Here is a 54,502-nt window from a genome sequence, read left to right as displayed (position 1 = left end):
ATTGGCGTCACGGTCGAAAATGATGGCCCGCGAACTGGTGGTGCCCTGGTCCAGGGCGATGATGTAGTTCTTGTCCTGGGTGTCTGTCATGTCGGTGGCCTTGCACAAAAAGGGGTAGGTCAGGCTGACCGGGCAATCGGCCCGGCATGCTTTGAGGTGTCCGAATCAGGAAACCTGCGCATCGCTCTGAGGATTATCGTCTGTTTGCAGGTTCGCGGTTTGCGCCATGGGCAAATTGCGCGCGATCAGGCCGCGGTAAACCGCCGCGCCCAGGCATGCGCCCACGATCGGTGCGAACACCGGAACCAGGAAATAGGGAATGTCGCGTCCGCCGGTAAAGGCGATTTCGCCCCAGCCAGCGAGGAAAGTCATCAGTTTTGGGCCCAAATCTCGGGCGGGGTTCATGGCAAAGCCGGTGAGCGGGCCCATGGCACTGCCAATCACCGCAATCAGCAGGCCGATCAGCAGTGGCGCCATCGCCCCGCGGGGCAGGCCGTTGTTGTCATCGGTGAGGGCCATGATCACCGCCATGAGAATCGCCGTGATGATCATCTCGACCAAAAATGCCTGGCCGATCGACAGGGCAGGATGGGCATAGGTGGAGAACACCGAGGCCAGTTCCAGGCTTGCCTCGCTGCCACGCAACATGGCGTGGGCCTGTTCGAAATCGAAGAACAGATTGCTGTACAGGGTGTAGACCAGGGCGGCGCCGCAGAAGGCACCACAGACCTGGGCAAGGATATAGAAGGGGAGTTTGCGCTTGTCGAAACCGGCGAACAGGCTCAAGGCAATGCTCACCGCAGGGTTCAAGTGGGCGCCGGAAACCCCGGCAGTGAGGTAGATCGCCATGCTCACGCCTACCCCCCAGATGATGCTGATTTCCCACAGGCCGAAGCTGGCGCCAGCGACCTTGAGCGCGGCGACGCAACCTGTGCCGAAAAAGATAAGTAGGGCCGTGCCCAGAAATTCGGCCATGCATTGGCCAGAAAGCGTTGGTTCGCGTAGAGCAGTCGTCATGTATGACCTCGGTTCTTGTTGTTGTGAGGCGCAAGGCGCTCGACAGCAAGGCCCAGAGTCGATCCCCATTGACCCCGGGCGGATAAGCGAAAGCGCACCTTAAAAGTGCACCATTTATTCAGAAACGAAAAAATATAGGCAAGAAACGCTCATGTCAAAGGTCGAAAGTGAACGGTCAGCCATAATCTGACTAACTGCAACAAGACTGACTATTCCGATAACTCGTCGCGATCAGGCGACAGACTGGCTGGCTCAAGCCTTTTCACCTAAAGTAGCCGCCGACCTGTACTTGCTCGGAGCCCTGCATGACCCCCGCTCTCGATCTGCTGAAAAAGGCCCGCGCCGAACACCGCGTGCACAGCTATGAACATGATCCCAAATCTGCTTCGTATGGCCTGGAAGCGGCGGAAAAGCTCGGGCTAGACCCGGTGCAGGTGTTCAAGACACTGCTGGCCAGCAGCGAGAAAGGCGAATTGCTGGTGGCGGTGGTGCCGGTGGGCGGCACCCTGGACCTCAAGGCGTTGGCGCAGGCGGCCGGGGTCAAGAAGTGCGAAATGGCTGATCCGGCGGCGGCGCAGCGGGCCACGGGATACTTGGTCGGCGGGATCAGCCCGTTGGGGCAGAAAAAGCGTTTGCGCACGTTTATCGATCAGTCAGCGCAACAGTTCGAAACGATTCACGTCAGTGCTGGGCGGCGTGGGTTGGAGGTGGAGCTGGCTGCGGCAGTGCTGGCTGAGCATACCCAAGGCACCTTTGCCGAGATTGGCCGGGGCTAGATGGATAAGGGCCTGCTGCGCAGGCCATTGCAGGTAAGCCAGCTCCTATAGGCTCAGTGCTGTAGGCACTGGCTTGTCAGGTTGCCGAGCTGTAGCGGCGAACGCCATTCTCCTGGCGTGGCAACTGCGCCGCGACACTGCCAGGCACAGCGAACAACACAAGGTGATCGGCCTTCACTGCAATCCCCACATCCTGGCCGACCTGATGATCGACATGGCTGGGGAAAATCGCCTCGAGCTGGCTACCGGTAGCCAGTTGCAGGCGGTACAAGGTCGACGCACCGAGGAAGCTCTTGCCGACGATGCTCGCGCGCAGTTCGCTGTCTGGCGCATGGACGATGTCGTCCGGGCGCAGCAGCACGTCTACCGAACTGCCCGGCGCCATGATGTAGGCGCGATCGCCACGCAGTTCGCCCAGCTCGGTATTGACCACTTCGTGGCTGAGCATCTGCCCACGGATGAAGTAGCCCTGGCCGATGAAGCTGGCAACGAAGGGCGTCTGCGGTTCGTGGTAGAGGTTGTAGGGCGTGTCCCACTGCTCCAGGCGACCTTCCTTGAACACTCCGACCTGATCGCTGACGGCGAATGCCTCTTCCTGGTCATGGGTGACCAGAATGGCGCTGGTGCCGCGGCTTTTGAGAATGTCGCGCACTTCATGGCTCAGGCGCCGACGCAGTTCGACGTCGAGGTTGGAGAATGGCTCATCGAGCAGCAGCAATTGCGGCTCAGGGGCCAAAGCGCGGGCCAGGGCCACGCGCTGTTGCTGGCCACCGGACAACTCATGCGGATAGCGCCCACCGAGGCCACCGAGCTTGACCAGCTCGAGCATCTCCTCGACCACTTCACCCTGGCGCGGGTGCTTGCCAATGCCGAAGGCAATGTTCTGCGCCACGGTCAGGTGGGGGAACAGCGCGTAGTCCTGGAACACCATGCCGATCCGGCGTTTTTCCGGCGACAGGGTAAAGCCTGCGCGCGAGATCACTTCGCCCGCGAGCTGGATCTCACCCTCGTGCACCGGCTCGAAGCCGGCAATGGCACGCAGGGTGGTGGTCTTGCCGCAACCCGAGGACCCCAGCAGGCAACCGATGTCGCCTGCATTGAGGTGCAAGTTGAGGTTCTGGACGATGCGCTGGTTGCCATAGCCGCAGGCCAGGTTGCGCAGGTTAAGCAGTAGCGGTTGACTCATGCGTGGTGGTAAGCCGGTTCGACAAGGAATTCGAGAAGGGCCTTCTGCGCATGCAGGCGGTTTTCAGCCTGGTCCCAAGCGACCGAACGCGGGTCGTCGAGCAGGTCCTGGCTGATTTCCTCGCCACGGTGGGCGGGCAGGCAGTGCATGAACAGGGCATCGGGTGCTGCCAGGTCGAGCAGTTCGCGGGTGACCTGGTAAGGCGCGAAATGCGCCAGGCGCCGTGCAGTTTCCTCTTCTTGACCCATGGAAGTCCAGACATCGGTGGTCACCAGATGCGCGCCGGCCACGGCTTGCTTGGGATCACGAACGATCTGCACACGCTCGCCAGCCAGGGCCAGGAAGCGTGGATCGGGCTCGTAGCCCTCGGGGCAGGCGATGCGCAGCTGGAAGTCGAACTGCTGGGCGGCTTCGATATAGGAGTTGCACATGTTGTAGCCATCGCCGATCCAGGCCACGGTCTTGCCCTGGATCGAGCCGCGATGCTCCAGATAGGTTTGCATGTCGGCCAGCAGTTGGCAGGGGTGCGACTCATCGGAAAGGCCATTGATCACCGGCACCCGCGAATGCGCGGCGAACTCGGTGAGGATGCTGTGGTGATGGGTACGGATCATCACCGCATCGAGCATGCGCGACATGACGATGGCGCTATCGGAAATCGGCTCGCCACGGCCCAGTTGGGTGTCACGTGGCGACAGGAAGATAGCCTGGCCGCCGAGCTGGATCATGCCGGCTTCGAACGACAGGCGGGTACGGGTCGATGATTTTTCGAAAATCATCCCAAGCACGCGGTTCTTCAGCGGCTCGAACAGCACGCCGCGACTACGCAGGTCCTTCAGCTCGATGCCTCGACGGATCACGCCGAGCAATTCGTCAGCAGTGAAATCCATCAGGGAGAGAAAGTGCCTAGCGCTCATGATTGACTACCTTATCTGCAACGGTTTGCAGGTCGACCGTATGGTTTTATTGACAACGGGAGTGACCTGCGGCGTAAGCCGCACGGGGCGGACGAAATAGGGGAAAGGCGCAATACTATAATTAAATGTCGCCTGAAACCAAGAGGGGAAACCGCGTCTCTGTATCAACGGGTGTCGTAACCCTCTGGTGGGGTACTGTTTTTTATTTACTACAGGGGTTGTACACGGGGCGCGGGGGCGTTGGCAAACCCTGTGTCGTGAATCGTATGCCTGATGGCGCGCGATTCACGCGGCAAAGCCCGCTGGCGAGAGGTTGAGGGTGGGCGCATAGTCGAAGGCTCACAACAACAAGGCAGAGGCGGCCATGACCACGACCCTGCATCACCGAGCCTGTCACCTGTGCGAGGCCATTTGCGGCCTGAACATCGAGATTGCCCATGAAAGCGACGGCCAGGCGCGCATTGCCTCGATCAAGGGCGACCCTCAGGATCCTTTCAGCCGTGGCCACATCTGCCCCAAGGCGGTGGCGCTGCAGGATATCCAGCAAGATCCAGACCGCCTGCGCCAGCCGCACAGGCGTGTGGGCGATCGCTGGGAGCCTATCGGCTGGGACCAGGCGTTTGCCTTGGCCGCCGACAAACTGTGGGACATTCAGCAACGTTATGGGCGCAATGCGGTGGGCGTGTACCAGGGCAACCCCAGCGTGCACAACTACGGCTTGATGACCCACAGCAATTATTTCCTTGGCCTGCTGAAGACGCGCAATCGCTTTTCGGCCACTTCGGTTGACCAGTTGCCTCAGCACCTGACCAGCTTTCTGATGTACGGCCACGGCCTGTTGCTGCCGATCCCGGATATCGATCACACCGATTACATGCTGATACTGGGGGGGAATCCGCTGGCCTCCAACGGCAGCATCATGACCGTGCCGGATGTCGAGAAACGCTTGAAGGCCTTGCGGGCGCGGGGCGGGCGGCTTGTGGTGGTCGACCCTCGACGCAGCGAGACAGCCAACATGGCTGATCGGCATCTGTTCATTCGGCCAGGCGGTGACGCCGCGTTGCTGTGCGGCCTGCTCAATACCCTGTTCAGCGAGGATCTGGCCAAGGGCTCGCATTTGCCGGTCAATGGCCTGGAGCAGGTACGCGAGGCGATTGCGCCGTTCAGCGCTGAGCGCATGAGCCCACTGTGCGGGGTGGCCGCCGAGCAGATTCGCCTGCTGGCGCGTGAGTTCGCTGGCGCCGGGCGGGCAGTCTGTTACGGGCGAATGGGCGTCTCGACCCAGGCCTTTGGTAGCTTGTGCCATTGGCTGGTGCAGGTGATCAACCTGGTCACCGGCAATCTTGACCGCCAAGGCGGGGCGTTGTGCACCGAACCTGCGGTGGATCTGGTCGCCAGTACCGCCGGTGGGCACTTCAATGCCTGGCAAAGTCGCGTGTCTGGCTTGCCGGAGTATGGCGGTGAGTTGCCGGTGGCAGCCTTGGCAGAAGAGCTGCTTGAGCCTGGCGAAGGGCAGGTGCGGGCCTTGATAACGGTAGCCGGCAACCCGGTGTTGTCCACGCCCAATGGCCGACAGCTGGACCAGGCGCTGGCGGGCCTTGAGTTCATGCTCAGCATCGATCTGTATATCAACGAGACCACCCGCCATGCCGACCTGATCCTGCCGTCGACCTCGGCGTTGGAGAACGATCACTACGACACCACCTTCAACTTGCTGGCCGTGCGTAACGTCACGCGCTTCAACCGGGCGATCCTGGCCAAGCCTGAGGGTGCACTGCACGACTGGGAGATTTTCGTCGGCCTGGCCAAGGCCTTCGCCGAGCGTGCTGGCGTGGAACTCAAGCAGACCCTGCCGCCCGCCCAGATGATCGACCTGGCTTTGCGTAAAGGCCGTCATGGTGAGGGCTCGACATGGCAGTTGTCGTTGGAAACCCTCGATCGGTTTCCTCATGGGCTCGACCTCGGGCCTTTACAGCCGAACCTGGCGGCGCGTTTGCGCACCGCCAGCCAGGCCGTCGAAGCGGCGCCGCAGTTGCTACTGGACGATTTGCGCCGGTTGGCTGAGCAGGTGCCACCGGCGGTGGACGAGTTGCTGTTGATAGGACGTCGACATGTGCGCAGCAACAACTCCTGGATGCATAACTTCCACCGCTTGGTTAAAGGCAAGCCCCGTCATCAGTTGCTGATGCACCCGCAGGACCTCGCCCAGCGGCAGCTGACGGACGGTCAATGGGTGCGGATCCGTTCGCGGACTGGGGTCGTCGAGGTTCAGGTGCAATCGAGTGAGGAGATGATGCCGGGTGTGGTCAGCTTGCCACATGGTTATGGGCATGGGCGCCAGGGCGTGCAGCTGCACATCGCCGGGGCGCAGCCTGGAGTGAGTGCCAATGACCTGACCGATGAGCATTTGCGCGATGCAGTGTCGGGCAATGCGGTGTTGAATGGGGTGCCGGTGAAGGTGGAGGCGGCTTGATTCTTCTGCTGATGGGGTTGGCTCTTTCGTTAGCTAACGTGGATGCCCGAGGGAGCAGGATTGCCCCGCGATAGCGTTGTTTGCGATGACGCTATCGCGGGGCAAGCCCGCTCCCACGTTGCTAGGCGTTGTTGAAGACTGAACCGTCCACCATCCTTCGCAAATGCTGCCCTAACTGCTCCAACTCAGGTGCTGTAAGGTCCACGAGCGCTTGCGTGGGAGCGGGCTTGGCCCACGTTGATAGGCGTTGTTGAGGACTGAACCGTCTACCATCCTTCGCAAATGCTGCCCTAACTGCTCCAACTCAGGTGCTGTAACGTCCACGAGCGTTTGCGTGGGAGCGGGCTTGCCCCGCGATAACGGTGGCGGCTACAACGCATTGGTCGATCTGTCTGCACGCTGGTCGACCCACCGCTGAGCTTTCCGATACAATGCGTCACCGTGCCGACCATCGAGTCGGAAAGTTCAGACGAGGTGTTCCATGGATATCATCGAAACAATCAAAGAGCAGATTGCCAACAACACCATTCTGCTTTACATGAAAGGCTCGCCGAACGCCCCGCAGTGCGGCTTCTCGTCCCGTGCCTCGCAGGCCGTCATGCAGTGCGGCGAGAAGTTCGCCTACGTCGACATCCTGCAGAACCCAGAAATTCGCGCCAACCTGCCTAAGTACGCCAACTGGCCAACCTTCCCGCAACTGTGGGTAGCCGGTGAGCTGGTCGGCGGCAGCGACATCGTGCTCGAGATGTTCGAGAACGGTGAGCTGCAAACGCTGATCAAGGAAGCAGCCGCCAAGGCCAAGGCTTCCGAAGCCTGATACACATTGATGCCGGAGCGGTCACGCCGCTCTGGCAGATACGAAAAAGCCCCGCACTGGCGGGGCTTTTTCGTATCTGGGAGAAGATTATTCTTCGCCCATCTGCGATTGCAGGTAGTTCTCGATGCCGATCTTATCGATCAGGCTCAGCTGGGTTTCCAGCCAATCGATGTGTTCTTCCTCGGATTCGAGGATGTCTTCGAGCATTTCACGCGAGCCGAAGTCGCCGACCGTTTCGCAATGGGCGATGGCGGCTTTGAGGTCGGTCAGGCCTTTTTGCTCGATCTTCAGGTCACACTCAAGCATTTCCTTGGTGTGCTCGCCGATCAGCAATTTGCCCAGGTCTTGAACGTTTGGGATGCCTTCGAGGAAGAGAATACGCTTGATCAATTTGTCAGCGTGCTTCATCTCATCGATCGATTCCTTGTACTCGTGCTTGCCGAGCTTGTTCAGGCCCCAATCTTCGTACATGCGTGCGTGCAGGAAATACTGGTTGATCGCGACCAGCTCGTTTCCGAGGATCTTGTTGAGATGCTGGATGACGCTTACGTCGCCTTTCATGTCCGGGTTCCTGCCCTGTGAGGTATGCCAATACAGAGAAGTTTGAGCCCGACAACTACTGCTGTCAAACCTAAGTTATTGAATAATAAATGAAATTTAATCGGAATAAGAATGTTTGTGAACCGCGTTAGAACGCTAACTTATTGAATTACAGGCATAAAAAAACCGGACACGAGGTCCGGTTCTTCAAATTCGCTGGTATTTCACGCCGCATTAAATTCAACGGGGTAGGGCAGGGCGGCTTGCTGGCTGACCTGAAGGTCGGTCAGGGTCTCGCGGACCACCTGCTTGGCGAGGCAGGCACACTTGCCACATTGGCTGGCCACATTGGTGGCGGCTCGAACTTCCTTGTAGCTGCAGCATCCTTCGTAGATCGCATCGCGGATCTGTCCGTCGGTCACGCCGACACAAAGACACACATACATAGGGCTGACCATCGCGGGTTGAGTCGATGGATTGGAGCTTAATGGTAATGAGAATGCTTGTCAAAGTGCTTTCTGAAAGCACCCAGCTTGAGCGACCGGCGGTTGGATTCGGACTGTCACTCGAACCTGTGTATGATGGGCGGCCTTTGTTGGATGCCTGGCGCTGTCAGCGTGCGGGCAACGATTTTTCACCATCATCAGGAGTTAACGAATGAGCGTACTCGTTGGTAAACAAGCCCCCGACTTCACCGTTCCAGCTGTACTGGGCAACGGCGAAATCGTCGACAGCTTCAACCTGGCCTCGGCCATCAAGGGCAAGTACGGCCTGGTGTTCTTCTACCCGCTGGACTTCACCTTCGTCTGCCCGTCCGAGCTGATCGCTCTGGACAACCGCATCCCAGACTTCGCTGCCCGCGGCGTGGAAGTGATCGGCGTGTCGATCGACTCGCACTTCACTCACAACGCCTGGCGTAACACCCCGGTCAACAACGGCGGCATCGGCCAGGTCAAGTACACCCTGGCAGCTGACATCACCCACGAAATCTGCAAAGCCTACGACGTCGAGTCCGAAGGCGGCGTAGCTTTCCGTGGCGCCTTCCTGATCGACAAGAACGGCGTTGTTCGTTCGCAGATCGTCAACGACCTGCCGCTGGGCCGTAACATGGACGAGCTGCTGCGTCTGGTTGACGCCCTGCAATTCCACGAAGAGCACGGTGAAGTCTGCCCTGCCAACTGGAAAAAAGGCGACAAAGGCATGAACGCTTCGCCAGAAGGCGTTGCTGCCTACCTGAGCGAGAATGCTGGCAAGCTGTAAGCGCCACGCATAAAAAAAACCGGCCCAAGTGGCCGGTTTTTTTATGCGTGCTCAAAGCCCCATCGCGCAGCACGGCTACTGCCACTCTCGTAGTGAATACGTGGCAGCGGCCTGGCCCCGCGGTGCGGCCTTGGGATCAATCGTTGAAGTCGCGCCAGCCGCCCATCTCTTTCCAGCGGTTGACGATGCCGCAGAACAGCTCGGCGGTCTTCTCGGTGTCGTAACGGGCCGAATGCGCCTCACGACCATCGAAGTCGATGTCCGCGCTCTGGCAGGCCCGCGCCAGTACGGTCTGGCCATAGGCAAGGCCGGCCAGGGTGGCGGTGTCGAAGCTGGAGAACGGATGGAACGGGTTGCGCTTGAGGTCGTTGCGCGCCACTGCGGCGTTGAGAAAACCCAGGTCGAAGCTGCTGTTGTGACCAACCAGGATCGCCCGCTTGCAGCCGTTGGCCTTGAGCGCCTTGCGCACGCCACGGAAGATATCGGTCAACGCGCTTTCCTCACTCACGGCCATGCGCAGTGGGTGATCGAGCTTGATTCCGGTGAACTCCAAGGCGGCCGCTTCGATGTTGGCGCCTTCGAACGGCTCGACGCGGAAGAAATAGGTATGCTCCGGGAACAGGAAGCCCTTCTCATCCATGCCGATGGTAACTGCGGCGATCTCCAGCAGCGCGTCGGTGGCGCTGTTGAAGCCGCCAGTCTCGACATCCACCACTACTGGCAGGTAACCCCGGAAGCGCTCGGCCATCGGGTGGCGAGGACCGCCGGTTTGACCTTCCTGGTCGTCTTCGTACAGATCTTCGCTCACGCGTTTTCCTCCAGCAGGCGCCAGCGCAGTTTTTCACCGGCGCGCAGCGGAATCACAGTGTTGTCGCCAAACGGCAGGCTGCTTGGCGCAGTCCACTCTTCGCGGACCAGGGTAATGGTGTCGGTGTTCGCCGGCAGGCCGTAGAAGGCGGGGCCGTGCAGGCTGGCAAAGCCTTCGAGCTTGTCCAGCGCGTTGCGCTGCTCGAACGCCTCGGCGTACATCTCGATTGCTGCATAGGCGGTGTAGCAACCGGCGCAGCCACAGGCGGCTTCCTTGGCATGCTGGGCGTGCGGCGCCGAGTCGGTGCCGAGGAAGAACTTGGGATTGCCACTGGTAGCGGCGTCCAGCAGCGCCACCTGATGGGTGTTGCGCTTGAGGATCGGCAGGCAGTAGAAATGCGGGCGAATGCCGCCGACCAGCATGTGGTTGCGGTTGTACAACAGGTGCTGGGCAGTAATGGTCGCGCCGACGTTGGCAGGGGCCTCAGTGACGAACTGCGCAGCATCGGCCGTGGTGATGTGCTCGAACACCACCTTGAGCGTCGGGAAACGCTCGACCAGACGACGCATGTGCTCGTCGATGAAGCGTTTCTCGCGGTCGAACACGTCGATCTCGGCACGGGTCACTTCGCCGTGTACCAGCAATGGCATGCCGGTTTCGGCCAAGGCTTCGATAGCCGGGAAGATGTTATCGATGCTGGTCACGCCGGAATCGGAGTTGGTCGTGGCGCCAGCCGGGTAGAGCTTGGCGGCGTACACGAAGCCACTGGCCTTGGCCGCGCGGATGTCGTCAGGGCTGGTGCGGTCGGTGAGGTACAGCACCATCAGCGGCTCGAAGCGGCTGCCTGCCGGACGAGCAGCAAGGATGCGCTCGCGGTAGGCGCCAGCCTCGGCGGCGTCGCGCACCGGCGGGACCAGGTTGGGCATGATGATGGCACGGGCGAAGGTGCGCGCCACGTCACCAACGGTGTGGGGCAAGACGGCACCATCGCGCAGATGGATGTGCCAGTCGTCGGGACGCAGGAGGGTCAGGCGGTCGGACATTGGGAATTCCAGGCGGGTCGAACTCAAGGGTGAATGCTACCGGAAAACCCTTGCACGAGCACGGCTATCAAGTTTTCCGCCAGCCGACCGATAGCCTGCAGGTAAGCCGTCAGAATTTGTGGAGCCGCCCGTGCGCCAGCGTTACCTAGCCCTGTTCACTCTGTTTGCCAGCCTGCCGGCCGGTGCACTGACCTTCCAGACTCGGATGGAGAACATCGCCTGGACGGTCGAGGGTGACCAGTTCGAGTGCCGATTGGTCCAGCCGATCGAAGGCTTTGGCAGCGGCGAGTTCGTGCGGCGCGCCGGCGAGCAGCCGACCTTCCAGCTGCGTTCCAACAGCAACGTGTTGGGAGCGGGTTCGGCCACTTTGCTCGCTGCTGCAGCGCCCTGGCAGCCTGGGCGTGGCGATATCAACCTGGGCGCCGTGCGCATGGCGCGTACCGGCGTGCTGTTTACCTCGTCCCAGGGCCAGGCCAGCCGTCTGATCAATGGCCTGCTCGATGGACGCAGCACAGTGGTGCGCAACTACACCGGCGAAGGCGGCCGGGCCATGGAAGTGCGAGTACTGCCGGTAAGCTTCGCCAAGGCCTACAGCGATTATCAGGCGTGTGCCGGTAAGTTGCTGCCAATGAACTACGACCAGATTCGCCAGACCCAGGTCGGCTTCCCCACCGGGGTCGATCTGGACAGCAATGCCCGGGCGCGACTGGATGTGATCCTCGATTACCTCAAGGCAGACCCGTCGGTAAATCACATCGAGCTCAACGGCCACTCCGACAACAGCGGCAATCGCCTGACCAATCGGGAAAATTCGCGGCGCCGCGCCCTGGCGGTAGCTGACTACCTGAAGGCGCATGGCGTGCCCGAAGAGCAGATCACCGTGCGATTCCATGGCGAGCGGTATCCGCTGGCCAAGAACAACAGCGCCGCCAATCGTGCGCGTAACCGTCGGGTGAACATTGAGCTGGATCGGGTTGCACCGATTGAGAAACCGCTCGAGAAGCCTGTTGAGCAGGCACCTGCTGCGTCGGCTCCGACTTCAGCGCCCGCTGCTGCGCCTGCCGCCAAACAACTCTGATCGACATCCCAAGGGTCGCGACCAGACCATTGCTCAGGTTCAGCGCTGAACCTGAGCGCGCCGCAACTCCTGTAGGAGCGGGCTTGCCCGCGAAAGGGTCGCAAAGCGGCCCCCGCGCCTGTCACCGCTAAACTCGAATAACCACCACCTATTCACTAGTCGCGCCGTCGACAGTTCCTGTCGCTTTGTCGTCAGAAGCTGTCGCCCCACTGTAAATTTCTCACTGACGCCGGTAGAATCAATCGCTTTCCGTACAACCCCGTGGAGTGATGGCATGGCGGACGTAAATAAGGTCGTACTGGCGTATTCCGGCGGCCTTGATACTTCGGTGATTCTCAAGTGGCTGCAGGATACCTACAACTGCGAAGTGGTGACCTTCACCGCTGACCTGGGGCAGGGCGAGGAGGTCGAACCGGCCCGCGCCAAGGCTCAGGCGATGGGCGTGAAAGAAATCTACATCGACGACCTGCGCGAAGAATTCGTGCGTGACTTCGTATTCCCGATGTTCCGCGCCAACACCGTCTACGAAGGCGAGTACCTGCTGGGTACTTCCATCGCTCGTCCGCTGATTGCCAAGCGCTTGATCGAAATCGCCAACGAAACCGGCGCCGACGCTATCTCCCACGGCGCTACTGGTAAAGGCAACGACCAGGTGCGCTTCGAGCTGGGTGCCTATGCGCTCAAGCCTGGTGTCAAGGTCATCGCCCCATGGCGTGAGTGGGACTTGCTGTCCCGCGAAAAACTGATGGACTATGCCGAGAAGCACGGTATCCCGATCGAGCGCCACGGCAAGAAAAAATCGCCGTACTCGATGGACGCCAACCTGCTGCACATCTCCTACGAAGGCGGTGTCCTGGAAGATACCTGGACCGAGCACGAAGAAGACATGTGGCGTTGGAGCGTCTCGCCAGAGAACGCACCAGACCAGGCAACCTACATCGAGCTGACCTACCGCAATGGCGACATCGTTGCCATCGACGGCGTCGAGAAGTCCCCGGCTACCGTGCTGGCTGACCTGAACCGCATCGGCGGCGCCAACGGCATCGGTCGTCTGGACATAGTCGAAAACCGTTATGTCGGCATGAAGTCGCGTGGCTGCTACGAGACCCCAGGCGGCACCATTATGCTGCGCGCTCACCGCGCCATCGAGTCGATCACCCTCGACCGTGAAGTCGCTCACCTCAAAGATGAGCTGATGCCAAAATACGCCAGCCTGATCTACACCGGTTACTGGTGGAGCCCAGAGCGGGTCATGCTGCAGCAGATGATCGATGCGTCCCAGGTCAACGTCAATGGCGTGGTTCGCCTGAAGCTGTACAAGGGCAACGTCACTGTTGTTGGTCGCAAGTCGGACGATTCGCTGTTCGATGCCAACATCGCGACGTTCGAAGAAGACGGCGGCGCCTACAACCAGGCCGATGCTGCTGGCTTCATCAAGCTCAACGCCCTGCGTATGCGCATTGCCGCCAACAAGGGCCGCTCGCTGCTGTAATAGAGCGCGCGCTTTAAAAACCCGGCCTGGTGCCGGGTTTTTTGTGTCTATCAAAAGTCTGACAGTTCCTCGTCATCGGCGACCGGGCTGACGCTCAACCTGATGCGCATGCGCGTGTCCAGATTACACAGTGTCCAGGAGCGTGCCTGCGGGTAGCGATGTGTCAGGGTGCGCAGGATATGCGCTTCAATGAATTTCTGCGCTTCAGGACCAGACAACGCGATGGTTTTATTAATTGGGCTAGGCTGGTGAGGCTGCGGGGGTGGAGTATTCATCGTATAGGAATCAAAGTGCTTGTCTGCGGCCTCTTGTGGCGGGGGCTGATAGAGTGAGCGGTGATTGAAGTTCAACGTCAAAAAGAACAGCACCGTCAAAAAGAAAGGGAAACCGACCAGAAACCAGGTGTAGATCGTCTGGCTACTCTCACTGAGGAACGGCAGCGAAGCCAAGGCCGAGGCTTCAACGATGCCGGCAAAGATAGCAATGAGCGTCAATGGACCCAGGCCCTTTTCAATGTTCATGACTGCAGCCTTGCATTGGATGGTTCCATATGTACCTGTAATGACGTTTGAAAACAAAAGGAGCCTATTTCCAGGTGTAAGCGCTGTAACTGAGGTAGCGGTTATTCGACACCCATACCGCGTTGGAACGGGGCTTGGAATACTCAGGAACTCCAGTACAGTCGTGTTCGCCCGGGGCGTTACTTGTCCGCTTTCGTCTTATCAGCCTTAACGCAAATACAGCTGCTACGGACCCTAGTTGTTTTTGAGTGTGCGCATATTGTCGAACGCTCAGGGGGATTGTGCTCGCCTGGCGGAATTGCGGGAATTAATCATATCTACCGAAGCTGGCTAAACCCCTCAGGTAGGCATTGTAGGACTATTCCTTATTTCATGTAGTCCTCATCTTTGTGTGAGTTTATGGGGCACTTCATAGGCCCATTGAAGGTTCTCCTCGGTTATTGTTACGCCTGCAAAAAATAACGAATCAATGGATATCGCATGAATAAAGTGCTTATCGTGGATGATCATCCTGTTATCCGCCTGGCCGTGCGCATGCTGATGGAACGGCATGGCTATGAGGTGGTGGCGGAAACTGACAATGGTGTGGATGCCTTGCAACTGACGCGGGAGCATCTGCCCGACATCGTCGTGCTGGATATCGGCATCCCCAAACTGGATGGGCTCGAGGTCATTGCGCGGATGACCTTGGCCAGTCCTGGCAGTAAAGTGCTGGTACTCACCTCGCAGGCACCTGGGCATTTTTCCATGCGTTGCATGCAGGCTGGCGCCGCCGGATATGTGTGCAAACAACAAGAACTGACTGAACTGCTCAGTGCCATAAAGGCGGTGTTATCCGGTTACAGCTACTTTCCCAATCAGGCGTTGCACAAGACCCGTGGAAGTCTGAATAACGGTAGTGAGGTGGAAATGGTCGAGCGTCTATCGGCCAGGGAAATGATGGTGCTGCAGCAATTGGCGCGGGGTAAAAGCAACAAGGACATTGCCGATAGCATGTTCCTTAGTAACAAGACCGTCAGCACCTACAAAACACGTTTGCTACTCAAGCTCAACGCCCGCTCGTTGGTCGATCTGATCGAACTGGCACAGCGTCATGGCCTAGCCTGACCGAACAAACAAAGCCTAAGGCCAAGGATCCGCTGCGAGGCCCAATCGCAGGCTGCGCCAGCCCACACAGGGTTGGCTGTATGCCCCGGTTCTTCTGCTCGACCACAGCCTTGTGGGAGCTGGCGCAGCCTGCGATTGGGCTGCAAGCGCAGCCCCACCTACAGGCTTGCGTAGAGTAAAAAATCGATGCGCTACAAGTCGTAGTCGTAGTCGGACAGCTGGCGTTGCAGGCGGCGCTCCTCGAGCATGTTATCAATGGTGCGGCGTTTACTCAGGTTGGTCTTTGCGGTTTCCACTTGAGGCTCTGCTTCGTCTTCAGCGGAAGCGGTGAAATCATCGTCGATCGACAGCTCGTCTTTATCGGTGCTCATGAGTTACTCCAAGCCAAAGGGCCATTGGGCGTCCTTATAACGAGAAACTCGATCGCGGTAAAAAAGATTTTTTCAATCGTACGACGGTGTTTTCACCTATCGGCTCAATCATCGGAGGTCTTGTGCTTGTACTCGCACAGGTCCTCGATCCGACAGCTACCACAGCGCGGCTTGCGCGCCTGGCAGACATAGCGGCCGTGCAGGATCAGCCAGTGATGAGCATCGAGCAGGTAATCTTTGGGAACGAATTTCATCAGTTTCTTTTCCACTTCCAGCACGGTCTTGCCCGGTGCGATGCCCGTTCGATTGCTGACCCGAAAGATATGCGTGTCGACAGCCATCGCCGGTTGGCGGAAAGCGGTATTAAGCACCACATTAGCGGTCTTGCGGCCAACTCCGGGGAGTGCTTCGAGCGCCTCACGGGTTTGCGGCACCTCGCTGCCATGCACCTCAATCAACAAGCGACAGGTCTCGATAACGTTCTTGGCTTTGCTGTTGAACAGGCCGATGGTGCGGATGTACTCGCTCAAGCCTTCGACCCCCAGCGCATAGATCGCCTCAGGTGTATTGGCAACCGGATACAGGCGAGCAGTGGCCTTGTTGACCCCGACATCAGTGGCTTGGGCAGACAGAATCACCGCGATGAGCAGCTCGAAGGGCGTGGTGTAGGCCAGTTCAGTCTTCGGATCAGGATTGTCTTCGTGCAGCCTGCGAAAAATCTCCAGGCGTTTGGCAGCATTCATGGGGTCAACGAATTCCTTGACGACGTGAAGGGGCAGGCCCCGGACGCAGGCGATTGTACAAGGCAAGCAGCAGGCCGAGCAGTATCAATGCACCTGGAGCCAGATTGGCCAGGTACAGATCAGTGCTGCTCGTCAGCCACTGGCGCAGCGCACCGAGCAATAGGCCGGCTGTGACGAAACCACCTAGATGCAGGGCCAATGAGCGCCATCGTGCTTGCTGGGGTAATAGATGATCGGCTGCCAGGCATTGCACGCTGAGCAATAGCGGGTAGTGACCGAGCGCCAAGGCCAGCGGTAGTGCCCAGGCATGCAGGCTCATATGTAGGCAGCTGGTCAGTGCTGCGATCAGCAGGACGCTCGCCAGCAGGTAGAGATAGCCGCTGAGCTGCCGGCGCAAGGGCGTCAACAAGGCTTGATGCGAGACCATCAGCAGAACCGCACAGCCGCAGATTGCCGCCGCCTGGAGCAGTGAGCGGGTCGCGCCCAGCAAGGGCAGCAAACTGACGCTGAAAAACCACAATCTATTCATCAGGATTGCCTTCGATCAGGGCGGCGCGGTGTTCGTCGAAGTAGCGCAAGGCATCTTGCAAGGCATCAATCACCGCGCGAGAGGTAACCGTAGCCCCTGCCAGCTGATCGAAATCCCCCTGATCACGTTTGATCGCCCAGGCATCCGAGTGCGTGCGGCCGATAAATTGATCCAGCCAGCGCAGTGCTGGGTCGACCAGGCGATCACCCAGGCCAGGGCTTTCCTGCTGTTGCAAAACCTCAATGCCGAGCAGCCGCCCATTTGCAGCAATGGCAATAGCCAGCTCTATCGGTCCGGCATAGCCTTGAGTGCGGCTGCGTAACACCACTGCTACCGGTTTTGCCGACAGGGTGGCGCGAAAGCCTGCAAGTAGCTGGCTGTGGGCAAGTTGCGTATTTTCCAGGTGCAGTGGGGCCTGCAAAGGATCGTTGTCGTAGCTATCAGCCGGCAATACCGCCAGCCACTGACGGCTCTGCAACTCGCGCTGTGCGTGCTCGATGGGCTTCTCTGTGAGCTGCCACCAGGCCACCGTCACCGCCAGCGACAAACTGCCGACCAGTGTCAGCACCAAGGCCTGACGTGCCACGCTGTTCATGAAGTCGCCTGCTGCCGGCGCATCGCCAGACGCTCAAGGGACGGCACTGCAAGGTTCATCAGTAAAATGGCGAAGGCGCTGCCGTCAGGGTAGTTGCCCCAAGTCCTGATCAGATAGATCAACAACCCTGCACCAATGCCGAACAATAGCCGCGCCAGCGCAGGCTTGGGGCCGGACACGGGCTCGGTAGCGATAAAGAAGGCGGCCAGCATGGTCGAGCCGCTGAACAGGTGCAGCAGCGGTGAGCCATTGGAGTCGGAGCCCGAACCGTTCCAGCCTAGCAGGCTGAACACCAACAGCCCACCCAGTAGGCCCACTGGCGCGTGCCAGCTGAAGACCTTGCGCTGCAGCAAAAACAACCCACCGAGCAGAAACGCCAGGTTGACCCATTCGCCAGGGCTGCCGCCAATGCTGCCAAACCCAGGCTGCCTGGCAAACAGCTCTTCGACGGTCAAGCTGCGGTTGTGGCGCAGGCCATCGAGTGCGGTGGGCTGGGCCCAGGCATCGATGCTGGCGTTGCCAAACACCAGTTGCAGGCTTTCTGGTAATCCCGGTATTGGACCTGGCCAGTGGTTCATCTGCAGCGGGAAGCTCAAGAGCACGAAGGCGTAACCGACCATTGCCGGGTTGAACAGGTTGCGTCCAACTCCGCCAAAGGCTTGCTTGCCAATGCCAATGGCGACACTTGTGCCAAGTACTGGAAGCCACCACGGCGCATAGGGCGGTAAGGCTGCTGCCAGTAGCACTGCGGTGACCAAGGCGCTGCCATCGACTAGCGAAGGCAACAGCTGTTGCCCGCGCAGCTTTAGTAGCAAGGCTTCGCTGGCGCTGGCAGCGCAGGCGCACAAGATCAGATTGAACAGTACGCCCCAACCCTGTAGCCAGAGCAGTGCCAGCAGGCCCGGTACGCAGGCCAGCAGCACCAGCCCCATGGCCGTGCGCAGTCGTGGGTCAGGCGCCTGGGTCATGTTGTGAACAATCCATTGAGGCCGGAAAACGCCATGGTCATGACCCCGGCGGCCAACAACTCGATGGGCAGGCCGCGCAAGGTGACGGGCACGTCTTCATGCTGGCAGCGCTGGTGCAGGTCGTCGAACAAAGCCAGCGCCAGCCAAAATCCTAGCCCACCGGTCAGCCCCCAGCCTAGGGTCGTCACCCAGTCACTGCGCTCGGCGCTAAGCTGCAAGGCCAAGCCAAGGGCCGTTACATTCAAAAGCAATGCCGGGCGCATCTCTGCGATGGGCCATGCTGGCCTTAGGCGGGCAAGCAGGGTTGGCCAGCCCCAGGCAATACTTGCCAGCAGCGGCAGCAGCGTCAACAGTTCCAGGTTCTGTATCTGCAATGGTGTGAAGATGAGGCTTTCGAGCAGCTTCGCGCCGAGCAGCCCAAGTAGTATCAGCACTGCGCTGGAGAGGCCGAACGCATGCACTTGCAGGCGCGAGGCAGTGCCCTTGTGCAGGAACAGGTGATTGATCAGCGCAGCGCTGACCAGAACCAGGACGTAGTCGCTCATGAGAATGCCGAAAAACCGTGGGCTGCACTGAGTATATCCGGCACTAGGGCGGGGAATGAAAAAGCCCCGGCGCAAAGGCCGGGGCTGGAGACTTACTTGATGCGTTGACCCGGCTTGGCGCCGCTGTCTGGGCTGAGCAGGTAGATTTCTTCACCGCCAGGGCCGGCAGCCATGACCATCCCTTCGGACATGCCAAAGCGCATTTTACGCGGCTTGAGATTGGCGACCATCATGGTCAGGCGGCCTTCCAGCTTGGACGGGTCAGGGTAGGCCGACTTGATGCCGGAGAACACGTTACGACGCTCGTCACCGATGTCCAGGGTCAGTTGCAGCAGCTTGTCAGCGCCTGGTACAGCCTCGGCCTTGACGATCAACGCTACGCGCAGGTCGACGGCGGCGAAGGTATCGAACTCGATCTCTGCCGACAGTGGCTCCTTGCTCAGCTCGCCGTTACCGGCAGGTGCGCTGGAAGTCTGCGAGGCCAGTAGGTCTTCCTTGCTGGCGGCGACCATGGCTTCGACCTTGGCTGGCTCGATCCGGCTCATCAGCGGTTTGAAGGCGTTCAACTGATGGTTTTCCAGGCGCGACAGGTGATCGTTCCAGGTCAGCGGTGCGACATTCAGGAACGCCTCGGCGTCGGCTGCCAATACCGGCAGTACTGGTTTGAGGAAGATCACCAGCTGACGGAACAGGTTGACGCCCTGGGCGCAGATCGCCTGCACTTCGTCCTGTTTACCTTCCTGCTTGGCCAGCGACCATGGCGCCTTGTCGGCGATCCAGGCGTTGGCACGGTCGGCCAGGCCCATGATCTCGCGCATGGCGCGGGCAAAATCGCGCGCTTCATAGGCTTCGGCGATCGACGGCGCCGCGGCGAGGAACGCCTCGCTCAGCTCCGGCGCGGCGTCGCCCGCTACCAGTACACCTTCGTTGCCCTTGTGGATGAAGCCTGCGCAGCGGCTGGCGATGTTCACCACTTTGCCGACCAGGTCAGAGTTGACCTTCTGCACGAAGTCTTCCAGGTTCAGGTCCAGGTCATCGACGCCACGGCCCAGCTTGGATGCGTAGTAGTAGCGCAGGTATTCCGGGGCCAGGTGATCGAGGTAGGTGCGCGCCTTGATGAAGGTGCCGCGGGACTTGGACATCTTCGCGCCGTTGACGGTCAGGTATCCGTGCACGTTGATCGCGGTAGGCTTGCGGAAGCCTGCGCCTTCAAGCATGGCTGGCCAGAACAGGGCGTGGAAGTTGACGATGTCCTTGCCGATGAAGTGGTACAGCTCGGCGCTGGAGTCTTCTTTCCAGAACGCATCGAAGTCCAGTTCCGGACGGCGTGCGCAGAGGTTCTTGAAGCTGGCCATGTAGCCGATCGGTGCGTCCAGCCAGACATAGAAGTACTTGCCAGGCTCGCCGGGGATCTCGAAGCCGAAGTACGGCGCATCGCGGGAGATATCCCACTCTTGCAGGCCCGAGTCCAACCATTCGGCGAGTTTGTTGGCGACCGCATCCTGCAAGGTGCCGCTGCGGGTCCATTGCTGCAGCATGGCCTGGAAGTCTGGCAGCTTGAAGAAGAAGTGCTGGGAGTCTTTAAGGACCGGAGTGGCACCAGAGATGGCCGACTTGGGGTTCTTCAGCTCAGTTGGCGCGTAGGTGGCGCCGCACTTTTCGCAGTTGTCGCCGTACTGGTCTTCGGCCGCGCATTTAGGGCAGGTGCCCTTGATGAAGCGGTCGGCCAGGAACATGCCCTTCTCAGGGTCGAAATACTGGGTGACCGAGCGATTGGCGATGTGGCCGGCTTCGCGCAGACGGGTGTAGATCAAGCTCGACAGCTCGCGGTTTTCTTCGCTGTGGGTCGAGTGGAAGTTGTCGAAGTCGACCAAGAACTCAGCGAAATCGCCGCTGTGCTCGGCCTGGACGTTGGCAATCAACTGCTCAGGGGTGATGCCTTCTTTTTCGGCACGCAGCATGATCGCCGAGCCATGGGCATCGTCAGCGCAGACATAGATGCACTGGTTGCCACGTAGCTTCTGGAAGCGAACCCACATATCCGTCTGGATGTACTCCAGCATATGGCCAAGGTGGATAGAACCATTGGCATAGGGCAGGGCGCTGGTGACAAGAATCTGACGTGGCTCGGACATGGTGGCTCGGCTACTTATCTGGCTACGGAAAAAAATGGATGATCGGCCACTATAAAGGGCTGGCGAATATATTTCACCCCAAGCACGCATCTCTAGACGATTGACGGGTTAGCATAAGCGTCTGTTCCACATTCAGTTTGCCAATGGGAGTCTCCATGAGTGCCGTCACACGTGCCGCCGTCGAAGGCGTGCTCCGCCAGTACACCGACCCATACCTGAACCAAGACCCGGTCAGTGCCGGTTGCGTGCGCGCCATCGATATCCAGGGCGGTCAGGTCAAGGTCCAGCTGCAGCTGGGCTATGCCGCAGGCCTGTTCAAGAGCGGCTGGGCCCAGGTATTGGAAACGGCCATTGGCAATCTTGACGGGGTGGAGGCTGCGCACGTGGCCATCGACTGCGTGATCGCTGCGCACAAGGCCCAGGCCCAAGTCCCAGGCATGGCCAACGTCAAGAACATCATTGCCGTGGCATCGGGCAAGGGAGGGGTGGGTAAATCGACCACCGCCGCCAACCTCGCCTTGGCCCTGGCCCGCGAAGGTGCTCGGGTAGGTATTCTGGACGCCGACATCTATGGCCCGAGCCAAGGGGTGATGTTCGGCATCGCCGAAGGTACCCGTCCGCAGATCCGTGACCAGAAGTGGTTCGTGCCGCTCAAGGCCCATGGTGTTGAAGTGATGTCCATGGCGTTTCTGACCGACGACAACACGCCGATGGTTTGGCGCGGTCCGATGGTGTCCGGGGCGCTGCTGCAACTGGTAACCCAGACCGCCTGGGATGATCTCGATTACCTGGTGATCGACATGCCACCCGGCACCGGTGACATCCAGCTGACCCTGGCGCAGAAAGTGCCGGTGGCAGGTTCGGTGATCGTCACTACCCCGCAAGACCTGGCGCTGCTCGATGCCAAGAAGGGCGTGGAAATGTTCCGCAAGGTCAACATTCCGGTGCTGGGTGTGGTCGAGAACATGGCCGTGCATATTTGCTCGAACTGCGGGCATGCCGAGCATCTGTTCGGTGAAGGCGGTGGCGCCAAGCTGGCCGCCCAGTACGGGGTCGAAGTGCTGGCCTCGCTGCCGCTGTCGATGCTGATCCGTGAGCAGGCCGATAGCGGCAAACCTACTGCGATCGCTGAACCTGAAAGCCAGATCGCCATGGTCTATCAAGAGCTGGCGCGGCACGTCGGTGCGCGGATTGTGCAGCAGGAAGCCGCAGCACCGGCAATGCCCAACATTACCATCAGCGAAGACTGACCCTGGGCGCGGGCTTGCCCTGCGATAGCGTCGCTCGTGCTGACGCTGTCGTAGGCCAGCCCACCCCTACTGCCCAGCAGCTGGATGTTTTTGCAGGCACAAAAAAACCCGCCAAAAGGCGGGTTCTTCTTGAAGCTAAACTGGATTAGGCCAGTTGAACTTCTTCAGCCTGCATGCCTTTCTGGCCGCGGGTAGCGACGAAAGTAACAGCTTGGCCTTCTTTCAGGGTCTTGAAGCCGTCAGCTTGGATGGCTTTGAAGTGCACGAACAGGTCGTCACCCGACTGAGGGGTGATGAAGCCGTAGCCTTTCTCATCGTTGAACCACTTGACGGTACCGGATTGACGGTTGGACATGTGTCTGTCTCCTTGGACAAAGTAAATTTCGGCACAGGAAACGCCCTGGCCGGACTGAGTGCAAAGAGTAGGAAAATTCAGCGATGGGCCGATGGAAATCGTGCATCAAACTAGAGATTCTCGGTGTCACGTGCAGCACAGTGGCGTCACCTTAACCCACTTTCCGCGACCTGCCAATGGTCAAAAGCCGGTTTGATGAAATTCGGATCGACGGCGGCCGCAAGCCCCGTCCGGCGCGGGATACGGCATGGAACTTTAACCCAGACGCCGGGACCGGTAAGATGCGCATCTTGTTTTTTACCTCGCACTCTCAGGACACCCCCCGCCATGAGCATCAAATCGGATAAGTGGATTCGCCGCATGGCGCAGGAACACGGCATGATCGAACCGTTCGTCGAGCGCCAGATGCGCGGCGAAGCAGATAGCCGGGTGATCTCCTTCGGCGTCTCCAGCTATGGCTACGACGTACGCTGCGCTGACGAATTCAAGGTTTTCACCAACATCAATTCGGCCACCGTCGATCCGAAGAACTTCGATGCCGGCAGCTTTGTCGACGTCAAGAGCGACGTCTGCATCATTCCGCCGAACTCCTTTGCCTTGGCCCGCACCGTCGAATACTTCCGCATTCCACGCAATGTGCTGACCATCTGCCTGGGCAAGAGCACCTATGCCCGCTGCGGCATCATTGTCAACGTCACCCCGCTCGAGCCCGAGTGGGAAGGCCATGTAACCCTCGAGTTCTCCAACACCACCACGCTGCCGGCGAAGATCTACGCCAATGAAGGCGTGGCGCAGATGCTGTTCCTGGAGTCCGACGAAGAGTGTGAAGTGTCCTACAAGGACCGCGGTGGCAAGTACCAGGGCCAGCGTGGCGTCACCCTGCCGCGCACCTGAGCCGACGAGCGCGGGGAATTCCTGCCCCGCCTGGCACTCCAACGAGTGAACAGTTCCAGCGCGCATGACGTGCGCTGGCTCTCGTCAGGAGCTGTCTATGAAACTCAATCCCGCAATCAGTGCGAAGCTGGCCGTCCTGCAGCCCAATCAGATCGGGTTGCTTGCATGGTCACTGCTGGCCCATCCGCCGCTGCAAGCCGGTGGCGTGCCGCACCAGCCTGATCCCGACACCCCGCAGCCGCCCGAACCTGGTGAGCATCCACCGATGGAACCGGGCGAGCCAACCTTGCCCGATGAGCCGCCTCCTGCCCCTGTAGCCTGATCAGCGCTGCAGCGCCCAGACCTGCTCAGCCCCCGCGACGAACACGCGGGTGGCGGCGTGTGGCTCGACCGTCCAGCCGCCGGTGAATTCACCAAAGGCGGGCAATAGGCTGACATTGTCATCGATCAGAAAACACGGCAGGCGCAAGCGCTGTCGGGCTCTGCCGCGCAGTATGAAGACTGGATGAATGTGCCCTGCCAGCACGGGGTGGGTTGGGTTCGCAGTCGGTTCGTGCTGCAAGGCGAAGGGCGGCAGAAGCCAGGGTTCATCCTTGATCGCGATGTCCAGCTCTGCTGGAGGATCCCCAGCGTGGCGGTCGTGATTACCGCGTACCAACACCATGCGCAGGTGGCGATGACGCTGGCGCCAAGCCGTGAGCTTGGCGACGATGGTCGGTGCGCGCGCCGGGCGCGCATGGAGAAAGTCGCCCAGCACGATCAGCTGCTCGCAATCGTAGGCATCGAGCAAAGCATCCAGTCGGGCAAGGGTGGTGTCGGTGGTGCCGCGAGGCACCGGTTGATGCAGGGCGCGAAAGCTAGCGGCTTTGCCGATGTGCACGTCGGCCACCAGCAAAGCGCGTCGGGCTGGCCAATACAGGGCCTTGTCCGGTAGCAGCCAGAGGGTTTCGCCACAGTGTTCGATTACCAGGTGCTGGCCCATGACACTCCTTCAGGATTGTTGACGATGTCCAACGCTTTGCAACTGATCGGTCTGGCGCCCCCTCAGCCTCTGTCTGCCACTTTTTCCAAGTCAGCGACCATCCGCGCAATGCGATCGGCCAGTTTCTCGGTGCTCAACGTCTCGCGCATGCCTTCGACCAACAGCGCAAACGCCAGCGGCCCGGGCCGGCGCAGCGCGCGTAGATCCAGGCGCAGCCTGCTCATCTTCAGCAGTTGCCGGTGTAGCCGTTCGATCTCCAACTCCTCGCGCAACACTTCATCGCGCGCCTGATCCAGTAATAGGTTGCCCGCGTCATGCTTGCGAAACACTTCATAGAACAGGCCACTGGATGCCTGAATCTGCCGGGTACTTTTTTGCGCCGCCGGATAGCCGCCAAACACCAAGCCGGCGATCTGGGCGATTTCGCGAAAGCGCCGCAAGGCCATCTCGCCGGCGTTCAGACTGGCCAACACGTCCTCCAGCAGGTTATCGGTGGACAGCGCCGGTGGCAGGTAGCTGGCCCAATCGACAGCGCTCGGGCTAAGCAGCTCAAAGCCATAGTCGCTAACGGCGATCGACACCGACAGTGGCTGCACCCGGCTGACTCGCCAGGCCAGCAGATTGGCCAGGCCCAGGTTGGCCATGCGTCCGGCGAAGGGGTAGAGGAACAGGTGCGAGCCCTGGCGCGAGGTGAGCGTCTCGGCCAACAGCGTCTGCTCGGTGGGCAGCGCTGACCAGGTGTGTTGCAAGGTTAGCAAGGGACGCACGGCGCGCATCTCCGGGCCGTTGAAATGGCCGTGGGCGGCGGCGTCCAGCTGGGCGACCAGGGCATCGGCCAGTTCGCTGGAAAGCGGCATGCGCCCGCCATTCCAGCGTGCTACCGCGGCCTTGCGCGAGGTGCTGCGACGTACGTAGGCGGTCATATTCTCGACCCTAACCAGCTCCAGCACGCGGCCGGCGAACACCAGGGTGTCGCCGGGGCGCAGGCGGGCGATGAAGGCCTCTTCGACACTGCCCAGGCTTTTGCCACCGCCCCCCTTGCTCCAGTACTTGAGGTTGATACTGGCCTCGCTGACGATGGTGCCGATGCCCATCCGGTGGCGGCGGGCCAAGCGTTCGCTGGCCACTCGCCAGACACCATCGGGGTGGGCGACTACGCGCTGGTAGTCAGGGTAAGCGCTGAGTGAGTCACCACCGTGGCGGACAAAGTCCAGCGCCCATTGCCACTGGCTATCGCGCAAATCGCGAAACGCCCAGGTGCTGCGCACTTCCTGGAGCAATTGCTCCGGTCGAAAGCCACTGCCCAAAGCCATGCTGACCACATGCTGGACCAGCACATCCATGCTTAAGCGCGGCGACTGGCGTGCCTCGATCTGGCCGGCTGCCAGGGCGTGACGGGCAGCTGCGGCTTCCACCAATTCCAGGCTGTGGGTTGGCACCAGGGTGATCCGCGAGGCGCGCCCCGGCGCATGCCCGGAGCGCCCTGCGCGCTGCAGTAGCCGGGCTATGCCCTTGGCCGAGCCAATCTGCAGCACACGCTCCACCGGTAGGAAGTCCACGCCCAGATCGAGGCTGGAGGTGCAGATGACCGCCTTGAGCGTGCCTTGCTTGAGGCTGCGCTCGACCCAGTCGCGGGTCTGCCGTGCCAGCGAGGCGTGGTGCAGGGCAATCAGTCCCGCCCAGTCGGGGCGCTGCTCGAGCAGGGCCTGATACCAGAGTTCGGCTTGCGCGCGGGTATTGGTGAACACCAGGCAACTGGCGCTGGCGTCAATTTGCGCGCTGACCTGAGCGAGCATCTTCAGGCCCATATGGCCCGCCCAGGGGAAGCGTTCGATGGCCTCCGGCAGCAGGGTGTCGACCTCAAAACGCTTGTCTTGCCTGCCCTTTATCAGTACGCCGGCGCCAGGCAGCAAGACTTCGCGGGCGTGCTCCAGGTTGCCGAGGGTGGCCGACAGCCCCCAGACCACCAGCTCAGGTCGCCAGCGGCGCAAGCGCGCCAAGGCCAGTTGCAACTGCACGCCACGCTTGTTGCCGAGCAGTTCGTGCCATTCGTCCACGACCACCATGCGCAGCGCAGAAAAGTCTTCATCCGCATGTTCGCGGGTCAGCAGCAGGGTAAGGCTTTCGGGTGTGGTGATCAGCGTGCTGGGCAAGCGTCGAGCTTGGCGCGCTCGCTCCGAAGCGCTGGTATCGCCACTGCGCACGCCCACGCTCCAGTTCAGCTCCAGCTCGTCCAATGGCGTCTGCAAGGCGCGCGCGGTGTCTGCTGCCAAGGCGCGCATAGGGGTGACCCACAGCACCTGTAGCGGCGCGGGTTGGCGTGCAGTGCCTGCTTGGGCAAAAGCGCGCAGTGCCGCCAGCCACACGGCATAGGTCTTGCCAGCGCCAGTGCTGGCATGCACCAGGCCTGACTCACCCCGCTCGACCGCTGCCCACACCTGGCGCTGGAAAGCGAACGGTTTCCAGCCGCGGGCGGTAAACCAGGCGTTGGCAAGGTCGGTCGAGGCGCTCATGCAGCGGATCCGTCGAAGGCTGTGCTTCTACAGACCGTTGGCCGCGGCGATTGGTTTTACTCGATCAATTACCCAGCAGGTAGCCGCTGCGGCAGATCTCTTCGCCGGCAACATGAGCGATGACCATTCCGCTGGTAGCCATCCGCCGCACGCTACGTGCGTACAACAGCCCTGCCTGGCTGTTGCGTAGAGCGGTCACGCGATCGCTGAGCGGATCAATCACCTCGGCGATCAGTTGCCCGGCTTCCAGGTACTGGCCAGGTTTGGCGTGGAACACCAGCAAACCGCCCAGCGGCGCGGTGACCGGCTCCACCGCAGCCAGTGGCGAGGCTGGGTAGGGCAGGGCAGGCAGCGGCGCGGGCTGGCCACCGATGACGCCGGCATGGGTGAGGAAGTCGATGATTGCCTGGCTGTCCTTGCTCGCCAGTTCATGGCTGACATCGGCCTGGCCGCGCAGCTCGACAGTCACCGAGAAGCTGCCCTGGGGGATCGGGAAGCGTTTGCCGAAACGTTGCTGCAACTGCCACCAGACCAGGCTGAAGCATTCATCGAACGACTGGCCACCAGAGTCGGTGGCCAGCAGGCTGGCCTGGGCGCCGAGGTAGCGTGCCAGCGGCTCGACCTTGGGCCAGGCCTCTGGGGTGGTGTAGAGATGCTCGACCGCTTCGAAATCGCAGTGCAAGTCGAGCACCATGTCGGCATCGCAGGCTAGCCGTTGCAGGCACAGGCGCTGCGACTGCAACGGCGTGCGCGCCGGGTGAGCGTCCAGGCCGCGGCGCAGGTACTCGCGGATCAAGGCCAGGTTGTGCGCTGGGTCATCGGTCAAGTGGCCTTCGATCTGGTCACCGATGCTGTCTGACAGATCAACGAAATTGCGGTTGAAATTCTCCCCGCTCTGGAGCTCGAAGCGCCCCAGCGGGGCGTCCAGCAGCACCTGCTCCAGACCCACCGGATTGGCCACCGGGACCAAGGCAATCTCCTGGCGCAGCCGGCCTTGCTGCTCAAGCTCCAGCAGGCGCTGCTTCAAATGCCAGGCCACCAGCATGCCGGGCAGCTCGTCGGCGTGCAGCGAGGCCTGGATGTAGACCTTGCCACCCCCGCGTGGGCCGAAGTGGAAACTGTGCAACTGGCGGGTGATACCCGGAACGGGAGACAGCAGGTCGTGGGTCGAGTGGTGCATGGTGGTCCTGGTAGGCGTTGGGTTGAACGGTCTGCGATTGAAGATAGAAGCATAAACTTGGCGATTGCGCATGTTGCCAGTGGTTTTACCCTGTCAATCAGGCCAGCAATGCTTGCAGGGTGCCCAGGTCATCCGCCTCATCCACTGGCTTATCCAATCGCCAGCGCAGCATTCGCGGAAAGCGCACGGCAATGCCGCTCTTGTGCCGCTTGGACAGGGCGATGCCCTCGAAGCCCAGTTCGAACACCAGGGTAGGGGTCACACTGCGCACCGGACCGAAGGTTTCCACCGTGGTCTTGCGAATGATCGCGTCAACCTTGCGCATCTCTTCGTCACTGAGCCCCGAATAGGCCTTGGCGAAGGGCACCAAGCTGCGCTGGGCAGTGCCAGCAGGCGCATCCCAGACGGCAAAGGTGTAGTCGCTGTAGAGGCTGGCGCGCCGGCCATGGCCGCGTTGGGCGTAGATCAGTACCGCATCGACGCTGAACGGCTCGATCTTCCACTTCCACCACACGCCCATGTCCTTGGTTCGCCCGACCCCGTAGAGCGCCTCGCGCTGCTTGAGCATCAAGCCTTCCACCCCAAGGCTGCGTGACTGCTCACGCTGGCGGGCGAGATCCGCCCAGTCATCACCTTGCAGCAAGGGCGAGAGCAGGACAGGTGCCAGCGGGTATTGCTCCACCAGCCGTTCCAGTTGCGCGCGCCGCTCGTGCTGGGGCCGGTTGCGCCAGTCCTGGTCCTGCCATTCGAGCAGGTCGTACGCCTGCAGTACCACCGGCGCATCGGCCAGCAGCTTCTTGCCCAGGGTCTTGCGGCCAAGGCGCTGCTGCAGCAAAGCGAACGGTTGCACTGCCACTTCTGCGGCCGTGGCGCCAGGTTTCCAGACCAGGATCTCGCCGTCGAGCACGCTGCCATCGGGCAAGGTCGAGGCCAGGCTGTGCAGTTCGGGGAAGCGCTCGGTCACCAATTCCTCGCCCCGCGACCAGATCCACAACTGGCCATCACGCTTGACCACTTGGGCGCGGATGCCATCCCATTTCCACTCCACTTGCCAGTCGCTGGGCGGGCCGAGCAGGCCGCCGAACTGCTCGGTAGGAGCCTGCAATGCGTGGGCGAGAAAGAACGGGTAGGGCTGCCCGCCACGCTGGCTGTGTTCATCGGCAGACTCGGCGGCGATCAGTTTCAGGTAACTGTCGGCGCTGGGTTTATGGCTCAGGTCGGTGTAGCCGACCATGCGCTGCGCTACGCGCTTGGCATCGAGCTCGGCCAGATGGGCCAGGGCGCGGGTGACCAGCAGCTTGGAGACGCCAACCCGAAAGCTGCCGGTGATTAGCTTAAGACACAGCATCAGGCTCTGCCGGTCGAGCTGCGCCCACAGCTGCGGCAGACGCTCGCGCACCGCCTCCGGGGGCTGCCCACGCAGCGGCAGCAAGTGCTGCTCGACCCATTCAGCCAGGCCTTGCTCGCTGCCGTGGGGGTTGTCCGGCAGCAGCAGGGAAATGGTCTCGGCCAGATCGCCCACCGCTTGGTAGCTTTCTTCGAATAGCCAGTCCGGCAGGCGCGACAGCTCAATGGCAAGTTCACGCAGCAGCCGCGTCGGCACCAACTGCCGGGGGCGGCCGCCGGCGAGAAAATACACCGCCCACGCCGCATCCTTGGCCGGAGCCTGGCTGAAGTAGTCGCGCAGGGCCTGCAGCTTGGCATTGCTGGAAGTGGTCGCATCCAGGCGCAGGTAGAGCTCGGCGAAGGCCTTCATGGCGAAGCCTGCTCGGCGCTGGCATCGTCTTCATCGCCGTATTCGGTGACGAATCCACGGGCATCGAGCCCGCGTTCACTCAGGTAGCGCACCAGCACATTGACCGAGCCATGGGTCACCATCACCCGCTCGGCCCCGGTTTGCTCGATGGCCCAGAGCAATCCAGGCCAGTCGGCGTGGTCAGACAAGACGAAACCACGATCCACCCCGCGCCGCCGACGGGTGCCGCGCAAGCGCATCCAGCCGCTGGCGAAGGCGTCGCTGTAGTCGCCAAACCGTTTCATCCAGCTGCTGCCGCCAGCAGATGGTGGCGCGAGTACGATGGCTTGACGCAGCAGCGGATCGCTACGGGTAAAGTCACCGGCATAGTGGGTTTCGGGCAGGGCCACCCCGGCGTCGCGGTAGACCCGGTTCAGCGGCTCGACTGCGCCATGCACAAGAATCGGCCCGATGCCCGCATCCAGCCCATGCAGGATGCGTTGCGCTTTGCCGAAGGCGTAGCAGAACAGCACGCTGGCCTTGCCCTGATCGCGATTGGCCCGCCACCAGCTGTTGATCTGCTCGAAAATCACCGCCTGTGGCGGCCAGCGGTAGATCGGCAGGCCGAAGGTCGATTCGGTGATGAAGGTGTGGCAACGCACCGGCTCGAAGGGCGCGCAGGTGGCGTCGGGCTCGACCTTGTAGTCGCCGGAGGCCACCCACACCTCGCCCTGGTATTCCAGGCGCACCTGGGCCGAGCCGAGCACGTGCCCGGCAGGATGCAAGCTCAACGTGACGCCGTGGTGATCGAGGCGCTCGCCGTAGGCCAGGGTCTGCAGGTTGATGTCCGCGCCCAGGCGGCTGCGCAGAACCCCCGCGCCGGGTTCGGCAGTCAGGTAGCGCGCATTGCCGGTGCGCGCGTGGTCGCCATGGCCATGGGTGATCACCGCGCGCTCGACCGGACGCCACGGGTCGATGTAGAAATCACCGGGCGGGCAGTACAGGCCTTCGGGGCGGGCGATCACAAGATCCATGGCAGGTGCGCTGGCTAGGGGTTACCAAGTAGGAGCGTGTGCTGACAGGGGAAGTTCGGTTGGGTTGGCAGATGAAAGGCTCAATCCACCGAAGTGAAGAACCTTACGGTAAAGGCGGAAATGAGGAAGAAGCCTTTGCTGTTTAATTGAGTCTCGTCCATTGCGATGCAACAAAAATGTTGCAGGCGCAGGATTTCTGTTGCACATTGATTTTCGAAGGCCTGCATGAAATACAGCGAATTGCGCCGCTGGCTGCGGGTTCGTGGTGCGACGTTCGTACCTGCGAAGGGCAGCCATTTCAAAGTCTATCTAGGCAATCGGCAGACGATATTTCCAGATCATGGTGCCAAGGAGATAGGGGAAGGCCTCAGGAAGAAAATCATCAAGGACTTGGGGCTGACTGAATGATAAGCAGAGTGGAGATGATCTGATGATCTTCGACTATCCCGTAATAGTGCATCAGGAGCAGGGCAGCGTTTGGGTCAGTTGCCCGGACGTTCCGGAAATGGCCAGCGCTGGTGAGACTGTTGATGAAGCGCTGTTTGATGCGGTGGATGCGCTGGAGTCGGCTTTATCGCTCTACGTTGACCAGAAAATCACGATTCCGCTGCCCTCAGCGGTTGCTTCAGGGCAGACATTGGTAAGGCTTCCGGCATTGACTGCGGCAAAGGCTGCGCTGTGGAATACGATGTTGGAGCAGAAGGTCACCAAGACCGAGCTGGCCCGGCGTTTGGGTGTAAATCGGCCACAAGTAGATAGGTTGGTGGATTTACTGCATCGATCCAAAATTGAACAGGTCGAGCATGCGTTGCATGTTTTAGGACAACGTATAGAGCTTGCGGTAGTCGCCGCCTGAGCACGAAAAAGCCGCCCAGTGAGGCGGCTTTTTCGTTGATCTTGTCTGCTTACTTGCCCGGCACCAAGGTCAGGCGCTGGCTGCCATAGGCTCGAGCAAAGTTCTGCGGCTGGATTGGCAGGCTCATGAACCGCCCTTTGAACCAGGCATCCAGGCCATCAGCGTAATGCCGGCTGGCCGGATTACCGGACTGGCCACTGCTGGTCAGCAGTTGCAATGGCTCTGCCTGGCCGAAGTCGACGATCATCCGCGCCGAGGCCGGCAGTTGCGTGTCGAAGTTGCGCCCCCAGGCATATGGCGTCATCGCCAGGGTGCTGAAATCACCCCCGGCGGCGATTGGCGCACGGCTGATGGCATCGCCCAGGCCATGGTAGTTGGCCGCTGGCCAGCGGTACTGGTGCAACTTGCCCCATTGCCAGGCGCGACGGTCAGCGCCCAGTTGCGCAGTGCCGGCATCTACTGCACCGGCCAGGCTGCGTGCGAGGATGGTGGGTTTGTCTTCTTTCCCTGACGTGCTGCGGTCATCCCAGAACGGGCTGTCTTCACGGCCCAGCAGATGGTCGGCCTGGGCCGAATAGGACAACTGGGCATTGCTGACGAATGCCTGCCAAGCGGGGCTGGATTCAGGGCCAAGCTCGTCGAGGAAGGTTTGCCGGGCCACTTCCTGCAAGAACAGCGCATACAGCGCGGCATCCGCCGACACCGGGCTCAGGCGGCCATCGAAGGCCTTGAGCCGGGCCAGGGCGTCGCGCGCCTTGTCGCGTTGTGCTCCGGGCAGGGCATCAATGGCCTGCTTGAGCGGTTGAGCCATGCCTGGAGCGTCGAACATCTGCTTGAGTTTGTCCGCCAACAAGGTGACCTGGTCGTTCTGCAGCGCCATCAGGCTGCGGCTGTCGTGACGGCCGTTACCTGCCAACTGCGCCAGGCGCTCGGCGCGCTCCGGGTAGTACCAGGTGTTGGACAGCTGCATGCCGTAGCCCTTGGGCAGGCTGCGCTGGTTGGCATGGCCGATCCAGCCTGCTGGTGGGTCCTGATCGTAGGGGTGCAGCATCGGGTCGGCGTAGCCGTCCCAGTCATACCGCCCGTCCCAGCCTGGCGAGGGTAGCAGGCCCTGGCCTTCACGGCGATTGGGGTAGCGGCCGCTGACCTGCCAGCCAATGTGCTGGGGCTCGGCGAAGACAAAGTTCAGGGCGGCTGCACCGACCTCGCGGGTGCTGTCGAAGGCGCGCTCGACGTTGGCCGCACGGGTCAGGTCGAACAGCGCATCGAGGCTGCGGTCACCCTTGAGCTGCGGCAAGCTCAGGGCCAGGCCCAGGCCGTTAGTGCCCGGTTGGCCGAGCAGGGTGCCGTGGCGGGTGTCGTACATGACTTCGCGCAGCGGGCGCTGGCCGCGGGCGAAGAAGGTTTCGCTGCGGGCGCGGGCTTGCAGCCATTTGCCGTCGGCCAGGTAGGTCAGTTGCGTGCCCTGGCGGCGGACCTGTTCCAGGTACAGGTCCTGATTGTCGGCCATGACCGCACTGCTGCTCCAGGCCAGCTTGCCGTTGTAGCCGCCGAGCAGAATCGGCAAACCGGGCAGCGACAGGCCGGCGACCTGGTACTTGCCGGTATGAATCTGGACCGGGCTCAGCGCCCAGGCGGCGCGGCTATCACTGGCCAACAGGCTTTTGCCACTGCGGCTGCGCTGCGGGCCCAGGGCGAGGTTGGCCGAGCCTGGGCTGCCGAGCAGGCCGAGGTCGGCGAGCTTTTGGCTGGCGCTGGTCAGGGCCGCCAGGCCTGGCAATTGGCTGGCCAGGTTGAGCCCCTTGAGCTTGTCGACTTCGGCTTCGGCCAGCGGCTCGTCCGGCGCACCAGGCAGTAGCCAAGCCAGCTTGTCGCTGCCAACTTTTTGCGCAAGGGTCAGGGCCGCCAGCTCTTCCTGCACATTCACCGATTGGCTGAAGGCATACAGGCTGAACACCAGTGCCGAATCCTCAGGCTTCCAGTATTCCGGGCGATAGCCACTGCGGGCGAGCTCGGCCGGCAGTTTGTCGCGGTAGCGGAACAGGTAGGCGTTGACCCCGCGCGCATAGACTTCGAAGAAGCGCTTGAGCCGCGGCGAGGCATCGGCGTACAGCTGGGCTGCGTTCTGCTTGAGGTTGGCGGCGCGCATCAAGCGGTCGATATCCAGCGCCTCGGGGCCTGCGAGTTCGGCCAAACGGCCCTGGGCCAGCAAGCGCATGCTGATCATCTGCTCGATGCGATCACCGGCATGCACATAGCCCAGGCTGAACAGCGCATCGTGGAAGTTGCTGCTCTCGATCAGCGGTGCGCCCATGGCGTTGCGGCGTACCGAAACGTTCTGCGCCAGGCCCTTGAGTGGCTGCACGCCAGTGGTCGGTGGCACGCTGTCCTGATAGCCGCCCATCTGGCAGCCGGCGAGACCGAACAGGCTGAGCAGCGCCGTGGCGGCGAAGCGGGGACGGATGGGAGGAAAGGCGGGCGCGGCCATGACAAGGCTCCTGCAAGGCGTGGCGGGGTTCGAAAGGCGCTAAGGTAGTGAGCGAGGGGGCGCCATGCAAGGTGCTGCAAAGCTTTATTTTCATGGGGCTGCCCAGTGGTCGCCGGGCGGGAGATCGAGCTGCGCTCGTTCGCGGGTAAACCCGCGAAGAGGCCAGTACCGGGCGTCGATCAGGCGCCGTGGCACTTCTTGAATTTTTTCTCGCTACCGCACGGGCATGGGTCGTTGCGGCCAACGTCCTTCAGGGCGTTGCGCACCGGCTCCTGGTGGCCGTGGTTGCAGTGCGGGCCGTGCACATGGCCATGGTCGTGATCGTGGTGGTGATCATGATCGTGGTTGCAGTCAGGGCCATGGACATGGGGTTGTTGAGTCATTGCGGGTCACTCCGGGTTGAAATCGCCGGGCATTATCTCACCACTGCGCGACAAGTGCAGGCTTCGCCAGATGATCAGTCCGGTATTGAGCTCAGCCTGCAGTTGATAGCGCAGCGGCTGGCGGCTCTTGAGGAGCTTGGCCAGGGGCTTGAGGTGCTGCCAGAGGTTGGTTCGGGCGGTGATCTTGAAGGTCCGCCGGGCGTGCCCGCCGACACTGCGCCAGACGCTGGTTTCATCCTCCACCAGCGTCAGTTGATTGAGCCGCAGCGAATACCCCAGGTTGCGAATGAACAGGCGACTGTCGTTAGGGTTGTCGACCCGCAGGTGCAGCACGAACTCCTGCTGGTGCAAACGCGCCTTGACGGTCTCGACCTTGACCAGATGCACCTCAGGTTCGCGCCAGTCGTCGCCCCCCCAGCTGGCACAACCGGCTAGCAGCAGCACCAGGCTGAGCAGCAGCAGGCGGGCCAGGGCGCTCATGCTCAGCTACCGACGTAACTGGAACAGCATTTCTTGAATTTCTGCCCGCTGGCGCAGGGGCAGGGGTCGTTGCGCGTGGCCTTCAGGCGTACGGTCGGGTCGATGAAGTACCAGCGCCCATCTCGTTGGACGAAGGCCGAGCGTTCGCGATGGGCATGCTCGCCTTGTGCATCGTGCCAGCGCGCGGTGAAGGTGACGAAGGCATGCTCGGGTTGGCCGCCGAGCACCTCGGCGCTCTCCACTTCCAGGCCCAGCCAGGTACTTTGCGCGCTCCACGCCGCGATTGCGTTGCGATCCAGGTCCGCTTGCTGGGCAGGCAGGGTGGTCGCCACCAGATAGTCGATCAGGCCCAGCACGTAGGCGCTGTAGCGCGAACGCATCAACGCCTGCGCGTCCGGGGCCGGGGTACCGGAATGATAATGCCCGCAGCAGGCGTCGAGCAGGTTGCCGCTGCCACAGGGGCAGACCGAGACACTCATCAAATCACCACCAATACTTGCCAAAATTTTCAGGGTTGGCCCAGAACCTGGCGTTGAGCCAGTCCGGGACTTGCTTGTAGTCATGTAGATCATAGGTGAACAGGCTCAATACCTGCTGGTCACGGCGGAATTTCTCGCTGGCTGACATTGCCAGGGAGAAGAAATCGGTCTCGTGCCAGCCGCAGGCGGCCAGGTCGGCCAATACCGCGACCCGGCTGGCATTGAGGTTGCGGATGCCGCCGAGCAGTTGCAAGCCGTTGCGCTTGGGCAGGTGCTCCAGGCAATCGACCAGCACGGCCAGATCGTAACGTTGCGCCGCTACGGGTGCCGGCAATGCGCCGGGTTCGGCCACTTCTATCGTGACCTCGGGGTGGGCCTGGGCGAACGCGTCCAGGGCGGGAAAGCGCGTGCCCACCAGCAACAGCCGCTGCGGCGTGAAGCGCTCTAGCAGGGCTGCCAGTGCCTGTTGCGGGGTGCGTTGGGAAAAACCGTCGGTCATTGCCAATCCTCGTTGGGGGTGTTCAAGACTAGCCGTCCCCGGCGCGCGGGCAAAGCGCATCGTGGCTTATCGCTGGCAGAGAGGAAATGTGCAGTCTTTACTCCCAGAGATCGGCCATCTGCCGATTCCCCCTAGGAGAAGCAACAAAATGAGCATAGTACGCACAGCGATACCCCTGGTACTGCTCACCAGTGTGTTGACTGGTTGTGCAGGTTTGCAAAAAACCGACTGGCCGAAGTGTGCTGCCGTCGGGGGTGTGAGCGGCGCAGCGCTTGGCGCCATCGAGAGTTCCAGCTGGGCGGGTTGGGGCGCGCTACTGGGCGGTGGCCTGGCGGCGGGTTACTGCTGGGCCCACGGCGATGGTGACGAAGATGGCGATGGCGTGCCTGACAGCCGCGACAAGTGCCCTGGTACCCCGCGTGGGGTGCAGGTCGACGCCAATGGCTGCCCGCCTGAGCCGGTTGCCGTGGTCGAGGAAGTGGTGGTCGAGAAGGAAGAAGTCATTGTCATTCGCGACGTTCACTTCGAATTCGACTCCGCCCGCCTGACCGCCGCCGACAAGGAGCGTTTGAACACCATCGCGACACGATTGAAGCAAGAGGCGGCCAGCGCTCGCTTGAGCGTTACCGGGCATACCGATAGCGTCGGCTCCGACAGCTACAACCAGAAACTGTCCGAGCGTCGGGCCCATTCGGTCACTGATTACCTGGTTGAAAGTGGCGTGCCGCGCAGCAGCTTCGTCTCGGTGGTTGGCGCTGGCGAAACCCAGCCTGTTGCCGACAACGCTAGCGCTGATGGGCGGGCCATGAACCGGCGTACGGAAATCAAGATCCAGCGTTGATGGCACGTGCCCGCGCCTTGAGAAGTGGCGCGGGCGCGTCTTTACTCCTGTCAGACCGGTAGCGGCCGGTGACACAGGAGCATTCACCATGAGTGTTATGTCGAAGGCGGCTCTGCCGTTACTGTTGGCGTCAAGTCTGCTCACAGGCTGCGCAACCCACAGTGACGGCAGTGCGCCCCTCAATCAAAGGACCTGGCCACTGTGCAGCCTGCTAGGCGGGCTGGCCGGCGGTGGCCTTGGCGCTATCGAGAGTTCCAGTTGGGCGGCCGGGCTTGGCGCAACCGGAGCGATCGCGGGCGGTCTGATCTGCTATGCCCAGGATGGCGACGAGGATGGCGACGGCGTCTTCGACCGCCGCGACCGCTGCCCGGATACGCCGGCAGGCACCCAGGTCGATCATATGGGCTGTCCGTTCGTGGGTTATCCGCCTGCCAGCGGAACGCCGCAAGAGCCTGAAGCCACTTCCCAGGTGATCACCTTGGACGACCAAGGCCAGGTGCTGTTCGCGTTCAACTCGGCCACCCTCACGCCTGCCGCCCAGCAGCGAGTGCATGATGTGCTGCCCAAGCTCAATGACCCCAGCGTGACGAGCATCAAGGTCATTGGCCATACCGATGCAGTAGGCTCCGACAGCTATAACCAAACCTTGTCCGAACGCCGTGCCAGCAGTGTCGCCGAGTACCTGATCAGCCAGGGAGTGGCGGCCAGCAAGGTGACCAGCCAAGGCCGCGGCAAGAGCGAGGCGGTGGCCGACAACGACACCGAGGAAGGCCGCGCGCTCAACCGACGGGTGGAACTGCACCTGAACTGAACCCCTCTGGCGCGCTTTCTGCCATGCGGTTACTGTTGTCGAATCGGCCCGCTCGAACGGGCCGCTTCGTCATAACAACAACTCAGGGGGCGGGGTATGAAGTTCATCCTGGGCCTGGGCAAGGCCCTGACCGTGGTGTTCTGGTGGGTGGTGCTGGTGAACTGGCTGATGCCCCAGCCGCTGCCGTTCAATCTACTGATCAATGCTGCGGGTATCTTGCTGCTGAGCCTGCATGTGCTCGAAGTGCTGTTCTTCAACGCTAGCCTGCGCCAACGCAGCCACCGCTGGTTCGACCGTCTGCAGATCCTGCTGACGGGTATTTTCCATGTAATGTCCATTCCCAAGCCGCAGGAGGCGCCGCGCCGTGCGTAAATTGATGTTGCTGGTTGCATTGACCAGCCCGCTGGCTCACGCCGAAAGCCTGGAAGTCGCCGCCCATTCGGTGCTGCGTTTGGCCAATAAAGCCAGCAGCGTGCATCTTGAGCACCTACGCGTTGCGGATTCTGCGACGTTGTTGCTACCGGCGTCGCTGACCTCGCTGAAAGTCGATCAGCTGGAGCTTGGCCGTGATGCGCGAATTGCCGTGGCGCCCGCTGAAACGGCCTTGAGTATCGAAGCGGGCAATGCCCGTTTTGCCGAGGGCAGTGAGATCAGTGCGCCAGGCGCGCCGGGCAGCTATGAGCGGGCTGCTCGACCGGGGCGCAATCTGGATGTGCAGTTGCATGCGCTGGACGCGGATCGGCTGGCGATCGATGCTCGCGGTGGGGCAGGGGCGCCTGGGTATGTCGGCCTCGATGGTGCCAATGGCAAGGCCGGTGGTTGCACCTGGGGCCAGGCTAGTCGTGGGGCTAATGGCGACAATGGCGGCAATGGCCATGACGGCGCGGCCGGTGGGCGGATCCGTCTTGCTTTGCCTGAGGGCTATCCGCAGGAACGTGTTCAGGTTCGTCTGGAGGGCGGTGCGCCGGGTAAGCCGGGTGCTGCCGGCAAGGCTGGGGCAGGAGGCTCTAGCAAAGGCTGTCTGGTGTATCGCACCGATGCTGGGGCCAATGGGCGTGCGGGTGAGCCGGGGCAACCTGGGTTGGCGGGGGCTGCGGGAGAGTTGATTTTGCAGCGGCTGTAATTTAATTGGCATGGGCCTCATCGCGGGGCAAGCCCGCGATGAGGTGAAAACCTAAAACTGATAAGCCCGCATAAACAAGCCCACCACTTCGCGCACATGCACCTCTGCCTCCTCCACCGACAACGCCGGCGCACAGCCCAGCAGCAAGCGATAATCCGGTGCGCCCTTGATCAGGCAGAAGAAGTGCTCGGCCGCTCGCAAGGGGTTATCGATCTGCAACAACCCACGCTCAGCCACCGAGCGTAGCAGCGCCTCCATCTCGCCCAGTACCCGCTTGGGCCCCGCTTCATAGAAGAACTGGCCAAAGCCTGGGTCCTGGCTGCCCAGGGCAATGATCAAACGGCTCAATTTCACCGACTCGTCACTGCTGATCAGCGCCTGGAAGCCGCGGGCGATGTTTAACAGCACCTGATCCAACGGCACGCCGTCGGGCAATTCGAAGATCAGCTCAGGCAATTGCGTCTGACAGGTCGCCATTACCGCAGAGCCAAACAAGGTCTGCTTGTCGGTGAAGTGGCTGTAGACCGTGAGTTTTGAAACACCTGCCGCCGCAGCGACCGCATCCATGCTGGTGTTGGCATAGCCAAGGCTGAGGAACAGCGCCTTGGCCGCTTCGAGGATGGCCTCTCGTTTGGCCAGGTCCTTCGGCCGGCCAGGGCCGATGGGTGCGTCGTTGGACATTGGAATCCGCATCTAGGTGAACAGTCGCCCATCTTACCGGGTCAGGCGCGCTCCGGCTGCAATCAGCGACCAATCGTTAATGTTGATTATCTGTGCGACGCCAGCTTCCCGGCTTCGGTTCCCTGATTTAATATACTCGGCAGTATAAATATTCGAAGTGCTCTTCGCGAAAGGTCATTCATCATGTTGCGTCATGCCTTGTCCATCGCTTTGCCTGCCGCAGCGGCCTTGCTGCTGGCCGCCTGTGGTCAGCAGACCGCCGCACCGGCCGCACCCCGCCCGGCCTTGGTGGTTCAGCCCCAACCAGCCGCTGCGGCTGCCGACAGCTACCCGGGTGAGGTGCGAGCGCGGTTCGAGCCGGAGCTGGCGTTCCGCATCGCCGGCAAGGTCAGCAAGCGCTTGGTCGAGGAGGGCCAGCGGGTCAAGGCCGAGCAGCCGTTGGCTGAACTCGACCCGCAAGACGTCCGCCTGCAACTGGAAGCTAACCGCGCTCAACTGGCCGCCGCCCAAGCCAATCTGGCCCTGGTGCAGGCCGAGCGTGACCGCTACCAGAAGCTGCTCGATCGACAGATGGTCAGCCGCTCGCTCTACGACAACGCCGAGAACCTCTATCGCGCCGGGCTTGCCCGTCTGAAACAGGCCAAGGCCGAGTTCGATGTCGCTGGCAACCAGGCCGACTACGCCGTGCTGCGTGCGCCGCAGGCGGGGGTGATCGCCAAGCGTCAAGTCGAGGTCGGCCAGGTCGTGGCCGCCGGGCAAACGGTGTTTACCCTGGCCGCCGATGGCGAACGCGAAGTGGTCATTGGCCTGCCAGAGCAGCAGTTCGCCCGCTTCGCGGTGGGGCAGAAGGTCAGCGTCGAACTGTGGTCGCACCCCAACCAGCGTTTCGAGGCCCATATCCGCGAGCTGTCGCCAGCAGCCGACCCACGCTCGCGCACCTTTGCCGCGCGAATTGCCTTCAATTCGACCAAGACGCCGGCCGAACTGGGCCAGAGCGCGCGGGTGTTCATTGCCCACAACGGCCAGGTGCCGCTGTCGGTGCCGCTGTCGGCGGTGACTGCCGAACAAGGCCAGGCCTACGTCTGGCGTGTCGGCCAGGACAAACGCTTGCACCGCGCCGCAGTGCGCCTGGGCGCTTATGGCGCGGATAGCGTGCCCGTGCTCGAAGGCCTCGAAGCCGGCGACTGGGTGGTTGCCGCAGGCGGCCATGTATTGCGCGAAGGCCAGCAAGTGCGACCGGTGGATCGCACCAACCGTGAAGTAGACCTGGCGGCCAAGGAGTAAGTCCCGATGGGTTTCAACCTTTCCGCCTGGGCGCTGCGCAATCGCCAGATCGTACTGTTCCTGATGATCCTGCTCGCGGCCATTGGCGCGATGTCCTACAGCAAACTGGGGCAGAGCGAGGATCCGCCGTTCACCTTCAAGGCCATGGTCATCCGCACCATCTGGCCCGGGGCGACGGCCGAGGAGGTCTCGCGCCAGGTGACCGAGCGCATCGAAAAGAAGCTGATGGAGACGGGCGAGTACGAGAAGATCGTCTCGTTTTCCCGCCCGGGCGAGTCGCAGGTGACCTTCATGGCCCGCGATTCGCTGCATTCCAAGGATATTCCGGAGCTGTGGTACCAGATTCGCAAAAAGGTCGCAGACATTCGCCACACCCTGCCACCGGAAATCCAGGGGCCATTCTTCAATGACGAATTCGGCACCACCTTCGGCAATATCTATGCGCTGACCGGCGACGGCTTTGACTACGCCGTGCTCAAGGACTACGCCGACCGCATCCAGATCCAGCTGCAGCGGGTCAAGGATGTGGGCAAGGTCGAGCTGATCGGCCTGCAGGACGAGAAGATCTGGATCGAGCTGTCCAACCTCAAGCTGGCCACCCTCGGTGTGCCGCTGGCGGCGGTTCAGCAAGCGCTGCAGGAGCAGAATGCGGTGAGTACCGCAGGCTTCTTCGAAACCGCCAGCGAGCGTCTGCAATTGCGCGTCAGTGGACGTTTCGACAGTGTCGAGCAGATCCGCCAGTTCCCGATCAGGGTCGGCGACCGCACCTTCCGGATTGGCGATGTGGCCGAGGTGCACCGCGGCTTCAACGACCCGCCCGCGCCGCGCATGCGCTTCATGGGCGAGGATGCCATTGGGCTGGCGGTGTCGATGAAGGAGGGCGGCGACATTCTGGTGCTGGGCAAGGCTCTTGAAGGCGAGTTCGAGCGGCTGGCGCACAACCTGCCGGCGGGGATGGAGCTGCGCAAGGTGTCCGACCAGCCGGCAGCGGTGAAGGCCGGTGTTGGCGAGTTCGTCCAGGTGCTGGTCGAGGCGTTGGTCATCGTCTTGTTGGTGAGCTTCTTCTCGCTCGGGCTGCGCACCGGCCTGGTCGTGGCCCTGGCGATTCCGCTGGTGCTGGCCATGACCTTCGCCGCCATGCATTACTTCGGTATCGGCCTGCACAAGATTTCGCTTGGGGCGCTGGTACTGGCCTTGGGCCTATTGGTGGACGACGCGATCATTGCCGTGGAAATGATGGCGATCAAGATGGAACAGGGGTTCGACCGCTTCAAGGCGGCGAGTTACGCCTGGACCAGCACCGCCTTCCCGATGCTCACCGGCACCCTGATCACGGCGGCGGGCTTCCTGCCGATCGCGACGGCGGCGTCGAGCACCGGCGAGTACACCCGGTCGATCTTCCAGGTGGTGACCATCGCCTTGCTCACCTCGTGGGTCGCGGCGGTGTTGTTCGTGCCTTATCTGGGTGAGAGGCTGCTGCCGGATCTGGCCAAGCTGCACGCGGCGCGCCACGGCAGCGATGGGCATGCGCCAGACCCATACGCCACACCGTTCTATCAACGCGTACGGCGCGTGGTGGAGTGGTGCGTGCGGCGGCGCAAGACAGTCATCCTGCTGACCATCGCCGCCTTTGTCGGCAGCATCCTGTTGTTCCGCTTCGTGCCCCAGCAGTTTTTCCCGGCCTCGGGCCGGCCTGAGTTGATGATCGACCTGAAACTGGCCGAAGGCGCCTCGCTGAGCAACTCCGCCGAACAGGTCAAGCGACTCGAAGGGCTGCTCAAGGCCCAGGATGGCATCGACAACTACGTGGCCTATATCGGCACTGGCTCTCCGCGTTTCTACCTGCCGCTGGACCAGCAACTGCCGGCGGCGAGCTTCGCCCAGTTCGTGGTCCTGGCCAAATCCCTGGAAGATCGCGAAGCGCTGCGTAGCTGGCTGATCGCCACGCTCGATGAGCAGTTCCCAGAGCTCCGCTCGCGCGTCACGCGCCTGGAAAACGGCCCACCCGTGGGCTACCCGGTGCAGTTCCGCGTGACCGGCGAGCACATCGAGAAGGTCCGCGCACTGGCCCGTAAAGTCGCCGACAAGGTGCGGGAAAACCCGCACGTGGTGAACGTGCACCTGGATTGGGAAGAGCCGAGCAAGGCGGTGTTCCTGGAGATCGACCAGGACCGTGCGCGTGCCTTGGGCGTGAGCACTTCGCACCTGGCGAGCTTCCTGCAGAGTTCGTTGACCGGCAGTACGGTGAGCCAGTACCGCGAAGACAACGAGCTGATCGAGATCCTCCTGCGCGGCACTCAACAAGAGCGCAGTGACCTGGCCAATCTCGGCAGCCTGGCATTGCCCACCGAGAATGACCAAAGCGTTGCCCTGTCGCAGGTGGCGACGCTGGAGTACGGCTTTGAAGAGGGCATCATCTGGCACCGCAATCGCCTGCCGACGGTCACCGTACGTGCCGATATCTATGACAAGGAGCAGCCGGCGACCTTGGTCAAGCAGATCTCGCCGACTCTGCAGGACGTACGCGCCAGCTTGCCAGACGGTTATCTGCTGGAGGTGGGCGGCACGGTTGAAGACTCCGAGCGAGGGCAGAAGTCGGTGAATGCCGGCATGCCGCTGTTCATCGTGGTGGTACTGAGCCTGCTGATGATCCAGCTACGCAGCTTCTCGCGCACGGTGATGGTGTTCCTCACAGCCCCGCTAGGGCTGATTGGCGTGACCCTGTTCCTGCTGGTGTTCCGCCAGCCGTTTGGCTTTGTCGCCATGCTCGGCACCATCGCCCTGGCGGGGATGATCATGCGTAACTCGGTGATCCTGATCGACCAGATCGAGCAGGATATCGCCTCTGGCATGCAACGTTGGCAGGCGATCATCGAGGCCACGGTGCGGCGCTTCCGGCCGATCGTGCTGACCGCGTTGGCGGCGGTGCTGGCGATGATTCCGCTGTCGCGCAGCGTGTTCTATGGGCCGATGGCGGTGGCGATCATGGGGGGCTTGATCGTCGCCACGGTGTTGACCCTGTTGTTCTTGCCGGCTTTGTATGCGGCGTGGTTCAGGGTCAGGAAAGACTGAAGATAATTGGGGCCGCAACGCGGCCCCAACACTTCAACAGTTACATCAGAGGGCGCCGAAGACTTTCTTGGCCAGGCTGGTCGCCGCCTGGGCCGGGTTCTGGCGAATGCTCTGCTCTTGCTTGGCGATCATCTCGAACAGACCGTCAAGGGCCTTCTCGGTCACGTAGCTCTCGACGTTGGCGCTCTTGGCATCGCCCAGGCCCAGGGCCGAAGCCTGGCCGGCGAAGCTGTTGTACTGCTGAACCACGCCAACCTTGTCGGTGGCGGCCTTGACGATCGGCAGGAACTTGGCGCGAATCTGCTCGCGGCTGCTCTTGTTCAAGTACTGGGTTGCCGAGTCATCTGCACCGCTGAGAATGCCCTTGGCATCGGTCACGGTCATCTTCTTCACGGCATCGACCAGAATCGCCTGCGCCTGTGGCACCGCAGCTTCGGCAGCTTTGTTCATGCTGTCTTCCAGGGCTGTGACCTGGTCGCCCTTGCCGAACATCTTCATCGCCTTGGCGGCCTTGCCCAGATTGCCCGGCAGCTCGATACGCACGTCCGGATTGTTGCTGAAACCGCCTGGGGTGCTCAGTTGCTTGACGGCAACTTGTGCGCCTTGGGTCAGGGCGTCCTTCAGGCCGCCAGCCGCATCGTTCTGGGTCAGGTCGCCAAGCGACACCGCCAGGGCGCTGGCGGACAGCAGCAGGCCGGCGCACAGGGTGGTGAGGCGCAGGGAGGAGCGAATCATGGGTACTTCCTTATGCAAATGAATGAACGGGGATCAGCGAACCGGATCGACCTTGATCCGCACCGGCTGCACATCGCTGCCGTCGAGCTGGACGCCGTGGTGTTCGGTATTGATGAACAGCAGCTTGCCGTCCAGTTCGATGCGCGCGCTGACCGCATAGCGATGGCCGGGTTTGATTTGGGCTGGGTCGTAGGTCAGGTGGAACGGCAGCGGTACATTGCCCTTGACTGGGCCGGCCTGGCTGGCCAGGGTCACGGCGGGAGCGTCCATCAGCGATACGTCTTGCAGGCTCACGCTCAAGGTAGCGGCCGGTGGCAAGGCAATGCGCTGCAGGTAGAAGACTTCGCCATCCAGGCTGGCCTGGTTCGACGGGGTGGTGCTGGAACAGGCTGCGAGCAGGGATGCGCAACACAGCATAACGAGCTTTTTCATGGAATCTCCGTAGTCCTGGGGCTGGCTTGTGGCCAACCCCAGGGACTTTAGCGGATTTTCGTCGTGGGTGGGTATCAGCTCGGGCTTGCCGCGAGCGCATCCTCACGGTGCAGCGCTACCTGGCGGATCGACAGACGCAGCTCAGCCGACAGCACACGCTTGGCCACCCCTTCGGCCAGCTCGCCGAGCTTGTCGTGATGACCAAGCTTGCCGTTGCTGTCCGGGCGCAGCACGCCTTGTTGCACCAGCGTCTGGATGAAATGGCGGAACAGGGTCTTGTCGAAGAACTCCGGAGCATTGAGGCCATGCAGGATCGACAGGCGCTGGGCCATCATCACGCACAGGTCTTCCAGCTCCTCGGCGCTCAAGGTCTGCTGGCCGCTGTTGAGCAGCAGCGAGGTGGCCATGTAGTAGCGTTGCAGGGCCTGGGTGATGGTGCGGGCCAGCAAGGTCAACAGCACGAACTGCCGCGAGCTCGGTGCCGGGCGCAGGTAGACCTGGTTTTCGAAGCGCAGCAGGCCTTGCTCGACAAAAGCTGCCAGCCACTGATCGATGACCTCGTCCAGTTGCTCAGGCGTCCAGCGCAGGAACAGCTCCGCCTGCAGGTACGGGTACAGCGCCTTGACGTACTGGCCGATCAGCTCGCGGCTCATCCGTGAACTGCTCTGGAAGAAGCTCGCCAGTAGCGCTGGAAGGGCGAAGATATGCATGACGTTGTTGCGGTAGTAGGTCATCAAAACCGCGTTGGCTTCATCCAGATACAGGATGCGGCCCATCGCATCGTTCTGCTCAGCCAGCAGGTCCATGCCCCGCACGTGCTTGATCAAGGCCAGGCCATCGCCCTCGGGCAAGGTGGTGTGCGACGAGTAGGGCACTTGGCGTAGCAGCGCCAGGTACAGGTCGAGAATGCGCACCAGCGCGCGTTCGTCGAGGGCGTGGCGACTGGTCGAAAGCAGCGCCAGGGCCACCAGGTTGACCGGGTTGATCGCTGCCGCCTCGTTGAGGTGGCGGGCCACGGTTTCGCTCAGGCGGGTGGTGGTTTCATTTAGCCAGGCCGGGCGGAACTGCGGACCGAGCGCCTGCTCGCGCCAGCCAGGTTGCTGCTGGTCGAGAAAGCCGGCCAGGCGGATCGGTTCACCGAAGTTGACGTAGACCTGGCCGAAGCGCTGCTTCAGCGCGCCGATGACCTTGAAGATGTCGAAGATCGACTCCTTCTTCTTGCTTGCGCCGCGCAGCTCGCCCAGGTAAGTGCGGCCTTCCAGCACGCGCTCGTAGCCGATATACACCGGCACGAAGACAATCGGCGTACGCGAGGAACGCAGGAAACTGCGCAGGGTGATCGCCAGCATGCCGGTGCGCGGTTGCAGCATGCGCCCGGTACGCGAACGCCCGCCTTCGACGAAGTACTCCACCGGAAAACCCTTGGTGAACAGGGTGTGCAGGTACTCGTTGAAAACGGCCGTGTACAACGGGTTGCCCTTGAAGGTGCGGCGCATGAAGAACGCCCCGCCGCGCCGCAGCAGCCCGCCGATCACCGGCATATTGAGGTTGATGCCGGCAGCGATGTGCGGCGGGGTCAGGCCATTGCGAAACAGCAGGTACGACAGCAGCAGGTAGTCGATATGGCTGCGGTGACACGGCACGTAGATCACTTCGTGGCCGGGGGCGATGCCCTGCACCTGCTCGATGTGATTGACCTTGATGCCGTCGTAGATCTTGTTCCAGAACCAGCTGAGCACAACTTCCAGGAAGCGGATCGCGGTGTAGGTGTAGTCCGAGGCGATCTCGTTGCCGTAGCGCAGTGCCTGGGCCTCGGCCTTGGCCAGCGGGATTTTCTCGCGCTCGGCTTCATCGGCGATGGCCTGGCGCACCAGCGGGTCGTGGATCAGGCCCTTGACCAGGTTGCGCCGGTGGGAAATGTCCGGGCCGATCACTGCCGTCTTGAGGTTGCGGAAATGCACCCGCATCAGCCGTTGAGCCATGCGCACCGTGCGTTCGTGGCCCTTGTTGTGCTCGACCAGCTCGCGCAGGTGGATGGGCGCGGAGAACTGCACGCGGGTCTTGCGTCCGAGAATCAAGAGGGTCAGCAAGCGCCGCAGGCGGCCGGTGACGGCCCAGCTATCGGCGAACAACAGCTTCCATGGGCTCGATTCGCTGGCGGGGGTCTGCCCCCAGAACACGCTCACTGGAATGATCTGCGCGTCTTCTTCCGCGTGCTGGCTGATCGCTGCGACCAGGCGCTCGAGCGTTGGCGGTGCACCGCGTTTATCCTGGCGACCGAGCCAGTCCGGGTCTGGCGTCAGGTAGAAGAAAGCGGCGGGTTCCTGCAAGGGGCCGACGGCAACGGGCAGTACCGGGCGCGGCAGCCCCGCCTTGGTGCACTCCCGATCGATCACCGCCAGGTCGGTCAGTGATGGCGAGGGCAGGGCGTAGAACACCGGGCGGCTGCGATCGAGCTTGAGGGTCAGGGACGATTGGTTGATGGTCTCGGAGCGCACCCATAGGTACAGCACGCGGCGCAGGGCGCCGAAGATCAGGCGACGCAAGGGAGAACGGGTCATGGAATGTGTGTGCCCTGATGAGAGGATCGGGTCTATTTACAGTCAGTTAGTCTGCCGTATCGGCGTAAGTTCAGCAAAAATCTGCAATTCACGGGGCGGTCATGAATTTTCTTTGTTCTCTGTCATATACTCGGTCCGCACCTTGCAGGATATTTCGGCAAGCTGTGTCGGCACAGGGTGGAGAACCTGTGTCAGCAAGGCGATCTTCACAATAAAAAACCGGAGTAGTTCAGATGTCGTCTCGTGAGACTGGGAATGTAAAGTGGTTCAACGATGCCAAGGGTTATGGCTTCATTCAGCGCGAAGGTGGTGCGGATGTATTCGTCCACTATCGGGCAATCCGCGGTGAGGGTCATCGTAGCCTGGTCGAAGGGCAGCAGGTCGAGTACAACTTGACCCAGGGCCAGAAAGGCCTGCAGGCCGAGGATGTAGTCGGTCTTTAAGCCTCAAGCTTCAAGCTGCAAGTTGACCGTGGAACTTGCAGCCTGATGCCAAGCGCAACGAGCTTCAGCTCGTACGCCAGGTGATTTCCTCTTCACCGTCGGCACTGATGCGGATCCAGCGATCGGCATCTTCTTCCCCTTGTTCTTCCGCCCAGCTACCCGGTGCGCAACGTATTTCCACGTTGAGCGCGGCAAAGGCTGCGCGTGCGCAGGCGATGTCGTCGTCCCATGGGGTCTGGTCGCTTTCCAGGTACAGGCTGTTCCATTTCCCTACAGCCTTGGGTAACCAGGTGACCGGAATGTTACCGGCCTGGCATTTCCAGGTCTGGCCTTTTTGCTTCCATTCGCTGCAAGGGCCCAGCGCTTGGGCGAGCCAGGCAGAAATCTGCTTGTGGTCGACGTCGCTGTCCTTGAGGTAGATCTCGATATCGGGTTGGCGCATAAAAAGGCTCCGGGTGTGCTCAGTCTTGGCGCACGAAATAGTCATAACGCATGGAAACCGTGACCTCGAACGGCTCGGGCTGGTCGATCACCCGTGCGCGTTTCTCGGCGCTGGCGCGCCAGCCGTGTGGGGTCATGGCCAGCAGGTCGGCACGGGCCTTGGGCTCGGCCAGGCTCAAGCGGAACTCGAGGATCTCGCTATGAGCATGGGCCATGCCTTGCGGGACCAATGCCAGGTGTTTGTCGTCGGCGTAGGGGCGTACTTCATCGTAGAGCACCTCGCGCAATTGCATCAGGTGGCCGCTGGTCGGTCCGACCCGCATCAGGCCACCGCCTGGGTTGAGCAGGCGCAGAGCCTCCTGCCAGTCCAACGGGCTGAACACGCTGGCAATGAACTGGCAGCTGGCATCGGCCAGCGGCACGCGGGCCATGCTGGCGACCATCCAGGTCACCTCTGGCGCGCGGCGACAGGCGCGCTTGACCGCCTCGCGGGAGATGTCCAGGGCATAGCCTTGCGCCGCCGGCAGGGCCTGGGCAATTTGCCCGGTGTAGTAGCCTTCGCCACAGCCGATATCCAGCCAGACGCCGGGCTGGCGCTCGGCAGCCAGTTCGGCCAGGCGCCGCGCCACCGGCGCGTAATGGCCGCCGTCGAGAAAGTCGCGGCGGGCCTCGACCATGGCCTGGTTGTCACCTGGGTCGCGGCTGTTCTTGTGCTGCACCGGCAGCAAGTTCAGGTAGCCCTGGCGCGCGCGGTCGAAGCGATGGCCGGCAGGGCACACTACGCCGTTGTCCAGGGGTGCCAGGGCTGCCTGGCAGAGCGGGCAGGCGAGCATCAGGCGAGCAACCGCACCAGGGTCTGGTAGTAGATCTCGGTCAGCAGGTCGAGATCACTAGCCAAGATGCGTTCATCGACCTGGTGAATGGTGGCGTTGACCGGGCCGAGTTCGACCACTTGGGTACCCATGGTGGCGATGAAGCGGCCGTCGGAGGTGCCGCCGCTGGTCGACGGTTGGGTATCACGGTCAGTCACCGCCTTGATGCTGGCCGATACCGCATCGAGCAGATCACCTGGCTCGGTGAGGAACGGCAGGCCCGACAGTGCCCAGTCGATCGACCAGTCCAGCTGGTGCTTGTCGAGGATGGCGGCGACGCGCGCCTGCAGGCCCTCGACGGTCGACTCGGTGGAGAAGCGGAAGTTGAACAGCGCCGTCAGGTCGCCCGGAACCACGTTGGTCGCGCCCGTGCCCGAGTTGAGGTTGGAGATCTGGAAGCTGGTCGGCGGGAAGAATGCGTTGCCTTCGTCCCAGTGCTCGGCAGCCAGTTCCGCCAGTGCTGGCGCGGCCAGGTGGATCGGGTTGCGCGCCAGGTGCGGGTAGGCCACATGGCCCTGCTTGCCTCGTACAGTCAGCTTGGCGCCGAGCGAGCCGCGACGGCCGTTCTTCACCACATCGCCGAGCAGGTTGGTGCTCGACGGCTCACCGACGATGCACCAGTCCAGGCGCTCTTTACGCGCGACCAGGCGCTCGACCACGGCTTTGGTGCCATGGTGGGCCGGGCCTTCTTCGTCGCTGGTGATCAGGAAGGCGACCTTGCCACGGTGATTGGGGTAGTCGTGGACGAAGCGCTCGCTGGCCACCACCATCGAGGCCAGGCTGCCTTTCATATCGGCCGCGCCACGTCCACAGAGCATGCCGTCGGCATCGATCAGCGCCTCGAACGGCTCGTGCTGCCATTGCTGCACCGGGCCAGTGGGGACCACGTCGGTATGGCCGGCGAAGCACAGTACCGGGCCTTCCTGGGTGCCGTGGGTGGCCCAGAAATTATCGACGTCCTCGATACGCATCGGTTCGAGCTGGAAGCCGACGGCGCCCAGGCGGTTCATCATCTGGGTCTGGCAGTCGGCGTCGACCGGGGTCACCGAGGGGCGGCGGATCAGGTCGCAGGCCAGTTGAAGGGTAGGCGAGAGCTCGGCTGGGGCCGTCATGGGGGACTCCGGGGGCAAGGCAAGGCGGGAAATCAGGGGCGTTATCTTATATCAAATGATGTCGCCGGGCACGCCCAGGGCAGGTGGCAAGAGGCCAATGACCTTGAGGGAAGGGCGTGGGGGCGGGCTTGCCCCGCGATAGCGATGTTTATTCCACGCTCGCTATCACGGAATAAGCCCGTTCCCACATGCCCCTTAGCCTTGGGCAGCAGTCGAGGGCTCAACAGACTTTGCCACAGGCTTTGGCAGCGACGACAGGAAGGCCATGATCAATGCCGCCAGGTACGGCAACGACTGCACCAGCAACATCGCCACCCAGAAACGCATGTCCGAGCTCGGCAGGCCCTGGACCAGATAGATCCCGGCCGCAGCGCCCCACAGCAAGAGCATGATGAACAGCTCTTCGCGCGCTTCGGAAATCGCCACCAGCAAGCCATGGCTGTCGGCATTTTTCGGCGTACGGAAGAACGGCATGCTGCTGGTGAAGAAACCGTACAACACCGCCTTGGCGATGGTGTGCGACAGCGCCAGCCCCGCCAGCGCTGCGGCGAAGGCGTCTTTCAGATCGACGCCGACCGCGCGACGATACAGGAACAGGATCTTGCCGACCTTGAAGAAGAACAACGCCAGCGGCGGAATGGCGAAGATCATCAGCGGCGGATCGACCCGATGCGGCACGATGATCATCGCTGCCGACCACAGCAGCGCGCCGACGGTGAAGAAGATGTTCATGCCATCGGCGACCCACGGCAGCCAGCCGGCCAGGAAGTGATAGCGCTGGCCACGGGTCAGTTCGCTGCCTTTGCCGCGCAGCAGGGCGCGGGCGTGGTGCTTGATGATCTGGATCGCGCCGTAGGCCCAGCGGAAACGCTGCTTCTTGAAGTCGATGAAGGTATCGGGCATCAGGCCCTTGCCATAGCTGTTGTGCGCATAGGCGGCGGACAGGCCTTTCTCGAATACCCGCAGGCCCAGTTCGGCATCCTCGCAGATGCACCACTCGGCCCAACCCAGCTCTTGCAGGACGCTGCGCCGGGTCATGGTCATGGTGCCGTGCTGGATGATCGCGTCACGGTCGTTGCGGGTCACCATGCCGATGTGGAAGAAGCCTTTGTATTCGCTGTAGCACAGCTTCTTGAAGGCACTTTCATGCTGGTCGCGGTAATCCTGTGGCGATTGCACCACCGCGATCTTCGGATCGGCGAAGTGCGGCACCATGTGCTTGAGCCAGTTGCGGTCGACGCAGTAGTCCGAGTCGATCACTGCGATCACTTCGGCGTCCTTGGCAGTGTGTGGCAGCAGGTAGTTCAGCGCACCGCCCTTGAAACCGGCCAGCGGCGCGACGTGGAAGAACTTGAAGCGCTCGCCGAGCAGTTCACAGTGGGCCTTGAGCGGCTCCCAGACCGCCGGGTCCTTGGTGTTGTTGTCGATCACCAGCACTTCGTAGTCCGGATAATCCAGCGCGGCCAGGGCATCGAGGGTCTGCTTGACCATTTCTGGTGGCTCGTTGTAGCAGGGCACATGCACCGAGACCTTCGGCCGGTAGGCAGAATCGCCCTGCACGGGGAGAAACTCCCGGCGCCGCTTGGCGGTCCACACCGTCTCGGCCAGTTCGTGCGCCTCGGTCATCAGCACGATGAACACGCCAATTGCACCCAGCGCGAGCAGGAAGCCCACGATCAGGCTGAACCAGGTGCTGTACTGCTGGCTGTAGTCGTAGGCGATCCACACCAGCACCGAACCACACAGGAAGGTGATGAAGGTCAGGAAGGTCCGCCCGCGCTGGCGCAGGGCCGAGCCGTCGATCAACAGGATGGTCAGGGCGAGCATCGCCAGCACCACCGACGCGACCGCCAGTGCCCGCCATTGCGGGATCGCCACCACCGGCCCTTCGAAGTTGAATTTCTGCTGGCGTTCGGCGTTGAACACGCCCCAGTAGGCGCCCACCGAGCCTTCGTCACTGGCCTTCCACGGCTGGTCGTAGGCTTCGATGACGAAGTAGTTGTAGCCGCGGCGGTTGAGGGTGTTGACCAGGGTGCGCAAGTAGATCGCCTGGTCGGCCTGGGTCGCATCGGCGCCACCGCGCATGCGGCCGTTGCTTGGCCAGCCAACTTCCGAGAGCAGCAGCGGTTTGCGGGGGAACTGCAGCTTGAGCTCGCGGGCACGGTCGAGAACGAACTCCACCGAGTCCTGCATGGGCACGAACTCCCAGTACGGCAGGATGTGCGCGGCGATCAGGTCGACGTGCTTGGCCAGCTCTGGGTGTTCTTTCCAGATATGCCATTGTTCGCTGGTAGTCACCGGTACTTTCACCGCCGCGCGGACCCTATCCAGGTACTGGATCAATGCCTCAGGCGTGATCTCTTCGCGGAACAGCGCCTCGTTGCCCACTACCACCCGGACCACGCTGCGCGAGGTGTTGGCCAGCTCGATGGCCTTGCTGATCTCACGCTCGTTGCGCTCTTGATCGGGGCTGATCCAGATGCCCAGGGTGACGCGCAGGCCGAGTTCCTCGGCCAGGCGGGGGATCTCGGCCTGGGTGCCCTCGACGGTATAGATGCGAATGCTGTCGGTCAGCTTGCTCATCTGCTCCAGGTCCTGGCGCATCTCATCGTCACTTGGGTACTGGCCTTTCTGCGGACTTTCGCCCAAGCGGAACGGCGAGTAGGAGAAGCCGGAGATCTGTTCCGGCCAGGCAGGGGCCGACACTGGGCGATTGATCAGCGCCCAGAACCCGGTGAACAGCGCGGCGATGGCCAGCACCACCACCAGGTTGAGGCCGAATTTGCGTGATGACATAAGCGTTTCAAGGTTCCGATGAGGGGAGCGGGGCGGGCGCCACAGGGGCGTGAGTCCTACGCTTACCTGGGAAGGTAGTTGATTGGATTTTCCGCAGAGGATGAAGTTCTGATCCCGCTCTATTGTCGTCCATATCTGGTTGCGTGGTAGGACATTAAAGCAGGGATGGTAGGGAAGGTGCCAATTGGCGGCGCTGTGCCGCGGCCCTGGGAGCGCTCGATTGGCGTATAATGCGCGCCGGTTTTTTCGGGGTATTGGCCATGAGCACAGAAGATCCACGCTTTGCCGGCGTCGCCCGGTTGTACGGCGACCAGGGGCTGCAACGCCTGCGCGATGCCCACGTGGCGATTGTCGGCATTGGTGGTGTGGGCTCGTGGGCCGCAGAGGCGCTGGCCCGTAGCGGGGTGGGTGAAATCAGCTTGTTCGATCTGGACGACGTTTGCGTGAGCAACACCAACCGCCAGGCGCACGCCCTGGAGGGCCAAGTTGGGCGCGCCAAGGTCGAGGTCATGGCTGAGCGCCTGAGGGCGATCAACCCGGCCTGTCGAGTGCATGCCGTGGCTGACTTCGTCACCCGCGAAACCATGGCCGAGTACATCACCGAGCAGATGGATTGTGTGATCGACTGCATCGACAGCGTGATGGCCAAGGCGGCGCTGATCGCCTGGTGTCGTCGGCGCAAGATCGGCATCGTTACCACTGGCGGCGCCGGCGGGCAGATCGACCCCACCCAGATCCAGATCGGTGATCTTAACAAGACCTTCAACGACCCGCTGGCCTCACGGGTGCGTTCGACCCTGCGCCGCGATTACAACTTCTCGCGCAATACCTCGCGCAACTACGGGGTACCTTGCGTGTTTTCCAGCGAGCAGCTGCGTTACCCCAAGGGCGATGGCAGTGTCTGCCTGCAGAAAAGCTTCGTCGGCGAAGGCGTGCGCCTGGACTGCTCCGGCGGCTTCGGCGCGGTGATGATGGTAACGGCGACCTTTGGCATGGTGGCGGCGAGCAAAGCGGTGGAGAAGCTCGTAGCCGGCGCCCGGCGCCCTTCTGAACGCGTGGTTGCGAAGTAGCGCAAGCGTTCCTTCAGGCCTCATCCGGGAAAAGTCAAAGCGATGAGGCCAGGCCAAACCCCACAAATCAAAATACAAACTTGGCTTTGGCTTTGGCTTTGGCTTTGGCTTTGGCTTTGGCTTTGGCGAGAGCGCAGCGATTCGCCTGCTCTTGATCTTCATGCGCGCAGGTTCAGGCG

55 protein-coding genes (1 of these 55 cut by a window edge) are annotated in these 54,502 nt (G+C 61.8%); 20 read left to right on the top strand and 35 right to left on the bottom strand.

From position 1 onward, the window contains the following. Positions 1 to 90, bottom strand: partial view of a glycerol kinase GlpK gene (gene glpK / locus ACF8K2_RS09590; protein ID WP_186556200.1) — the start only. Its footprint begins 1,410 nt before the window's first position; 90 of the gene's 1,500 nt are visible here — the first part of the coding sequence; it begins with the start codon at positions 88 to 90; its stop codon lies off the left edge, out of view. A 75-nt stretch (positions 91 to 165) separates the two neighbouring features. Continuing rightward, positions 166 to 1,017 carry an MIP/aquaporin family protein gene (locus tag ACF8K2_RS09585; RefSeq protein ID WP_186556201.1) on the bottom strand — a complete coding sequence of 284 codons (852 nt, stop codon included), beginning with the start codon at positions 1,015 to 1,017 and terminating at the stop codon, positions 166 to 168. A gap of 305 nt (positions 1,018 to 1,322) precedes the next feature. On the opposite strand from ACF8K2_RS09585, the gene ybaK reads away from it, so the two are divergent. Then, positions 1,323 to 1,793, top strand: a complete 471-nt coding sequence (gene ybaK, locus ACF8K2_RS09580; protein ID WP_186556202.1) for a Cys-tRNA(Pro) deacylase — start codon at positions 1,323 to 1,325, stop codon at positions 1,791 to 1,793. A 76-nt stretch (positions 1,794 to 1,869) separates the two neighbouring features. On the opposite strand, the gene ACF8K2_RS09575 is transcribed toward ybaK, so the two are convergent. Together ACF8K2_RS09575 and argF are read right to left on the bottom strand one after the other, a co-directional pair. Then, complete coding sequence (locus ACF8K2_RS09575) at positions 1,870 to 2,979, bottom strand: ABC transporter ATP-binding protein (RefSeq protein WP_392464550.1); 1,110 nt, start codon at positions 2,977 to 2,979, stop codon at positions 1,870 to 1,872. Next, entirely contained in the window at positions 2,976 to 3,896 is a 921-nt protein-coding gene (gene argF / locus ACF8K2_RS09570; protein ID WP_312155438.1) for an ornithine carbamoyltransferase, read from the bottom strand. The genes ACF8K2_RS09575 and argF overlap by 4 nt, the downstream gene beginning before the upstream one ends. A gap of 364 nt (positions 3,897 to 4,260) precedes the next feature. Here argF and ACF8K2_RS09565 point away from each other — a divergent pair, with 364 nt between their 5' ends. Together ACF8K2_RS09565 and grxD are read left to right on the top strand one after the other, a co-directional pair. Further along, the gene (locus ACF8K2_RS09565) at positions 4,261 to 6,369 is read left to right on the top strand and encodes a molybdopterin oxidoreductase family protein (RefSeq protein ID WP_392464549.1); all 2,109 of its coding nucleotides are present in this window, start codon (positions 4,261 to 4,263) and stop codon (positions 6,367 to 6,369) included. A gap of 481 nt (positions 6,370 to 6,850) precedes the next feature. Continuing rightward, positions 6,851 to 7,186, top strand: coding sequence for a Grx4 family monothiol glutaredoxin (gene grxD / locus ACF8K2_RS09560; protein WP_312151734.1), 336 nt, complete (start codon positions 6,851 to 6,853; stop codon positions 7,184 to 7,186). A gap of 87 nt (positions 7,187 to 7,273) precedes the next feature. Here the strand turns inward: grxD and bfr are convergent, their stop codons facing one another. Beyond that, positions 7,274 to 7,747: a bacterioferritin gene (bfr, locus tag ACF8K2_RS09555; protein ID WP_186556206.1), complete on the bottom strand. Its 474-nt coding sequence runs from the start codon at positions 7,745 to 7,747 to the stop codon at positions 7,274 to 7,276. 203 nt (positions 7,748 to 7,950) lie between these two features. Beyond that, on the bottom strand, positions 7,951 to 8,172 hold the full coding sequence (locus ACF8K2_RS09550; RefSeq protein WP_186556207.1) for a bacterioferritin-associated ferredoxin: 222 nt from the start codon (positions 8,170 to 8,172) through the stop codon (positions 7,951 to 7,953). Between the two features lie 211 nt (positions 8,173 to 8,383). Between ACF8K2_RS09550 and ACF8K2_RS09545 the strand changes: the two genes are divergently transcribed. Further along, the gene (locus tag ACF8K2_RS09545; RefSeq protein ID WP_112897608.1) at positions 8,384 to 8,986 is read left to right on the top strand and encodes a peroxiredoxin; all 603 of its coding nucleotides are present in this window, start codon (positions 8,384 to 8,386) and stop codon (positions 8,984 to 8,986) included. A gap of 136 nt (positions 8,987 to 9,122) precedes the next feature. Here ACF8K2_RS09545 and rnt read toward each other — a convergent pair whose 3' ends face one another. Beyond that, on the bottom strand, positions 9,123 to 9,734 hold the full coding sequence (gene rnt / locus ACF8K2_RS09540; RefSeq protein WP_189661901.1) for a ribonuclease T: 612 nt from the start codon (positions 9,732 to 9,734) through the stop codon (positions 9,123 to 9,125). 56 nt (positions 9,735 to 9,790) lie between these two features. Continuing rightward, the gene (gene pyrC, locus ACF8K2_RS09535) at positions 9,791 to 10,837 is read right to left on the bottom strand and encodes a dihydroorotase (protein ID WP_264236330.1); all 1,047 of its coding nucleotides are present in this window, start codon (positions 10,835 to 10,837) and stop codon (positions 9,791 to 9,793) included. Positions 10,838 to 10,967: 130 nt separating this feature from the next. Between pyrC and ACF8K2_RS09530 the strand changes: the two genes are divergently transcribed. After that, positions 10,968 to 11,915, top strand: coding sequence for an OmpA family protein (locus ACF8K2_RS09530; RefSeq protein ID WP_392464545.1), 948 nt, complete (start codon positions 10,968 to 10,970; stop codon positions 11,913 to 11,915). A gap of 274 nt (positions 11,916 to 12,189) precedes the next feature. Next, on the top strand, positions 12,190 to 13,407 hold the full coding sequence (locus ACF8K2_RS09525; protein ID WP_027594196.1) for an argininosuccinate synthase: 1,218 nt from the start codon (positions 12,190 to 12,192) through the stop codon (positions 13,405 to 13,407). 50 nt (positions 13,408 to 13,457) lie between these two features. Here the strand turns inward: ACF8K2_RS09525 and ACF8K2_RS09520 are convergent, their stop codons facing one another. After that, positions 13,458 to 13,928 (bottom strand): hypothetical protein, encoded by a 471-nt coding sequence (locus ACF8K2_RS09520; protein WP_392464544.1) that lies wholly within the window; start codon positions 13,926 to 13,928, stop codon positions 13,458 to 13,460. 480 nt (positions 13,929 to 14,408) lie between these two features. On the opposite strand from ACF8K2_RS09520, the gene ACF8K2_RS09515 reads away from it, so the two are divergent. Next, complete coding sequence (locus ACF8K2_RS09515) at positions 14,409 to 15,035, top strand: response regulator transcription factor (RefSeq protein ID WP_186556212.1); 627 nt, start codon at positions 14,409 to 14,411, stop codon at positions 15,033 to 15,035. Positions 15,036 to 15,226: 191 nt separating this feature from the next. Here ACF8K2_RS09515 and ACF8K2_RS09510 read toward each other — a convergent pair whose 3' ends face one another. From ACF8K2_RS09510 to metG, 7 genes are all read right to left on the bottom strand, one after another. Then, a complete protein-coding gene (locus ACF8K2_RS09510; protein ID WP_392464541.1) occupies positions 15,227 to 15,406 on the bottom strand; it encodes a PA3496 family putative envelope integrity protein in 180 nt (59 codons plus the stop codon). A 104-nt stretch (positions 15,407 to 15,510) separates the two neighbouring features. Next, on the bottom strand, positions 15,511 to 16,149 hold the full coding sequence (nth, locus tag ACF8K2_RS09505; RefSeq protein WP_392464540.1) for an endonuclease III: 639 nt from the start codon (positions 16,147 to 16,149) through the stop codon (positions 15,511 to 15,513). Positions 16,150 to 16,153: 4 nt separating this feature from the next. Next, positions 16,154 to 16,678: an Rnf-Nqr domain containing protein gene (locus ACF8K2_RS09500; RefSeq protein ID WP_392464538.1), complete on the bottom strand. Its 525-nt coding sequence runs from the start codon at positions 16,676 to 16,678 to the stop codon at positions 16,154 to 16,156. Beyond that, entirely contained in the window at positions 16,671 to 17,273 is a 603-nt protein-coding gene (locus ACF8K2_RS09495; protein ID WP_392464537.1) for an RnfABCDGE type electron transport complex subunit G, read from the bottom strand. Before ACF8K2_RS09495 ends, ACF8K2_RS09500 begins: the two co-directional genes overlap by 8 nt. Continuing rightward, positions 17,270 to 18,241, bottom strand: a complete 972-nt coding sequence (locus ACF8K2_RS09490; protein WP_392464536.1) for an RnfABCDGE type electron transport complex subunit D — start codon at positions 18,239 to 18,241, stop codon at positions 17,270 to 17,272. Before ACF8K2_RS09490 ends, ACF8K2_RS09495 begins: the two co-directional genes overlap by 4 nt. After that, positions 18,238 to 18,786 (bottom strand): Rnf-Nqr domain containing protein, encoded by a 549-nt coding sequence (locus tag ACF8K2_RS09485; RefSeq protein ID WP_392464534.1) that lies wholly within the window; start codon positions 18,784 to 18,786, stop codon positions 18,238 to 18,240. The genes ACF8K2_RS09490 and ACF8K2_RS09485 overlap by 4 nt, the downstream gene beginning before the upstream one ends. Positions 18,787 to 18,878: 92 nt before the next feature. Beyond that, positions 18,879 to 20,921, bottom strand: coding sequence for a methionine--tRNA ligase (gene metG, locus ACF8K2_RS09480; protein ID WP_186556219.1), 2,043 nt, complete (start codon positions 20,919 to 20,921; stop codon positions 18,879 to 18,881). A 155-nt stretch (positions 20,922 to 21,076) separates the two neighbouring features. Between metG and apbC the strand changes: the two genes are divergently transcribed. Further along, positions 21,077 to 22,171 carry an iron-sulfur cluster carrier protein ApbC gene (apbC, locus tag ACF8K2_RS09475; RefSeq protein ID WP_392464531.1) on the top strand — a complete coding sequence of 365 codons (1,095 nt, stop codon included), beginning with the start codon at positions 21,077 to 21,079 and terminating at the stop codon, positions 22,169 to 22,171. A 145-nt stretch (positions 22,172 to 22,316) separates the two neighbouring features. Here the strand turns inward: apbC and ACF8K2_RS09470 are convergent, their stop codons facing one another. Next, entirely contained in the window at positions 22,317 to 22,526 is a 210-nt protein-coding gene (locus tag ACF8K2_RS09470) for a cold-shock protein (RefSeq protein WP_043197576.1), read from the bottom strand. Positions 22,527 to 22,853: 327 nt separating this feature from the next. Here ACF8K2_RS09470 and dcd point away from each other — a divergent pair, with 327 nt between their 5' ends. Together dcd and ACF8K2_RS09460 are read left to right on the top strand one after the other, a co-directional pair. Further along, positions 22,854 to 23,420: a dCTP deaminase gene (gene dcd, locus ACF8K2_RS09465; RefSeq protein WP_186556221.1), complete on the top strand. Its 567-nt coding sequence runs from the start codon at positions 22,854 to 22,856 to the stop codon at positions 23,418 to 23,420. Between the two features lie 97 nt (positions 23,421 to 23,517). After that, on the top strand, positions 23,518 to 23,742 hold the full coding sequence (locus ACF8K2_RS09460; protein ID WP_186556222.1) for a hypothetical protein: 225 nt from the start codon (positions 23,518 to 23,520) through the stop codon (positions 23,740 to 23,742). On the opposite strand, the gene pdeM is transcribed toward ACF8K2_RS09460, so the two are convergent. The 5 genes from pdeM to ACF8K2_RS09435 form a co-directional block, all read right to left on the bottom strand. Continuing rightward, positions 23,743 to 24,402, bottom strand: a complete 660-nt coding sequence (gene pdeM / locus ACF8K2_RS09455; RefSeq protein ID WP_392464529.1) for a ligase-associated DNA damage response endonuclease PdeM — start codon at positions 24,400 to 24,402, stop codon at positions 23,743 to 23,745. A gap of 62 nt (positions 24,403 to 24,464) precedes the next feature. Then, positions 24,465 to 26,915 (bottom strand): ligase-associated DNA damage response DEXH box helicase, encoded by a 2,451-nt coding sequence (locus tag ACF8K2_RS09450; protein WP_392464527.1) that lies wholly within the window; start codon positions 26,913 to 26,915, stop codon positions 24,465 to 24,467. A gap of 64 nt (positions 26,916 to 26,979) precedes the next feature. Continuing rightward, the gene (locus tag ACF8K2_RS09445) at positions 26,980 to 28,095 is read right to left on the bottom strand and encodes a succinylglutamate desuccinylase/aspartoacylase family protein (RefSeq protein ID WP_392464525.1); all 1,116 of its coding nucleotides are present in this window, start codon (positions 28,093 to 28,095) and stop codon (positions 26,980 to 26,982) included. 97 nt (positions 28,096 to 28,192) lie between these two features. Next, complete coding sequence (locus ACF8K2_RS09440; RefSeq protein ID WP_392464524.1) at positions 28,193 to 29,851, bottom strand: ATP-dependent DNA ligase; 1,659 nt, start codon at positions 29,849 to 29,851, stop codon at positions 28,193 to 28,195. Then, positions 29,848 to 30,864 (bottom strand): ligase-associated DNA damage response exonuclease, encoded by a 1,017-nt coding sequence (locus tag ACF8K2_RS09435; RefSeq protein WP_392464523.1) that lies wholly within the window; start codon positions 30,862 to 30,864, stop codon positions 29,848 to 29,850. The genes ACF8K2_RS09440 and ACF8K2_RS09435 overlap by 4 nt, the downstream gene beginning before the upstream one ends. Positions 30,865 to 31,089: 225 nt before the next feature. Here ACF8K2_RS09435 and ACF8K2_RS09430 point away from each other — a divergent pair, with 225 nt between their 5' ends. After that, on the top strand, positions 31,090 to 31,272 hold the full coding sequence (locus tag ACF8K2_RS09430; protein ID WP_312154351.1) for a type II toxin-antitoxin system HicA family toxin: 183 nt from the start codon (positions 31,090 to 31,092) through the stop codon (positions 31,270 to 31,272). Positions 31,273 to 31,294: 22 nt separating this feature from the next. Further along, positions 31,295 to 31,720: a type II toxin-antitoxin system HicB family antitoxin gene (locus tag ACF8K2_RS09425; RefSeq protein ID WP_392464521.1), complete on the top strand. Its 426-nt coding sequence runs from the start codon at positions 31,295 to 31,297 to the stop codon at positions 31,718 to 31,720. A 49-nt stretch (positions 31,721 to 31,769) separates the two neighbouring features. Here the strand turns inward: ACF8K2_RS09425 and ACF8K2_RS09420 are convergent, their stop codons facing one another. From ACF8K2_RS09420 to ACF8K2_RS09400, 5 genes are all read right to left on the bottom strand, one after another. Beyond that, on the bottom strand, positions 31,770 to 34,208 hold the full coding sequence (locus ACF8K2_RS09420) for a penicillin acylase family protein (protein WP_392464520.1): 2,439 nt from the start codon (positions 34,206 to 34,208) through the stop codon (positions 31,770 to 31,772). Between the two features lie 179 nt (positions 34,209 to 34,387). Beyond that, positions 34,388 to 34,591, bottom strand: a complete 204-nt coding sequence (locus ACF8K2_RS09415) for an SEC-C metal-binding domain-containing protein (RefSeq protein ID WP_033694179.1) — start codon at positions 34,589 to 34,591, stop codon at positions 34,388 to 34,390. A gap of 6 nt (positions 34,592 to 34,597) precedes the next feature. Continuing rightward, complete coding sequence (locus ACF8K2_RS09410; protein WP_392464518.1) at positions 34,598 to 35,071, bottom strand: LEA type 2 family protein; 474 nt, start codon at positions 35,069 to 35,071, stop codon at positions 34,598 to 34,600. Positions 35,072 to 35,073: 2 nt separating this feature from the next. Beyond that, positions 35,074 to 35,550, bottom strand: a complete 477-nt coding sequence (locus tag ACF8K2_RS09405; protein WP_392464517.1) for a YchJ family protein — start codon at positions 35,548 to 35,550, stop codon at positions 35,074 to 35,076. 4 nt (positions 35,551 to 35,554) lie between these two features. Next, entirely contained in the window at positions 35,555 to 36,049 is a 495-nt protein-coding gene (locus tag ACF8K2_RS09400; protein ID WP_392464515.1) for a DUF6231 family protein, read from the bottom strand. A 148-nt stretch (positions 36,050 to 36,197) separates the two neighbouring features. Here ACF8K2_RS09400 and ACF8K2_RS09395 point away from each other — a divergent pair, with 148 nt between their 5' ends. From ACF8K2_RS09395 to ACF8K2_RS09380, 4 genes are all read left to right on the top strand, one after another. Next, a complete protein-coding gene (locus ACF8K2_RS09395) occupies positions 36,198 to 36,890 on the top strand; it encodes an OmpA family protein (protein ID WP_392464513.1) in 693 nt (230 codons plus the stop codon). A gap of 88 nt (positions 36,891 to 36,978) precedes the next feature. Continuing rightward, the gene (locus ACF8K2_RS09390) at positions 36,979 to 37,701 is read left to right on the top strand and encodes an OmpA family protein (RefSeq protein ID WP_392464511.1); all 723 of its coding nucleotides are present in this window, start codon (positions 36,979 to 36,981) and stop codon (positions 37,699 to 37,701) included. Between the two features lie 96 nt (positions 37,702 to 37,797). Continuing rightward, positions 37,798 to 38,073 carry a DUF1145 domain-containing protein gene (locus tag ACF8K2_RS09385; RefSeq protein ID WP_264236354.1) on the top strand — a complete coding sequence of 92 codons (276 nt, stop codon included), beginning with the start codon at positions 37,798 to 37,800 and terminating at the stop codon, positions 38,071 to 38,073. Continuing rightward, the gene (locus ACF8K2_RS09380) at positions 38,066 to 38,824 is read left to right on the top strand and encodes a collagen-like protein (RefSeq protein ID WP_186556235.1); all 759 of its coding nucleotides are present in this window, start codon (positions 38,066 to 38,068) and stop codon (positions 38,822 to 38,824) included. The genes ACF8K2_RS09385 and ACF8K2_RS09380 overlap by 8 nt, the downstream gene beginning before the upstream one ends. Before the next feature lie 51 nt (positions 38,825 to 38,875). On the opposite strand, the gene ACF8K2_RS09375 is transcribed toward ACF8K2_RS09380, so the two are convergent. Beyond that, on the bottom strand, positions 38,876 to 39,517 hold the full coding sequence (locus ACF8K2_RS09375; RefSeq protein ID WP_392464510.1) for a TetR/AcrR family transcriptional regulator: 642 nt from the start codon (positions 39,515 to 39,517) through the stop codon (positions 38,876 to 38,878). 171 nt (positions 39,518 to 39,688) lie between these two features. Between ACF8K2_RS09375 and ACF8K2_RS09370 the strand changes: the two genes are divergently transcribed. Together ACF8K2_RS09370 and ACF8K2_RS09365 are read left to right on the top strand one after the other, a co-directional pair. Beyond that, positions 39,689 to 40,789 (top strand): efflux RND transporter periplasmic adaptor subunit, encoded by a 1,101-nt coding sequence (locus tag ACF8K2_RS09370; RefSeq protein ID WP_392464509.1) that lies wholly within the window; start codon positions 39,689 to 39,691, stop codon positions 40,787 to 40,789. 6 nt (positions 40,790 to 40,795) lie between these two features. Continuing rightward, positions 40,796 to 43,861, top strand: coding sequence for an efflux RND transporter permease subunit (locus ACF8K2_RS09365; RefSeq protein ID WP_392464508.1), 3,066 nt, complete (start codon positions 40,796 to 40,798; stop codon positions 43,859 to 43,861). Positions 43,862 to 43,906: 45 nt separating this feature from the next. On the opposite strand, the gene ACF8K2_RS09360 is transcribed toward ACF8K2_RS09365, so the two are convergent. From ACF8K2_RS09360 to plsB, 3 genes are all read right to left on the bottom strand, one after another. Next, positions 43,907 to 44,596 (bottom strand): DUF4197 domain-containing protein, encoded by a 690-nt coding sequence (locus ACF8K2_RS09360; protein ID WP_186556239.1) that lies wholly within the window; start codon positions 44,594 to 44,596, stop codon positions 43,907 to 43,909. Positions 44,597 to 44,629: 33 nt separating this feature from the next. Then, positions 44,630 to 45,028 (bottom strand): YbaY family lipoprotein, encoded by a 399-nt coding sequence (locus tag ACF8K2_RS09355; RefSeq protein WP_392464506.1) that lies wholly within the window; start codon positions 45,026 to 45,028, stop codon positions 44,630 to 44,632. 74 nt (positions 45,029 to 45,102) lie between these two features. Continuing rightward, positions 45,103 to 47,589, bottom strand: a complete 2,487-nt coding sequence (gene plsB, locus ACF8K2_RS09350; protein ID WP_392464505.1) for a glycerol-3-phosphate 1-O-acyltransferase PlsB — start codon at positions 47,587 to 47,589, stop codon at positions 45,103 to 45,105. 233 nt (positions 47,590 to 47,822) lie between these two features. On the opposite strand from plsB, the gene ACF8K2_RS09345 reads away from it, so the two are divergent. Next, positions 47,823 to 48,032, top strand: a complete 210-nt coding sequence (locus ACF8K2_RS09345; protein WP_186556243.1) for a cold-shock protein — start codon at positions 47,823 to 47,825, stop codon at positions 48,030 to 48,032. Between the two features lie 64 nt (positions 48,033 to 48,096). Here the strand turns inward: ACF8K2_RS09345 and ACF8K2_RS09340 are convergent, their stop codons facing one another. The 4 genes from ACF8K2_RS09340 to ACF8K2_RS09325 all read right to left on the bottom strand — a co-directional run bounded on the left by ACF8K2_RS09340 (position 48,097) and on the right by ACF8K2_RS09325 (position 53,253). After that, a complete protein-coding gene (locus ACF8K2_RS09340) occupies positions 48,097 to 48,474 on the bottom strand; it encodes a hypothetical protein (RefSeq protein ID WP_186556244.1) in 378 nt (125 codons plus the stop codon). Between the two features lie 19 nt (positions 48,475 to 48,493). Next, positions 48,494 to 49,306, bottom strand: coding sequence for a putative RNA methyltransferase (locus ACF8K2_RS09335; protein ID WP_392464503.1), 813 nt, complete (start codon positions 49,304 to 49,306; stop codon positions 48,494 to 48,496). Further along, positions 49,306 to 50,457, bottom strand: coding sequence for a succinyl-diaminopimelate desuccinylase (gene dapE, locus ACF8K2_RS09330; RefSeq protein WP_186556246.1), 1,152 nt, complete (start codon positions 50,455 to 50,457; stop codon positions 49,306 to 49,308). Before dapE ends, ACF8K2_RS09335 begins: the two co-directional genes overlap by 1 nt. 195 nt (positions 50,458 to 50,652) lie before the next feature. Continuing rightward, positions 50,653 to 53,253, bottom strand: coding sequence for a glycosyltransferase (locus ACF8K2_RS09325; protein WP_392464502.1), 2,601 nt, complete (start codon positions 53,251 to 53,253; stop codon positions 50,653 to 50,655). A 260-nt stretch (positions 53,254 to 53,513) separates the two neighbouring features. Here ACF8K2_RS09325 and tcdA point away from each other — a divergent pair, with 260 nt between their 5' ends. Continuing rightward, the gene (gene tcdA / locus ACF8K2_RS09320) at positions 53,514 to 54,323 is read left to right on the top strand and encodes a tRNA cyclic N6-threonylcarbamoyladenosine(37) synthase TcdA (protein ID WP_186556248.1); all 810 of its coding nucleotides are present in this window, start codon (positions 53,514 to 53,516) and stop codon (positions 54,321 to 54,323) included. Positions 54,324 to 54,502 lie beyond the last annotated feature (179 nt).

This window comes from Pseudomonas sp. xss_2, assembly GCF_043104195.1.
Taxonomy (GTDB): Bacteria; Pseudomonadota; Gammaproteobacteria; order Pseudomonadales; family Pseudomonadaceae; genus Aquipseudomonas; species Aquipseudomonas urmiensis.
Note: the sequence above shows the minus strand (reverse complement) of the source record. Positions and strands in the feature narration are given on the sequence as shown.

Bases quoted from the DNA above. Each gene is read 5' to 3' on its own strand.
- ACF8K2_RS09585 (WP_186556201.1), bottom strand. From the start codon at position 1,017: ATGACGACTGCTCTACGCGAACCAACGCTTTCTGGCCAATGCATGGCC.
- ybaK (WP_186556202.1), top strand. From the start codon at position 1,323: ATGACCCCCGCTCTCGATCTGCTGAAAAAGGCCCGCGCCGAACACCGC.
- ACF8K2_RS09575 (WP_392464550.1), bottom strand. From the start codon at position 2,979: ATGAGTCAACCGCTACTGCTTAACCTGCGCAACCTGGCCTGCGGCTAT.
- argF (WP_312155438.1), bottom strand. From the start codon at position 3,896: ATGAGCGCTAGGCACTTTCTCTCCCTGATGGATTTCACTGCTGACGAA.
- ACF8K2_RS09565 (WP_392464549.1), top strand. From the start codon at position 4,261: ATGACCACGACCCTGCATCACCGAGCCTGTCACCTGTGCGAGGCCATT.
- grxD (WP_312151734.1), top strand. From the start codon at position 6,851: ATGGATATCATCGAAACAATCAAAGAGCAGATTGCCAACAACACCATT.
- bfr (WP_186556206.1), bottom strand. From the start codon at position 7,747: ATGAAAGGCGACGTAAGCGTCATCCAGCATCTCAACAAGATCCTCGGA.
- ACF8K2_RS09550 (WP_186556207.1), bottom strand. From the start codon at position 8,172: ATGTATGTGTGTCTTTGTGTCGGCGTGACCGACGGACAGATCCGCGAT.
- ACF8K2_RS09545 (WP_112897608.1), top strand. From the start codon at position 8,384: ATGAGCGTACTCGTTGGTAAACAAGCCCCCGACTTCACCGTTCCAGCT.
- rnt (WP_189661901.1), bottom strand. From the start codon at position 9,734: ATGGCCGAGCGCTTCCGGGGTTACCTGCCAGTAGTGGTGGATGTCGAG.
- pyrC (WP_264236330.1), bottom strand. From the start codon at position 10,837: ATGTCCGACCGCCTGACCCTCCTGCGTCCCGACGACTGGCACATCCAT.
- ACF8K2_RS09525 (WP_027594196.1), top strand. From the start codon at position 12,190: ATGGCGGACGTAAATAAGGTCGTACTGGCGTATTCCGGCGGCCTTGAT.
- ACF8K2_RS09520 (WP_392464544.1), bottom strand. From the start codon at position 13,928: ATGAACATTGAAAAGGGCCTGGGTCCATTGACGCTCATTGCTATCTTT.
- ACF8K2_RS09515 (WP_186556212.1), top strand. From the start codon at position 14,409: ATGAATAAAGTGCTTATCGTGGATGATCATCCTGTTATCCGCCTGGCC.
- ACF8K2_RS09510 (WP_392464541.1), bottom strand. From the start codon at position 15,406: ATGAGCACCGATAAAGACGAGCTGTCGATCGACGATGATTTCACCGCT.
- nth (WP_392464540.1), bottom strand. From the start codon at position 16,149: ATGAATGCTGCCAAACGCCTGGAGATTTTTCGCAGGCTGCACGAAGAC.
- ACF8K2_RS09500 (WP_392464538.1), bottom strand. From the start codon at position 16,678: ATGAATAGATTGTGGTTTTTCAGCGTCAGTTTGCTGCCCTTGCTGGGC.
- ACF8K2_RS09495 (WP_392464537.1), bottom strand. From the start codon at position 17,273: ATGAACAGCGTGGCACGTCAGGCCTTGGTGCTGACACTGGTCGGCAGT.
- ACF8K2_RS09490 (WP_392464536.1), bottom strand. From the start codon at position 18,241: ATGACCCAGGCGCCTGACCCACGACTGCGCACGGCCATGGGGCTGGTG.
- ACF8K2_RS09485 (WP_392464534.1), bottom strand. From the start codon at position 18,786: ATGAGCGACTACGTCCTGGTTCTGGTCAGCGCTGCGCTGATCAATCAC.
- metG (WP_186556219.1), bottom strand. From the start codon at position 20,921: ATGTCCGAGCCACGTCAGATTCTTGTCACCAGCGCCCTGCCCTATGCC.
- apbC (WP_392464531.1), top strand. From the start codon at position 21,077: ATGAGTGCCGTCACACGTGCCGCCGTCGAAGGCGTGCTCCGCCAGTAC.
- ACF8K2_RS09470 (WP_043197576.1), bottom strand. From the start codon at position 22,526: ATGTCCAACCGTCAATCCGGTACCGTCAAGTGGTTCAACGATGAGAAA.
- dcd (WP_186556221.1), top strand. From the start codon at position 22,854: ATGAGCATCAAATCGGATAAGTGGATTCGCCGCATGGCGCAGGAACAC.
- ACF8K2_RS09460 (WP_186556222.1), top strand. From the start codon at position 23,518: ATGAAACTCAATCCCGCAATCAGTGCGAAGCTGGCCGTCCTGCAGCCC.
- pdeM (WP_392464529.1), bottom strand. From the start codon at position 24,402: ATGGGCCAGCACCTGGTAATCGAACACTGTGGCGAAACCCTCTGGCTG.
- ACF8K2_RS09450 (WP_392464527.1), bottom strand. From the start codon at position 26,915: ATGAGCGCCTCGACCGACCTTGCCAACGCCTGGTTTACCGCCCGCGGC.
- ACF8K2_RS09445 (WP_392464525.1), bottom strand. From the start codon at position 28,095: ATGCACCACTCGACCCACGACCTGCTGTCTCCCGTTCCGGGTATCACC.
- ACF8K2_RS09440 (WP_392464524.1), bottom strand. From the start codon at position 29,851: ATGAAGGCCTTCGCCGAGCTCTACCTGCGCCTGGATGCGACCACTTCC.
- ACF8K2_RS09435 (WP_392464523.1), bottom strand. From the start codon at position 30,864: ATGGATCTTGTGATCGCCCGCCCCGAAGGCCTGTACTGCCCGCCCGGT.
- ACF8K2_RS09430 (WP_312154351.1), top strand. From the start codon at position 31,090: ATGAAATACAGCGAATTGCGCCGCTGGCTGCGGGTTCGTGGTGCGACG.
- ACF8K2_RS09425 (WP_392464521.1), top strand. From the start codon at position 31,295: ATGATCTTCGACTATCCCGTAATAGTGCATCAGGAGCAGGGCAGCGTT.
- ACF8K2_RS09420 (WP_392464520.1), bottom strand. From the start codon at position 34,208: ATGGCCGCGCCCGCCTTTCCTCCCATCCGTCCCCGCTTCGCCGCCACG.
- ACF8K2_RS09415 (WP_033694179.1), bottom strand. From the start codon at position 34,591: ATGACTCAACAACCCCATGTCCATGGCCCTGACTGCAACCACGATCAT.
- ACF8K2_RS09410 (WP_392464518.1), bottom strand. From the start codon at position 35,071: ATGAGCGCCCTGGCCCGCCTGCTGCTGCTCAGCCTGGTGCTGCTGCTA.
- ACF8K2_RS09405 (WP_392464517.1), bottom strand. From the start codon at position 35,550: ATGAGTGTCTCGGTCTGCCCCTGTGGCAGCGGCAACCTGCTCGACGCC.
- ACF8K2_RS09400 (WP_392464515.1), bottom strand. From the start codon at position 36,049: ATGACCGACGGTTTTTCCCAACGCACCCCGCAACAGGCACTGGCAGCC.
- ACF8K2_RS09395 (WP_392464513.1), top strand. From the start codon at position 36,198: ATGAGCATAGTACGCACAGCGATACCCCTGGTACTGCTCACCAGTGTG.
- ACF8K2_RS09390 (WP_392464511.1), top strand. From the start codon at position 36,979: ATGAGTGTTATGTCGAAGGCGGCTCTGCCGTTACTGTTGGCGTCAAGT.
- ACF8K2_RS09385 (WP_264236354.1), top strand. From the start codon at position 37,798: ATGAAGTTCATCCTGGGCCTGGGCAAGGCCCTGACCGTGGTGTTCTGG.
- ACF8K2_RS09375 (WP_392464510.1), bottom strand. From the start codon at position 39,517: ATGCGGATTCCAATGTCCAACGACGCACCCATCGGCCCTGGCCGGCCG.
- ACF8K2_RS09370 (WP_392464509.1), top strand. From the start codon at position 39,689: ATGTTGCGTCATGCCTTGTCCATCGCTTTGCCTGCCGCAGCGGCCTTG.
- ACF8K2_RS09365 (WP_392464508.1), top strand. From the start codon at position 40,796: ATGGGTTTCAACCTTTCCGCCTGGGCGCTGCGCAATCGCCAGATCGTA.
- ACF8K2_RS09360 (WP_186556239.1), bottom strand. From the start codon at position 44,596: ATGATTCGCTCCTCCCTGCGCCTCACCACCCTGTGCGCCGGCCTGCTG.
- ACF8K2_RS09355 (WP_392464506.1), bottom strand. From the start codon at position 45,028: ATGAAAAAGCTCGTTATGCTGTGTTGCGCATCCCTGCTCGCAGCCTGT.
- plsB (WP_392464505.1), bottom strand. From the start codon at position 47,589: ATGACCCGTTCTCCCTTGCGTCGCCTGATCTTCGGCGCCCTGCGCCGC.
- ACF8K2_RS09345 (WP_186556243.1), top strand. From the start codon at position 47,823: ATGTCGTCTCGTGAGACTGGGAATGTAAAGTGGTTCAACGATGCCAAG.
- ACF8K2_RS09340 (WP_186556244.1), bottom strand. From the start codon at position 48,474: ATGCGCCAACCCGATATCGAGATCTACCTCAAGGACAGCGACGTCGAC.
- ACF8K2_RS09335 (WP_392464503.1), bottom strand. From the start codon at position 49,306: ATGCTCGCCTGCCCGCTCTGCCAGGCAGCCCTGGCACCCCTGGACAAC.
- dapE (WP_186556246.1), bottom strand. From the start codon at position 50,457: ATGACGGCCCCAGCCGAGCTCTCGCCTACCCTTCAACTGGCCTGCGAC.
- ACF8K2_RS09325 (WP_392464502.1), bottom strand. From the start codon at position 53,253: ATGTCATCACGCAAATTCGGCCTCAACCTGGTGGTGGTGCTGGCCATC.
- tcdA (WP_186556248.1), top strand. From the start codon at position 53,514: ATGAGCACAGAAGATCCACGCTTTGCCGGCGTCGCCCGGTTGTACGGC.